This window comes from Mailhella massiliensis, from assembly GCF_900155525.1.
GTDB lineage: Bacteria > Desulfobacterota > Desulfovibrionia > Desulfovibrionales > Desulfovibrionaceae > Mailhella > Mailhella massiliensis.
This window is the reverse complement of sequence record NZ_LT706943.1, coordinates 57,672-114,976: the sequence shown is the minus strand read 5'-3', so window position 1 is coordinate 114,976 and position 57,305 is coordinate 57,672. Positions and strand designations below refer to the sequence as shown.

Annotated in this window: 53 protein-coding genes, 1 tRNA gene and 1 pseudogene (2 of these 55 cut by a window edge); 12 read left to right on the top strand and 43 right to left on the bottom strand. The window is 57.6% G+C overall.

Annotated features, from left to right (window positions below):
• Positions 1-84: the beginning of a response regulator transcription factor gene (locus tag CZ345_RS04155; RefSeq protein WP_083717121.1), read on the bottom strand. The gene continues 627 nt to the left of window position 1, outside the view; only the first 84 of its 711 coding nucleotides appear in the window; its start codon is at positions 82-84; its stop codon lies off the left edge, out of view.
• A 184-nt stretch (positions 85-268) separates the two neighbouring features.
• Here CZ345_RS04155 and CZ345_RS04150 point away from each other — a divergent pair, with 184 nt between their 5' ends.
• The gene (locus CZ345_RS04150; protein WP_077071939.1) at positions 269-487 is read left to right on the top strand and encodes a helix-turn-helix domain-containing protein; all 219 of its coding nucleotides are present in this window, start codon (positions 269-271) and stop codon (positions 485-487) included.
• A gap of 117 nt (positions 488-604) precedes the next feature.
• Here CZ345_RS04150 and CZ345_RS04145 read toward each other — a convergent pair whose 3' ends face one another.
• From CZ345_RS04145 to CZ345_RS04075, 16 genes are all read right to left on the bottom strand, one after another.
• Positions 605-1,963, bottom strand: coding sequence for an outer membrane homotrimeric porin (locus CZ345_RS04145; RefSeq protein ID WP_077071938.1), 1,359 nt, complete (start codon positions 1,961-1,963; stop codon positions 605-607).
• A gap of 793 nt (positions 1,964-2,756) precedes the next feature.
• A complete protein-coding gene (gene tnpA, locus CZ345_RS04140) occupies positions 2,757-3,227 on the bottom strand; it encodes an IS200/IS605 family transposase (RefSeq protein WP_077071937.1) in 471 nt (156 codons plus the stop codon).
• 240 nt (positions 3,228-3,467) lie between these two features.
• Positions 3,468-3,896 (bottom strand): TOBE domain-containing protein, encoded by a 429-nt coding sequence (locus tag CZ345_RS04135; protein WP_077071935.1) that lies wholly within the window; start codon positions 3,894-3,896, stop codon positions 3,468-3,470.
• 317 nt (positions 3,897-4,213) lie between these two features.
• Complete coding sequence (locus tag CZ345_RS04130) at positions 4,214-5,509, bottom strand: sensor domain-containing diguanylate cyclase (protein WP_077071934.1); 1,296 nt, start codon at positions 5,507-5,509, stop codon at positions 4,214-4,216.
• A gap of 541 nt (positions 5,510-6,050) precedes the next feature.
• Positions 6,051-6,329: a hypothetical protein gene (locus CZ345_RS17000; RefSeq protein ID WP_162274926.1), complete on the bottom strand. Its 279-nt coding sequence runs from the start codon at positions 6,327-6,329 to the stop codon at positions 6,051-6,053.
• 2,029 nt (positions 6,330-8,358) lie between these two features.
• The gene (locus CZ345_RS04115) at positions 8,359-8,595 is read right to left on the bottom strand and encodes a hypothetical protein (protein ID WP_077071931.1); all 237 of its coding nucleotides are present in this window, start codon (positions 8,593-8,595) and stop codon (positions 8,359-8,361) included.
• Positions 8,596-10,135: 1,540 nt separating this feature from the next.
• On the bottom strand, positions 10,136-10,606 hold the full coding sequence (locus CZ345_RS04110; protein ID WP_239446607.1) for an ERCC4 domain-containing protein: 471 nt from the start codon (positions 10,604-10,606) through the stop codon (positions 10,136-10,138).
• A 55-nt stretch (positions 10,607-10,661) separates the two neighbouring features.
• On the bottom strand, positions 10,662-11,243 hold the full coding sequence (locus tag CZ345_RS04105) for a hypothetical protein (RefSeq protein ID WP_077071930.1): 582 nt from the start codon (positions 11,241-11,243) through the stop codon (positions 10,662-10,664).
• A 68-nt stretch (positions 11,244-11,311) separates the two neighbouring features.
• A complete protein-coding gene (locus CZ345_RS04100) occupies positions 11,312-12,331 on the bottom strand; it encodes a hypothetical protein (RefSeq protein ID WP_077071929.1) in 1,020 nt (339 codons plus the stop codon).
• A gap of 486 nt (positions 12,332-12,817) precedes the next feature.
• On the bottom strand, positions 12,818-15,463 hold the full coding sequence (locus tag CZ345_RS04095) for a TOPRIM and DUF927 domain-containing protein (RefSeq protein ID WP_077071928.1): 2,646 nt from the start codon (positions 15,461-15,463) through the stop codon (positions 12,818-12,820).
• 7 nt (positions 15,464-15,470) lie between these two features.
• On the bottom strand, positions 15,471-15,662 hold the full coding sequence (locus tag CZ345_RS04090; RefSeq protein ID WP_077071927.1) for a hypothetical protein: 192 nt from the start codon (positions 15,660-15,662) through the stop codon (positions 15,471-15,473).
• Positions 15,652-15,888 carry a hypothetical protein gene (locus CZ345_RS04085; RefSeq protein ID WP_077071926.1) on the bottom strand — a complete coding sequence of 79 codons (237 nt, stop codon included), beginning with the start codon at positions 15,886-15,888 and terminating at the stop codon, positions 15,652-15,654. The genes CZ345_RS04090 and CZ345_RS04085 overlap by 11 nt, the downstream gene beginning before the upstream one ends.
• Complete coding sequence (locus CZ345_RS16505) at positions 15,881-16,357, bottom strand: hypothetical protein (RefSeq protein ID WP_144277239.1); 477 nt, start codon at positions 16,355-16,357, stop codon at positions 15,881-15,883. Before CZ345_RS16505 ends, CZ345_RS04085 begins: the two co-directional genes overlap by 8 nt.
• Complete coding sequence (locus tag CZ345_RS16500) at positions 16,350-16,658, bottom strand: hypothetical protein (protein ID WP_144277238.1); 309 nt, start codon at positions 16,656-16,658, stop codon at positions 16,350-16,352. The genes CZ345_RS16505 and CZ345_RS16500 overlap by 8 nt, the downstream gene beginning before the upstream one ends.
• Positions 16,659-16,668: 10 nt before the next feature.
• Positions 16,669-16,959: a hypothetical protein gene (locus tag CZ345_RS16495; protein ID WP_144277237.1), complete on the bottom strand. Its 291-nt coding sequence runs from the start codon at positions 16,957-16,959 to the stop codon at positions 16,669-16,671.
• Positions 16,959-17,168: a helix-turn-helix transcriptional regulator gene (locus CZ345_RS04075; RefSeq protein ID WP_077071924.1), complete on the bottom strand. Its 210-nt coding sequence runs from the start codon at positions 17,166-17,168 to the stop codon at positions 16,959-16,961. Before CZ345_RS04075 ends, CZ345_RS16495 begins: the two co-directional genes overlap by 1 nt.
• Positions 17,169-17,339: 171 nt before the next feature.
• Here CZ345_RS04075 and CZ345_RS16130 point away from each other — a divergent pair.
• Positions 17,340-18,094 (top strand): IS5 family transposase gene (locus CZ345_RS16130; RefSeq protein ID WP_239446597.1). Its coding sequence is split into 2 segments (ribosomal slippage): positions 17,340-17,673 and positions 17,673-18,094, totalling 756 coding nucleotides; the frame shifts between segments, so codons are not numbered across the junction.
• A gap of 30 nt (positions 18,095-18,124) precedes the next feature.
• Here the strand turns inward: CZ345_RS16130 and CZ345_RS04060 are convergent.
• From CZ345_RS04060 to CZ345_RS04000, 11 genes are all read right to left on the bottom strand, one after another.
• Positions 18,125-18,976, bottom strand: a complete 852-nt coding sequence (locus CZ345_RS04060; RefSeq protein WP_077071923.1) for a hypothetical protein — start codon at positions 18,974-18,976, stop codon at positions 18,125-18,127.
• A gap of 113 nt (positions 18,977-19,089) precedes the next feature.
• Positions 19,090-19,389, bottom strand: a complete 300-nt coding sequence (locus CZ345_RS04055) for a HigA family addiction module antitoxin (RefSeq protein ID WP_077071922.1) — start codon at positions 19,387-19,389, stop codon at positions 19,090-19,092.
• Between the two features lie 8 nt (positions 19,390-19,397).
• Positions 19,398-19,676, bottom strand: a complete 279-nt coding sequence (locus CZ345_RS04050; RefSeq protein ID WP_077071921.1) for a type II toxin-antitoxin system RelE/ParE family toxin — start codon at positions 19,674-19,676, stop codon at positions 19,398-19,400.
• 185 nt (positions 19,677-19,861) lie between these two features.
• Complete coding sequence (locus CZ345_RS04045) at positions 19,862-20,695, bottom strand: BRO family protein (RefSeq protein WP_077071920.1); 834 nt, start codon at positions 20,693-20,695, stop codon at positions 19,862-19,864.
• A 14-nt stretch (positions 20,696-20,709) separates the two neighbouring features.
• Positions 20,710-21,789 (bottom strand): tyrosine-type recombinase/integrase, encoded by a 1,080-nt coding sequence (locus tag CZ345_RS04040; RefSeq protein ID WP_083717119.1) that lies wholly within the window; start codon positions 21,787-21,789, stop codon positions 20,710-20,712.
• Positions 21,789-22,543, bottom strand: a protein-coding gene (locus CZ345_RS16125) for an IS5 family transposase (protein ID WP_239446597.1) whose coding sequence is annotated in 2 segments (ribosomal slippage) — positions 21,789-22,210 and positions 22,210-22,543 — 756 coding nt in all. Because the reading frame shifts where the segments join, the coding sequence is not laid out codon by codon here. The genes CZ345_RS04040 and CZ345_RS16125 overlap by 1 nt, the downstream gene beginning before the upstream one ends.
• A gap of 513 nt (positions 22,544-23,056) precedes the next feature.
• Positions 23,057-23,150, bottom strand: a tRNA-Ser gene (locus tag CZ345_RS04020).
• Between the two features lie 175 nt (positions 23,151-23,325).
• Positions 23,326-24,249 (bottom strand): riboflavin biosynthesis protein RibF, encoded by a 924-nt coding sequence (gene ribF, locus CZ345_RS04015; RefSeq protein WP_077071917.1) that lies wholly within the window; start codon positions 24,247-24,249, stop codon positions 23,326-23,328.
• 4 nt (positions 24,250-24,253) lie between these two features.
• Complete coding sequence (locus CZ345_RS04010; protein WP_077071916.1) at positions 24,254-25,066, bottom strand: DsbA family protein; 813 nt, start codon at positions 25,064-25,066, stop codon at positions 24,254-24,256.
• Between the two features lie 143 nt (positions 25,067-25,209).
• On the bottom strand, positions 25,210-26,577 hold the full coding sequence (locus tag CZ345_RS04005; protein ID WP_077071915.1) for an L-serine ammonia-lyase: 1,368 nt from the start codon (positions 26,575-26,577) through the stop codon (positions 25,210-25,212).
• Between the two features lie 145 nt (positions 26,578-26,722).
• On the bottom strand, positions 26,723-28,552 hold the full coding sequence (locus tag CZ345_RS04000; RefSeq protein WP_077071914.1) for a triose-phosphate isomerase: 1,830 nt from the start codon (positions 28,550-28,552) through the stop codon (positions 26,723-26,725).
• 624 nt (positions 28,553-29,176) lie between these two features.
• Between CZ345_RS04000 and dsrA the strand changes: the two genes are divergently transcribed.
• From dsrA to CZ345_RS03985, 4 genes and pseudogenes are all read left to right on the top strand, one after another.
• Positions 29,177-30,490: a dissimilatory-type sulfite reductase subunit alpha gene (gene dsrA / locus CZ345_RS03995; protein ID WP_077071913.1), complete on the top strand. Its 1,314-nt coding sequence runs from the start codon at positions 29,177-29,179 to the stop codon at positions 30,488-30,490.
• A gap of 18 nt (positions 30,491-30,508) precedes the next feature.
• A pseudogene (dsrB, locus tag CZ345_RS03990) lies at positions 30,509-31,651 on the top strand (dissimilatory-type sulfite reductase subunit beta); the annotation flags it as partial.
• Between the two features lie 63 nt (positions 31,652-31,714).
• Positions 31,715-31,963, top strand: coding sequence for a dissimilatory sulfite reductase D family protein (locus CZ345_RS17320; RefSeq protein ID WP_420843766.1), 249 nt, complete (start codon positions 31,715-31,717; stop codon positions 31,961-31,963).
• 511 nt (positions 31,964-32,474) lie between these two features.
• Positions 32,475-33,875: a cobyrinic acid a,c-diamide synthase CobB gene (locus CZ345_RS03985; protein ID WP_338039502.1), complete on the top strand. Its 1,401-nt coding sequence runs from the start codon at positions 32,475-32,477 to the stop codon at positions 33,873-33,875.
• Between the two features lie 556 nt (positions 33,876-34,431).
• Here CZ345_RS03985 and CZ345_RS03980 read toward each other — a convergent pair.
• From CZ345_RS03980 to nth, 5 genes are all read right to left on the bottom strand, one after another.
• Positions 34,432-35,358 (bottom strand): amino acid ABC transporter permease, encoded by a 927-nt coding sequence (locus CZ345_RS03980; protein ID WP_077071911.1) that lies wholly within the window; start codon positions 35,356-35,358, stop codon positions 34,432-34,434.
• Positions 35,337-36,146 (bottom strand): transporter substrate-binding domain-containing protein, encoded by an 810-nt coding sequence (locus tag CZ345_RS03975; protein ID WP_077071910.1) that lies wholly within the window; start codon positions 36,144-36,146, stop codon positions 35,337-35,339. Before CZ345_RS03975 ends, CZ345_RS03980 begins: the two co-directional genes overlap by 22 nt.
• Positions 36,143-36,943: an amino acid ABC transporter permease gene (locus tag CZ345_RS03970; protein WP_077071909.1), complete on the bottom strand. Its 801-nt coding sequence runs from the start codon at positions 36,941-36,943 to the stop codon at positions 36,143-36,145. Before CZ345_RS03970 ends, CZ345_RS03975 begins: the two co-directional genes overlap by 4 nt.
• 10 nt (positions 36,944-36,953) lie before the next feature.
• Positions 36,954-37,664, bottom strand: a complete 711-nt coding sequence (locus CZ345_RS03965; RefSeq protein ID WP_077071908.1) for a hypothetical protein — start codon at positions 37,662-37,664, stop codon at positions 36,954-36,956.
• A gap of 152 nt (positions 37,665-37,816) precedes the next feature.
• Complete coding sequence (gene nth, locus CZ345_RS03960; protein WP_077071907.1) at positions 37,817-38,473, bottom strand: endonuclease III; 657 nt, start codon at positions 38,471-38,473, stop codon at positions 37,817-37,819.
• A gap of 1,034 nt (positions 38,474-39,507) precedes the next feature.
• On the opposite strand from nth, the gene CZ345_RS03950 reads away from it, so the two are divergent.
• Positions 39,508-40,452: a carbohydrate kinase family protein gene (locus CZ345_RS03950; protein ID WP_077071905.1), complete on the top strand. Its 945-nt coding sequence runs from the start codon at positions 39,508-39,510 to the stop codon at positions 40,450-40,452.
• 365 nt (positions 40,453-40,817) lie between these two features.
• Here the strand turns inward: CZ345_RS03950 and CZ345_RS03945 are convergent, their stop codons facing one another.
• Positions 40,818-41,300: a hypothetical protein gene (locus CZ345_RS03945; RefSeq protein ID WP_077071904.1), complete on the bottom strand. Its 483-nt coding sequence runs from the start codon at positions 41,298-41,300 to the stop codon at positions 40,818-40,820.
• Between the two features lie 591 nt (positions 41,301-41,891).
• Here CZ345_RS03945 and lpdD point away from each other — a divergent pair.
• Positions 41,892-42,281, top strand: a complete 390-nt coding sequence (gene lpdD / locus CZ345_RS03940; protein WP_077071903.1) for a prenylated flavin chaperone LpdD — start codon at positions 41,892-41,894, stop codon at positions 42,279-42,281.
• 225 nt (positions 42,282-42,506) lie between these two features.
• Here lpdD and ade read toward each other — a convergent pair whose 3' ends face one another.
• Together ade and CZ345_RS03930 are read right to left on the bottom strand one after the other, a co-directional pair.
• Positions 42,507-44,234 carry an adenine deaminase gene (gene ade, locus CZ345_RS03935; protein WP_077071902.1) on the bottom strand — a complete coding sequence of 576 codons (1,728 nt, stop codon included), beginning with the start codon at positions 44,232-44,234 and terminating at the stop codon, positions 42,507-42,509.
• 123 nt (positions 44,235-44,357) lie between these two features.
• Complete coding sequence (locus tag CZ345_RS03930) at positions 44,358-45,542, bottom strand: MFS transporter (RefSeq protein WP_077071901.1); 1,185 nt, start codon at positions 45,540-45,542, stop codon at positions 44,358-44,360.
• A gap of 300 nt (positions 45,543-45,842) precedes the next feature.
• Here CZ345_RS03930 and CZ345_RS03925 point away from each other — a divergent pair, with 300 nt between their 5' ends.
• The gene (locus tag CZ345_RS03925; RefSeq protein WP_077071900.1) at positions 45,843-46,694 is read left to right on the top strand and encodes an SDR family oxidoreductase; all 852 of its coding nucleotides are present in this window, start codon (positions 45,843-45,845) and stop codon (positions 46,692-46,694) included.
• Positions 46,695-46,861: 167 nt separating this feature from the next.
• Here the strand turns inward: CZ345_RS03925 and lpxC are convergent, their stop codons facing one another.
• From lpxC to lepB, 7 genes are all read right to left on the bottom strand, one after another.
• Positions 46,862-47,713: a UDP-3-O-acyl-N-acetylglucosamine deacetylase gene (lpxC, locus tag CZ345_RS03920; RefSeq protein ID WP_077071899.1), complete on the bottom strand. Its 852-nt coding sequence runs from the start codon at positions 47,711-47,713 to the stop codon at positions 46,862-46,864.
• 59 nt (positions 47,714-47,772) lie between these two features.
• Complete coding sequence (gene prmC, locus CZ345_RS03915) at positions 47,773-48,627, bottom strand: peptide chain release factor N(5)-glutamine methyltransferase (protein WP_077071898.1); 855 nt, start codon at positions 48,625-48,627, stop codon at positions 47,773-47,775.
• A 456-nt stretch (positions 48,628-49,083) separates the two neighbouring features.
• The gene (gene rnhA / locus CZ345_RS03910; protein WP_204224221.1) at positions 49,084-49,566 is read right to left on the bottom strand and encodes a ribonuclease HI; all 483 of its coding nucleotides are present in this window, start codon (positions 49,564-49,566) and stop codon (positions 49,084-49,086) included.
• Positions 49,563-51,668, bottom strand: a complete 2,106-nt coding sequence (locus CZ345_RS03905) for an LTA synthase family protein (protein ID WP_077071896.1) — start codon at positions 51,666-51,668, stop codon at positions 49,563-49,565. Before CZ345_RS03905 ends, rnhA begins: the two co-directional genes overlap by 4 nt.
• A 53-nt stretch (positions 51,669-51,721) precedes the next feature.
• The gene (locus tag CZ345_RS03900) at positions 51,722-51,928 is read right to left on the bottom strand and encodes a dual CXXC motif small (seleno)protein (protein ID WP_077071895.1); all 207 of its coding nucleotides are present in this window, start codon (positions 51,926-51,928) and stop codon (positions 51,722-51,724) included.
• 117 nt (positions 51,929-52,045) lie between these two features.
• A complete protein-coding gene (gene recR, locus CZ345_RS03895; protein WP_077071894.1) occupies positions 52,046-52,651 on the bottom strand; it encodes a recombination mediator RecR in 606 nt (201 codons plus the stop codon).
• A 100-nt stretch (positions 52,652-52,751) separates the two neighbouring features.
• Positions 52,752-53,333, bottom strand: a complete 582-nt coding sequence (gene lepB, locus CZ345_RS03890) for a signal peptidase I (protein WP_239446606.1) — start codon at positions 53,331-53,333, stop codon at positions 52,752-52,754.
• A 255-nt stretch (positions 53,334-53,588) separates the two neighbouring features.
• Here lepB and CZ345_RS03885 point away from each other — a divergent pair, with 255 nt between their 5' ends.
• The 3 genes from CZ345_RS03885 to CZ345_RS03875 all read left to right on the top strand — a co-directional run.
• Positions 53,589-55,493, top strand: a complete 1,905-nt coding sequence (locus tag CZ345_RS03885) for an NAD(P)/FAD-dependent oxidoreductase (protein WP_077071892.1) — start codon at positions 53,589-53,591, stop codon at positions 55,491-55,493.
• 70 nt (positions 55,494-55,563) lie between these two features.
• On the top strand, positions 55,564-56,424 hold the full coding sequence (locus CZ345_RS03880) for an amidohydrolase family protein (protein WP_077072003.1): 861 nt from the start codon (positions 55,564-55,566) through the stop codon (positions 56,422-56,424).
• An 11-nt stretch (positions 56,425-56,435) separates the two neighbouring features.
• Positions 56,436-57,305: the 5' portion of an MmgE/PrpD family protein gene (locus tag CZ345_RS03875; protein ID WP_077071891.1), read on the top strand. 540 nt of this gene lie beyond the right edge of the window; 870 of the gene's 1,410 nt are visible here — the first part of the coding sequence; the start codon lies at positions 56,436-56,438; the stop codon falls past the right edge of the window.

Sequence of the window (57,305 nt, the reverse complement as noted above, 5' to 3'; positions counted from 1 at the left end):
ATTCTTCATGGTCGGCGTATCGGAAGTGGCGATAAGCAGACGAAGATCAAAAACAGAAAGCTGTTTTTTCAGGCTGTGCAGCATAGATCAGCTCTCGATCGTATGTTGTATGGGCAGAAAAACAATGATGACTGGAACCATGCTGAACCATTGCCAGACAAAACGGACAGCCCTTCGCTGAGACAGAGGACAGATGAAAAACTAGGCTATAGCCAAGTATCCGTCAAGATTTTCCCAACCGGCGCATCACGCCACATGGAGGACCATCATGCCGATAGTCAGCAATCTCGGAACCATCATGAAAAGCAAGAACCTGACCTATGAGGACCTGCAGTTTCTTTCCAAGGTGGCGCCCGACACCATCGCCCGCGCGAGGGATGGAAGAATAGCCACCTGCAAGCTGGCTACGCTGGAAAAGCTGGCCATGGCTCTGGATGTAGACATCCATCAGTTGTTCAGCCAGACCAGAGCAAAGGAAAATGCGTGAAACGGCACCCCCTGTTACCTTTGCGGCAAAGGACAACACAAATGAAAAACGGGAGAGGACTTGCGTCCTCTCCCGTGCAAGGCGGTTCAGTCCAGCACGGGCCAGGCCCGCACCGAATTAGAACTTGTATTCGAACTGGAGAGCAACCTTCCAGGCATCTTCATAAGAAGACTGACGATACTTGCCACCGTTGTCGAAGTCTTCGAACACATAGGCGGCTTCGAGGTAAGCGGTCAGGTTCTTGTAGATGTTGTAGGTGGTGCTGAAGTCGAGTTCGATCACGGAGTCTTCAGTGGTCATGTACTTGTGGGGAGCGATACCGAAGGCCTTGTTCTTGGCATCGTTGGTACCCTGAGCGTACATCACAGCCACTTCGTGGGAGAGATCTTCGATGAAGGAGATGTTCTTCCAGGCAGCGCGGAGGCCCCAGACGCCCATACCGGTGTGGTTGTTCTGGAGGTTGTTGTCTTCAAGACCGGAACCGTTGAAGAAGCCGTAGGAACCCTTGAAGCGGCCGACCAGAGAAGGCATGTTTTCCTGATAGGCGTACTGCACGTCGTCATCGTCGCCGGAGCCGTAGAAGGCGAGCAGTTCAGGAGTACCGTAAGCGGTCTTGTAGGACACGGTGGCGTCCATGAAGTAGCCGTGCTGGCTGGGTTCGCCGGTGCTGCTCTTGAAGTCACGATCGCCGTACATGAAGCCGAGCTTCGCCTGGAAGGGGTCGAAATAGGTCATGGTGCCGGTGAAGCCGACCCAGTAGGTGTTGTTTTCAATATCGGCGCCCTTGGGCAGCAGCGCGTTGGCGGTGCCGTTGGCGGAGTCGTTCATGGTGTTGTCACCCTGAGCGGCGAAGGCGAAGAAGGGCTGGAAGCGGAAGCCGTCGAAGTAGGTGAAGTCGGCAGCCAGGGCGAACACGTCGGCGGCGTTGGAGCCGGCGGTGTCGTAGGCGTTGGTGTAGCCGGCGCCAGCGGCGGTACGGCTGTAACGGGCCCACCAGGCGGACAGGGACAGCCAGTCGGTCACGGTAGCGTCGATGGCGATGCCGTCGGCGGGATCAGACCACCACAGAGCCACGTTCTTGCCGTTGGCAAGGGCGGGCAGGGCGAGGAGCTGACGACCCATGCGAACCTTCACATCGGTGCTGGGGATGAGCCAGTCGATGTAGGCCTGACGGAGGTACATGTCGGGATGAGTGCCGAGACCGTCAGCGCCGCCGAGGCTGGTTTCAGTGCGGCCCCAGTCCCACTTGCTGTGGGTCTGGATGTAGCCGGAGAGCTGTTCGGAAACGGAGAAGGTCATGCCGATGCGGACCATCTGCATTTCCTTATCGAACTTGCTGTTGTCGAAGGAGGCGCCGGCGCCCTGGGTGAACTGGAACAGATAGGAGCCGTCCATCTTCACATCAACGGCGGAAGCGGGAGCGGACGCGGCAAACACCATGCCGGCGGCCAGAAGAAGCGTGGTAAGCTTTTTCATTTTGTCATTCCTTTGAAAAAAGTTGGTCGATGAAACCGTATGGAAAATCCCTCTTTTTCCATGGGACGACACTGCAACAAGCTTTGATAATAAAATGTTAATAAAATTATAAAAAGATAATAAAAAATATTGCTATTGTATTATTTTTATTAGAATAAAAAAATTTTTACACTCCTTTTTCCCTGCTCTTTTTCCGACCGTTCCGGGCAGGCCCTTTCCTTTTCCGGCGGTTTCCAGCGTTGAAAATCCCGCTCTATTTTTATAGATACCAATATGTTATAGTTTTTTCCACCGGCACAACTTCAGCATCCTTTTCCGATCGTCACGACGAAAAAAGGAAACGGACTCTCTTTTTTTCCCGAGAAAACATTCTTTTTTTCAAGCGCGAAACATTTTATAAAATTTCATCTAATTTACTGATATCATAAAATAATACCATAACCTTTTCCTCCCCGCCTGCGGGTTCCGCCCCGTTTCATGCCTTCTCCACGCCGTGATCTGACGGAGACAAAATTTTCAACACTTCTGCCCTCAGCTTTTCGGAAAAGTCCGGTTTCGGGCAAGACGTCTGCGGCGGAAAAGACGGATGGTACCCCGCAGGCCGCTCATGCCTGCTTTTAGAACGCATGATTCCGGCTTCATCAGGACCACCCGTAAAACGGGTGGCTTGTCCAGCCCTGTAAGGGCTTGTTACTTACTCGCACTTTAAGAGCGCCGGCTTGAACTTCTCTGGTCGGCGCCCTGTTTTTTTCAACAGTTCAAGCCCTCATGTACTTTGACTCGTAGCCTGCTCCTAAAGGAGCTTTCCTTGCTTTGAACTGAACGGATCCGTATATTCCCTGCTCGTCCTCTTATCGAGCATGATATATTCTCTATCCTGCTCCCGTATATATTTCCTGATTGTTGCTTCGTTCAAACCTGCTGTGCTGACGTAATATCCCACGCTCCAGAATATCCAATTGCCATACCGGTATTTCAGTTGGGAAAATTTATCAAAAATCATCAGAGAACTTTTACCCTTTATATACCCCATAACCGATGATATCGCATACTTTAGCGGTATCATGACAAGCATATGCACATGGTCTATCATCATATGTCTCTCAATAATTTCAATTATCTTGTAATTACAAAGCTGTCGTATTATTTTTCCTGTTTCCTCACGGTATTGCCCATAAATTACTTTTCTCCTATACTTGGAAGTGAAGACAATATGGTACCTACACAGACATTTCGTATGTGCCAGATTTTGTTCTTTCGCCATAAAAAAGCACCTTTTCAATGTGGACGGGAGCCTGAACAACTCCGTCTTATCGAAAAGGTGTTTTTTCAGGTATAACCGTTTTGTGTTCCACCCGCTTAGCGGGTGGTTTTCTGTTTCGGTCGCTTCCGCTCCCTCAACTGCCTGAAGGTCTTAACAAAAAACATACCCGGCACAGCCTTCAGCTCTGTGCCGGGTATGTTCGCAATACGGCTCTTCCCCCACGAAGGGGGCGGCAAAAGCTTATGCCCTGGCGGCAAGAATCACATGCGGGGCCTTGATGGCGGCCTGCACGCGCACGCCTTCGGCAATTCCCGCGTCGTCGGCGCTGTCCACCGTGCACACGGAAGTCAGGCGGTCGCCGTTATCCAGTTCCACAACCACGCTGGCCATGATCTGCCCCTTCTTCACGGCCTTCACCGTGCCGGGCAGCATATTGCGGGAGGAGAACACATAGCCGTCCATATCACGGGCAAGAAGCACGTTCACGCCCTTGACCATGGCGACCACTTCCCTGCCGGGCCTGAGACCGAGGGTTTCCGTGCTCGCGCTGGTCACAATGGCGGACATTTTCAGCCCCCCCTTGAGTTCGATGGAAATCTCGTCGTTGACGGCGCCGGCCTTCACGGCGGTGACCACGCCTTCCAGAATATTCTTCGTGGTGATCTTCATGGATCAGACTCCTTACAAAAAATGCAAAAGGTGTGGGAGGAAAGTAAACATCCGGCTTCTGCTGTCAAGACATTCTCCTTCTGCTTTTTTCCGCAATGCCCTGCGCTGTCCGGCTTTTCAGAAAAAGTTCCTCCCTGCCGAGCCCTCGGCAGGCACGGAAATCCGCCCCTCAAAAAAGCGCCCCCAAAAAACGACTGCGGTCTATCCTTTCCCGCCGCACCGGAGATATGGGCTTCCGCGCCCTCCCCACGCCCGGAGCCGTGTCGTCTCAGCGGGAACGCAATGCTCCACATGCCATGTATGGAAAAACAGTCAGATCAGGTTCCGTTTTTCACCGGATACAGCCGGGAATCCTGATACGCAACTTCCGTATTCTTGACCGCTTCAATATATGATTTCAAAAAAAGTAAATCTTCCCTGCGTGTTACTTCCTTATGCCTCTGCATTCTTCTTTCTGCGGCATGAATCGCATCTTCCAGAGAATCTTCCTTTCCATACAAGGAAGAAGAGCCGACGGAAAACACTACCGGAATGTCCTTTCCTTCATTTTTAAATTTCATATATTTATTTAAATTCTTCTCGCACTCGGCAATAAGTTCCATGCCGCACTCGGGAAGAACAACTAAAAATTCATCTCCTCCCATCCTTATGATATACTTCGACATCTGAATGACGGATTCCATGATGTTGACCAGACGAAGAATCATTTTGTCGCCGACGTCATGCCCCAGCAGATCGTTCACCATCTTCAAACCGCAGATATCCACATACAGAAAACTGATGGGCCATCCGCCATCCGTCGTCACTTTTTCCCAGTATTCTTTAAAAAATGTTCTGTTATAGCAGTTGGTAAGATAGTCACGAAAGCTTCTTTCCAAAGTTTTCTCACAGTTTTTCTGCACGATATCGATATTCTGGTTGGTGCCTCGTATGGATATCGCTCTTCCGAGATGATCCCGCTGGGCGACAAAACCCTTTCCGATGGTCCAGATATACTCTCCGTTTTTATGTCTGAGTCTGATGAAACATTCAAACTTGTCGCCTGCACGCTGATCTCTGGACAGTTTTTCCTGAAAAAGAACGGCTTCCACATCTTCCGGGTGAACAAGCTTTTTCCAGCCCTCAAAACTGTCGGGCAGACTTTCCCTAGGCCAGTCATATCCCAGCATTCGGTGGTAATCCCTGCAAAAATTGCACTTGCCCGATACGCCGTCCCATTCCCACAGACCGATTTCGGCGGCATTGTATATTCTTGGAACGGAAAACTCGTTCTTCACCTCTGCACAGTACCCGGAAAAAGATACGGCCCCTCCCTCTTCATTACGGTCAAGGACGGCGCCCTGAATGAGGACCGGCTTTACTGCTCCGTTATTGCCCGTCAGAGCATTGATAATGACAACATTCCCAAATTCTTCACTTTTTAATATCTTCAAAAAAAGGGAATGCGCATCGGCATCCAGCATGGACAGAAATTTGTCCCGGGATATTCTGCCAAGTACGGAATCGAAAATGCTCTTTGCCTTCTCGTCGAGAAAAAACATCCCGTTATTGTAAAGGAAAAAGCCGGGAGAAAAGGGAGCATGTACATGTTCATCTTTCGAGGTATGAAACATGTTCCCTCCCTGATTTCGGAGAAAAGAAAACAGTATTCATCCTGTTACTGCATCCTTAAGAGTATCATTAATATCCGTGCGTTTGTTAGCCATTTTTTTTCATAACGTCAAATACGGATATTAATACATACCAGCCCTCCCGTCATCTCTCCCTGTTCCGTCGTGCCCGCAGATGCCGGGCTTTTCCTTCTCCGTTTCTTTCCCCGACGGAGATGCCCCCTCCCTTATATGCCTTTCGTCTTCACGGCATAAGCCATGAAAAACCATACCGCAGTTCTTCCGACTGCGCAGGGCAGGCTTCCGGCTCCGTTTCCATTCCAAAGCGGTTCGTCCGGTTCTCCGATAAGAAAAGCGGTCCATCTCGGAGAAGCGGACCGCTTTTCTTATCGACAACGCCGAGCAGAAGCTGAAGGCGGTTTGTCCCTTCCGCATGGGCTTGTCGGTGACGATCACCTCGGGCGTGGGTTTGAAGAGAAGCTCGCCGTTGCGCAACAGGCAGGAATCACGATTGCAGATGGCCTCGTCCCGCTCCTTGCGTTCATCACCATGAAGCTGGCGGGCTTGCCTTCTTCAACGCCGTATCTGTTTCAGACGATACGGCAGCGTGTGCGGCGCACGAAGATATATTGTGCCGTACGGGCAATATTGCCGTTACACAGAAATAGCCCCTGAGCGCGAAAAGCAGGGCGACGTTGTTCTCCCTGTCGTGCACAAGCTGAGGCTCAAGACAGGCGAGCGCATCTTCCGCCTTTTTCTCCGAGGCGGCCATGACCAGACAGATGTCCCTGTCGCCCCCGGGCATGGTGTAGATTTTCCCCATCGTGGCGGAGCAGGAGGAATGTATATGGCATTGACGGCACTCCATGACATGGGCGTATTCGCCCTGCTCTGCTGAACACAGGGCGAATATGCAGACAACGCAAAAAATCCTGAGACCGTCTACAAGAGGATCACGCTCCGCATGAGTTCGGGCACTTCCGCTTCAAGAGCTCGGAGAAGCTGCCCGGAAAGGCGCCATCCCGCGCTCCGGCCTGTTGCGTACGATAAGGACACCTATAGCCTTCGTCACATCAATGGACTTGAGCCGGAACGGCATGAAAAGCGTAACTCCCGTCTTCTCTGCCTCTTCCACCATTTCCTGCGGCCCATCTTCCATGTCTTCGCTGCCGACAAGAATCGCCGTGCCCTGCAAGGTTATTGCGGATGTATTCTTCAAGTCCTGCGTGCAGCATATCCCGGCTGTGAACTATGCCGTGATGAAACGCAGCTCTCCGCCATGCCCCAGGGGGAAATTCCAGCAACCTGCGCGATATGAGACCAGATAACAGTACGCTCCATCCTCCCCCGGAACCGACAAGCAGTCTGATACAGGAAAAACTTTTCCGCTTGGGAGATTATGACACGTTGCCGGTCTGGCTGCTCCTTATCCTTAAAATATGGAATACGAAGTACGCCCGCAGAAAAACGCTTCCTCCGCGGCGGCAATCCAAGGCGTCGCCTCCCGGCACGACGCTTCCGAATCAAAGGGGCATCTTTTAATAACATACCTACTAGCAAAAAAGAATATTTCTCTTACAGCATTCTTTGACAATAGCGTAAGTTAAAGAATTTTCTACGGCTTCTCCCCATCTTCAAAAGTATTATGCAAAAGTTTTCGCAGAGTTTGAATCCCTGACCTATTCTTGATGTTTCTGCTTCCATCTTATGCCGGCATGAAAAAGCTCCAGGTATCTTATGCGGAAACAGCGGCATGATTCCATGCGACATGCGGAAGGCGCCTACACGCTGTCCCTTGAAGCCGAGGCGGAAGTATCCCCTTCGGCCCCTCCCAAAGGCTCTCGTACAGGCAACAGACAACATGCCTTCAGCACTCTTCCGCCCAGGAAAAAAAGATCCTCCGGGCATGACAACAGTTTGACAAATCCAACTCTTTACAGGCAATATCCATTGCGCTTCTTCCAAAACTGCACACAGACTGCCGAACCTGAAGGGGAAAAGTTTTCTCTCCGGCCGCATCTCCTCTCCTCCGGGAAGCGGACGACGCTTTCACCAAACAGATCCGGCATAAAAATACGACCGGTCAAACTTTTTTCCATTTCTTCCCCCTCAAAATTCCGCTTTCATCGCCGGAACGCATATCCGTGCCTACCTCTCCGCTCTTCCGGGGGAAACGCCTCGTCCATGAATATGTTGTCGTTCGCGCGAAGCAGGAGTCCTGCACTATGAGGAGAGAAGACGACTTCCGGCCCCCACACGCCGGAAGGGAAAAACACATATGGCCTTTGCCGAAATCCCCCCCCCACAAAAGCCCCGCCTCTGCAGTCCGTGGACTCAAAACACGCAGAACGTCGGCAGAACCGGAGCACGTCTGCCTTCTGCCCCAGTCACGGAATCTCAACAGAAGACCGGATGAACAGACGGCGAACGTCCGACAGCTTCACAACGAAGCGCCCTCTTTCACCGGACTTTCTCCGTCCTCTCCTCTCGTCCGACGAAAGGTATTCGCACTCACACTCTCAGCGTTTCCTTTCAAAACGCCCTTTCCGCCCGGGCAGCAAAAGACTCCGGCCATTTCTGCGGGAGAACAGGCCCGCCACCTGCTACCGCGCCCTGCACCGCATGATGACGAAGAAACCAAACATCCCCGCAGCCGGCAAACGACTGCGGGGATGTTTGGTTTCTTCGTGGCGGAAAGGGTGGCCACCAAACTACGCTTATAACATATTGATATTACACAATTCAATAGTTTTCAGTTCACAAAAACCATACCAAAAATCATACCATTTTCAGACGACGATCCACTAGGCGAGGTCACTCCCATTTGAAGCCCCCGCCTGTACATTCACATCTCAATAACGCCGTCTTCCACGTCGCCGATCATCGTCATCGTCATCGTCGTCATCGTCCCGATCATCGTCATCGTCATCATCGTCATCCCAGTCGTCGCCATCATCATCCGCATACGCGATTCCCGCGTCAATCGACGCGCCAAAAGAAGGGAAAGAAGAGGCGAAACCTTCACCGAGAACGACGACGGACGCGAGTAGAAATAAAGCCATCATCAAGGGGAGGAACTTTCGGGTCATGGATATCCTCTCAGGTTGCAGGTTGAGACTTCAAGCCAACCTTACGGAACAAGTATTACCCGGATATGGCTTAATTTTCTCCGGCATGGGGAGAGGGCACAAAAAAGGCCGCCCGGTTACCCGGACGGCCCCTTGCCGAGGTGTGCCAGCAGTTCACGCCTTGCCATGGAATACGACAACCACGGCTTCACTCTCCCTCGGTGCAGGCCCCACGTCAAGAGTCCCGGCAAAGAAGAAGGCCGCCCGGTGTTACCCAGACGGCCCGCAACCTTGGAGGCGCTCCCCATGAATCGCCCGTTGTCCCCGCGTCCAATCTCTCATGCCGGGCATACCCCGTCAAGCCACTACGCGCCACGGAGGGACACGTTTACCGCCCGGCCTGCTGGTTGACTATGCCGTCCCCGTTCCGCGCCTCTCCGGCCTTGTGGCGAGTTCCGGCAGGTGAGGCCGATCATTTTTCAGGATTGATACCTTATACCCAATATCCCCAATATCCCCAGAATTGCCTTTTTCAGAATTCACACACTACCCGCAGAATACGCACAATACGCAGAATTCCCCTTTGCGGCGAGGTAACGCGCTCAGATATGAGCCGGTTCACTGCCCCCAAGTTTGGACTGAGTACCGGCAGGTGAGGAAGGATAGCAGGCCGATTGCTAGCCCTGTTTCTGTTCTGGCATCCCTGCGACAACTGCGACTTTTGCGACATTTGCTACGCTTTCCACTGCGCTCAACTTTGAGTCGAGTACCTACCAAGCTACCCCTTGCCGGTTCCTTTTTTGAGGTCAACACCGTTGACTTGCCGTTGACGTTCCACCTGGCCCCTCTCTTTTTTTGTGGTTTACGCCGTCAACCAGCCGTCAACTTATCGGCTTTTTTTTTGCGGTTGCCACCTGCCACCAGCCTGCTACCTTACCGCTCCCAAAACCTTATGGTAACCTTAGTGTGATTTCTGCCCCGGCCTTACCGTAACCTTACCGTCCCAAACCTTGCAGTAACCTTGTAGCCCTCCGCCTCTCCCTGCGGCTTTCCCTGCGTGCCTTCCGCCTTGCCAACCTCGTTGTAATCTCGTTGTCCTTGTCCGACCTCATGGTTTCCTCATGGTTCCCCGCGTCATCCCATCCCGGCCCGTCCCGGCCGGAAGAGGTTCGATTTCCAAACTTGAGTTTTATTGATGAGTCATCCCATCCCAGCCCAGCGGGGAGAGGATCAAGCAGCGCATTGGCAAGTATCTCTTCCGCCGTCCAGTCGTCCACGTCGCACCGTGACCACGGGTCAAGCGGAATGACTCTCTTCTCTCTCCGCTCTTCCAGCCTGCGCCGATCCTGATACTTTCGACGGCAGCGATCACAACAAAACTTCCGACTTGCCAGCCCGAAAGTTATTTCAGCCCCACAGAACAAGCACTATTTCTTCATGCCCCCGATTGTACTTCATATCCGCAGGGCATACATAACGGAGCCACGCAGAACCGCCCCCAGTTTCCACGGAAAGGCCCTTTTTATACTCCCGGTAAATTTCCACCAGTTCCGGCCAGCTTTTACAGGCCCACGGCCTCCTGTACGGCCTTCAATTCATGTTCCTTGCCTCTCAGGTATTGCCGGAGAAAACCGGCCGTGACCGCCTCGGCGTTCTCCCTGTTTCCGGCAAAAAGGAAGGGCACACGATGCCTTGCCATGAAGGCCAAAACCGACGCCATGCCCGACGCCGGAGAGAGCTTTGAACGATACCGCCCGGCCGCCAAGTCCTGCCATGTTGCTTCTACTACGACACAAAAGGCTTCCATGGCCGCCGCCCGCATAAGCTCCCTCTGGAACCTCTCCCGCTCAGTCCCCAGACACATAACCAGATCGGCGAGGCTCTTGCGCTCTACGGCCACCCGATCAGTCAGCCCGGCAAGGGAATAGTCTCCAAGGGCAAGCGTCCCGCGCTCCGTCTCTATGTCCCCGTTCTGGCTCAGGAAGTCGAACGCCGCCTTTTCCGTGTATCTATGATGATCTTCATATCTCAATCCGTCTTTCAATGTGTGGGAGTATGCCTTCAACCCGTTGCGCTACAAGGCTTTTTCAGCACCCAACTTTGGATTCTAGGGAGTCCAGATAATCCCCGACCCATTTCGGCCACTGGAAGCGCCGGTATTCTATCTCCCGGATTCCGAGTGCCCGGGGAGGGTTCGGCCAGTACACCGCCGCCGTCCGCAAAGCGTTCTGCAACTCAGCCAAGGCCGCCCGTGAGTCCTCGCCTTTCATTGCTCTGAGAGCTTCAAACGCCGCCGGGATATCCATGACATACATCCGGGAGCGCAGTCCTGTAGGAGCGACGTATCTCCCCGGCCAGACAAAGAACCCCGGGCGCTTTGCCTTCCGCCTGTCCATAAAGCGCAGCACAGAGTCATGGCGGCGGCCAGTCAGCCCGGCAATGTCGAGAGAGCAAATCACGTTCTTGTTGACGGTGAACTCAATGAATGCATGAGCAAAGGGAGAAAGCCCCTGTTCTTTCGCCTGCCGGTCAACTTTGAGCAGGTTCCGCCGTACCACCTCACAGCTTGAGAATATCCGGCATAGGATGAGATCGGAGGGCATAGCCCAGTACGGACGCCCCAGCCGATATTCACCGTCCGCCAGTTCCGCTATCTTCTGCTTTCCCATGTGTGGAAGTTCCTATATAACTCATTGAAATATAAGAATGGTAGATGCTGAATTTTCAGCCCGCCCCCTCACTCCGGCCAGTCGTACCAGTGCACCGCACCCGGAAAGCACGCCTCCCAGAGACGGCACCAGCACGCCTTGTCCCTGGCATAGTATCGGCAGTTGTCGCAGCCTTCCGGGTATCCCCCGCAGAACGCGAACCAGTCCGGCCCGTCGGGGAACTCCAGAGGTGGCCGCTTGAGACGCGCCCTCACTTCCGCCACGTCCGCTTTCAGCCTCTCACGGCCCGCCTGAGCGTCCTTTTCATCCGGCATGATGGGATAGCCACACCTTGCCGGAATCACCCTCTGGAAGTCCGGCCACGCCGCCGCCCACACAAGACAGAACGGCCCGCGCCCATCGTGGAAGAACCGACACTTGCCGCAGCCCTTCCCGTACCCATCGCAGAACGTGGGGAAGTCGGGAAAGCCTCTCCGATCCACCGGGGGAGACTGGAACTGCGCCCGCGCCCTTGCGCCGACTTCCGACGCCTCGCCCGACTCCGTTCCCCATCCCATGACAACGGCCTCACCAGCGGCCCCTACAGGCTCTTTTTCTTCCGGCATGGAAATGTAGTAGCGCGGCTCCTCTTCCGTGCCTCTACGCCCGCACTGTGACGTTGCAGGGGCTTCCCCATCCTTGCCCAAGTCCCACCATCCGACGCCCGGAAAAGCCTTGTCGAACAGCTCACAGTGACACGCCTTGTCCGGCTGATAGAATCCGCACACCTTCCGATCATCCCGGACACAGTGCGGGAAAGCGTCGCAGAACTTCCGCCAGTTGGGCATCGTCGGATAGATCGTCGGCGGCCCGTCCGGGAAAGCCTCGTGGACGGCGGCAATGATCTCTTCCGTGGTCATTTCTTCCAAGGAGAGGGGTTCTTTTTCCGACCCTTCCACTTGGATAGCTACAGGCTCCGCAAGGGGCCTTTCTTCCGGCAAGGTAGGAAGCTCATCCTTTGCAGGTTTCGGGTCTCTCTCGCACTCCGCAGGCCGTTCCGGGGCCTCTCCCTGTTCCTTTTGCTTCATCCAACCAAACAACTTGTTCATGGGCTGTTCCTCTTCAAAATACATCCGACTATGTATTTTTGCGGTGTCCCAGGTGTCCCAGGTGTCCCATCGTTGCGGCACAACGGTTTTCAGCCATTTTTATGGGACACCTTGCCATTTTTGAAGGTGTCCCAGGTGTCCCATAACTCGCCCGCTCCGACATATTTACGGGACACGTGGGACACCTTGATTTTTCCGTAGGTGTCCCATGATTTTTATCCTAACTATTTGAAATTCCAGTAATGGGACACCGGGACACGTGGGACACCTCATTTTTACATAGTCGGTTTAATTTTCAGATGTAGGCTTTTGGCCTTCCATTTGTGGCGTTAGATAACATATTGAAATAATTATATATTATATATATCATTTTCTAGAAGACACTTAAATCAACTTCAAAAAGTGAGGAAGGTGTCCCATTATTGCCGGTTCATGTGCTCAATTGAGCTACGGGGACACGTGGGACACCGGGACACCTCACTTTTTCTAGTTGTTTCGCCTTTCCTGTTCTTCCGGGACGGTCACGGCATAGCAGCGCGTCCTTCCCATGCCGGGGAGGTATTCCCTGATAGAGTTCTTTCCGTCTTCGGTTCTCAGCCATCCGGCACGCCTCAAAACTTCGGCCGCCCGCTTCTGCGCGTACCCCCTCACGACTTCCGCCTTGAACATTTCCGGCAATATGAAGTACTCGGACGAATCCCCCACTTTCCGCCGGAACCCCACGCGATTGACGCACACGGCGTCCGGCCTGTCCACGTCCTGAAAGCGGCTTGCTCCGTACTGCTCTATGAAGCGTCGCACGTCGGAGAGGATAGCCGCGTCTTCCGCCGCTCCGGTGCTGCCTCTCTCGGCAAGCCAGTCATCAAAGCAGGATTTCACGGCCTCGATGATGTTCAATTCTTTCGGCAGAACTTCAAGGCTTTGCGCCATACCGCCGCCCGCGCACACCAGCGCGAACCGACGCGCCACGCGGTGAACCTGCGTATCTGCCTCTGCCGGGCACCATTCGCTTTCAAGTGCGTCCAGAGCCTCACCCAGCCCGGCGGCCAATTCGTCCAGTCGTGGAGTCAGACGGCGCAGAAATTCCCGTCCTGCGTGTCCGTAGTGTTTGAACGGCAGGGAAGAAAGCTCGTGCATGAGTTGCCCCGGTTCTCGTCCGTACAGTTCCTTGAGGTGTTCCCGACTCATGGACACACCGATAAACCGCACTTCCTGCCCGGCCCGCGCCTGTATGCCGTCCTCGTTCAGTTTGGCGGTCAATCCCAGTTCCCCGGACGAAAGAAGCACACCACGCCACGAGGCCGCCGCCCGTATGCCGCCATTCCGTGCCGCCCTTGTTTTGCCGGTGCCGTTAGCAAACATATAGGCCACTTCGGAGAGGGCACGCCCGCCGACCTGTCCCAGCTCGTCAAGAATAAGCAGATTGTCGTTGTGGAGAGGGCACACCGATTCAAGACCGTTGTCCGTCACTCGCCACGCCCGCACATGATGGGAAGGACTGCCCCACGTGGACGCGGCAATCTTCAAGGCCGTCGTCTTGCCGGTACTGCTTCCGCCTTCAAGGTTGAATATGGAGCCGTCCATATTGGCAAAGGCCAGCAGAGGCGCGGCAAAGCCCAGAGCAAGCGCGAACTCGAAACGGGAATTACCGGCGCACAGACGGGCCATATCCTGCCAGCCTTCCAGCGTGCCGCCCATCTGGTACAGATCGCGGATACCCTCGCCCATGACCTGCAAAACAACCTCTTCCTTGCCGGTTCCTATGGTCTCATCCGGCAGAACGAAGCAGGTATCAAACCAGCCCACACGATCCACATTTCTTATGATAGTGCAATCATCCTTCAAGCCGAGGATGAAGCGCTTGAACGCCGTCTGTTGCCCGGCCTCAATGTCCAGCCCTTCATCAGCCAACATTTCCGCCCACGCCGTGCCCTGTTGCTGGAAGAGACGCGCCGGGATGGAGAGGCGGCGCAAGTCCCCGCGCCTGTCCTTCCACTCCATGAGCACCCCCCATTTTCCGGCCCCATAGGTACGGCCTATCACCTCAACATGAGCGCACACCTTGAAAGAGCCGACAATCTCCCCCTTGGAGTCCTTCTTGTCGTACATCAATGCGCCCGTCTTCTTGTCGTACCAGTAACCGGCAGGCAGGGAAGCCCTCGCTTTTTCTTCAAGAGCTTTCCCTTCTCGTGCCTTCTCGATAGCCACACGCACCTTGTCCGGCCCGTCTTCCGAATCCGTGAAGAGGTCGTTGAAGTCCGCCTTGTGTCCCCTGATTGCCGGACACACGGCCAGCTTCCCGCCCACGGCCTGCGCCGCCGCCGTCGCCGCCTCTACACCGGTATTCCGGCTTCCGTCCTCGTGGACATCGTTGTCGGCCAGCAGAACTATCTCCCTGTCCGGGTACTTCTCCCGCGCCATCTTGGCCACGGCCTCAAGGTTCCCGGCATCGAACGCAGTAAGCCCGCCGTACCCCGTCGCCATGCAGGCAGAGACAACCGTTGCCACGCCCTCACCAATAAGCAGCGGCCCGTCCTGCCCTCTGTCCTTTGCCGGAACAGGAAAGAAGCAGCCTTTCTTTTCACCGCCCTTGAGGAAACGCTTGTTGGCCTCTGTCTTCGTGCCGTCGATGTATTGCAGGGAGACAATCCGGCCTTCCGCGTTCCTCACCGGAAGCACCAGCCGCCCGTCTTTGTCCTGTCTCATATCGCCCATAGGAAGCACGCCCTTGCGCCTCAGATAGGCGTTATCCTCTCCGGCAGGGGGAAGAGTCTGGAAAAGCGCGTTCGCCTTCTCAGCGGCGGCCCTGCGCTCTTCCTCCCGCCTCGCCTGTGCGGCCTCTTTCTCTCGCCGGATCTTCTCCCGCATTTCCTCCCGTTCGGCCTCTGTCATGGCGTTCAGCGTGCCACGGTCATATAGGTGAACCGTCCGCCCCTTGTCTCCTTCATGATAATTGCAGAGCCACACGTTGGGGGGAAAATCCAAGTGCACGGCGTACCGTCCATCGGTGCCGTTCGGCTTCTTCACCGTCCCGCACATGGCCAGTTCCCCGGAGAGGTCGATAGCTCCATCTTCCACCACAAGCCCGGCATCGGAGAGAGCACGGCGGGCACGCTCCACAAGTTCGGTCATCGTATATTCATTTTGAGGCATAACCGGCCTTCACTTCTTTAGAAATGTCTTCAAGCAGGAACAGACAAATATCTGCACCACGGTTCAGCATGGCCTTATCAAAATCATCATCCGTATGAGCCGCCGCCTTGCGCAGCGTGCTAACAGCGTAGGTCATGGCCGTCACGTTTTCATGCACGGCGAGGCGTTCAACGTCCATCAGCGCACCTCCCGGCCAGCTCTTCGATGTTGATTCCGGCAGAAGCAAGCCTTTCGTCCTGCCGGTCACAGAAGGCCAGAACGGCCACGGTAAAGAGGAACGTCACCCCCACAAGCACAGCCGCAACCTTGATCAATCTGTCCTCTGAGAGGCGCACAGCGGCCTTGCTGGTGGAACGAAGGGAACGGGGACAACCGGTAACAAGGGAGAGGTTGGCACTACGCATTGTCGCCGCCCTCCTTCTGTTCCTGAGAGTCCAGCACGCGGGCAACAGCCAACAGGGGGAGCAGATTCGTTTCCGCTTCATCGAACACACGCCGGAGAGGCAAGGCCAGGTCGGCCCCATACATCAGCTTTTCCGCCACGGTGTGAAGGGCCATACCGCCGCCGGGCACAGTGTCCACAAGGTCGAAGCAGGAACGCCCCACAGCGGCACGGCGCATAGCGTCCAGCTCACGGGCACGGGTCAGCATATCGTCACGGAAGCGAGCCAATTCTTTCCGGTACACGTCGAGGCCGTCGGCGAGGTGGTACGGTGCATCCGGCGTAAAAGGACAATCAGCGGGCGCGTCTTCGGCCTGCGGAGTAAACGGGAAGCCTATATCTTCCCAACGTTTGGGATTGGTAAGTTCTGCGGACTGCCTCACAGTACCAGCACGGCGCACACGGCGAGGGAAACGGATAGCACTACGCATTGTCGCCGCCCTCCTTGTCGTCCAGTTTGAGAAGGGCGCGCACTTCATCAAGTGCCTTCCACGCCTGTTCAAAAACGTCCTCCACGGCACGGGCTTCCGACGCAGGCACACCACCAAGAGAGCCGGAGCTGGAACACCAGGTTTGCAGCATGAACACCCTGCCTTGAGCCGCGTCTGTCAGAGTATCGAGCCGCAGCAGTTCTTTACCCGTCAGCGTCAGCGCGGGACGGTTGAGATTGTCAGAGGAGTAGGGATCGGAGGGACGGAGTGGAATGGGACGATTCACTGTAGAATCAAGCATGGGGGACCTCTCAGAAATTTTCTATAGTGGCCGATTGCAGGACGCAAAAAAGGCCGGGAGCTAGAAACCGTCTGAGAACGGCGGGCATATTTCCCTTTTCGGGTGTTGTATTAGCCCACTCCCGGCCATGAATAGCCGTAAACGCGCCATGCTTTTCAGGTGCATGGACGCAAAAATAAAAATGCCCAAGTTTCAAGACATTGGCGGTCTTCTCAGAAGGGTTTCTAGGCCCAGACAGAACCATGCCGGAAACGGTCTCCCCTGTCAACCATGCAAGACCATAAGGAACCATGCGCGTCATTATTCCGCCTCCCCCTCACCGGCAGAAGTGACGGCCTGCCCTTTGGCGTACGCCTCTACCTCATCACGCAGCCAGTACACGAAGCGGACGGATTCACGATACTTCCTGAGCTTGCCCAGACGATGGAGCTTATACAGATGGTCACGAGAGCACAGCAGCATGGCGCACACTTCCGGCGCACGCATACGGGGGGAAAGAGCATTAGTCATAAAAAAACCTCCTGATACATTCACAGACATTCCGTTGTCTATGTTTGTACAGGAGGTTAGCGCGGCGCAGGGTAGCCAACGCAAGGTAGCCAACTAGCCATTGGCTAGGCTCAGGACTCATTACTTGCCAAAAGGATAAGAAGTTCTTATTGTCGGCATAGGGAGGATGCCATGAAGGAACTTTTTTATCTTTCTCATGAACAGATTGCTCGTATCAAACGCTACTTTCCACGTTCCCATGGCATTCCGAGAGTCGATGACAGACGTGTCATCAGCGGCATTATCTATGTCATCAAGCACGGCCTGCAATGGAAAGATGCTCCGCGCGAGTATGGACCATACAAAACTCTCTACAATCGTTTTATCCGCTGGAGCCGATTGGGTGTCTTTAACAGGATTTTTGCGGAGCTTGTTGAGCAAAACGGCTCCACAACACGCTTGATGATTGATGCCACACATCTCAAGGCACACAGGACAGCAGCAAGTTTGCTGAAAAAAGGGGCCTTTCCCGATGTATCGGACGCACAAAAGGCGGCCTGAATTCAAAACTCCACGCTGTCTGCAATGCCTTCGGTCAACCGTTGGCCTTCCATCTGTCCGGCGGTCAGGTGAGCGATTACAAAGGCGCTGCTGTCCTGCTTGATACTCTGCCGCAGGCCGGGGAGCTTCTGGCGGATAGAGGCTATGATGCCGACTGGTTTCGTCATGCCTTGTCCCGTAAAGGAATCACGCCGTGCATTCCTGGCAGACACAGCCGAAAAACTCCGGTGGTCTATGACAAGGAGGTTTATAAGCAGCGGCACAAGATAGAAATCATGTTTGGCCGACTCAAGGATTGGCGCAGAATAGCCATGCGTTATGACCGTTGTGCACACACGTTCTTTTCGGCCATTTGTCTCGCTGCCATTGTCATCTTTTATATTTAATGAGTCCTGAACCTAGCCAAGCAAAGGTCATTAGCTACCCTTGGCTACCCGCTTTTTCAGCATGTTCTTCGTGTAATTCCTCAACGTACTGACAGACTTTCCGGCAGGGTTAGGGTGAAAGAAATAACCGTTCTCCCTCTGCGACAGGAATTCTTTTTCTTCGTCCAACGCGGCCATGATCTCAACGACAGGGACACGTGCATCAACCAGCTTGGCTACCACGGTAAAAAGCCCGTGGCCTTCATACTCTGCCGGGAACTCTTCACCGTGTGCGTTTTCCTCTGTCTCTCCGTCCGCCTCTGCCTTGCTTTCCAACTCCGCGACTCTTTTCCTGAGCTTGTCGTTTTCGGCCTCAGAATCGGCAAGCGCGGCTTCTAATTTTTTGTTATCTTCTTCTAACACATCGAGATAACTAGGGTATGTATCCATATTATCATCAACTGTATAATCTTCATCAACATCATTTACATCAACAATAACTGCTTCTTCATTATTTTTTGGTTCATAATAATATCTTTCATAAAGAAAATATGGATATTCTTTTTCTATATCATATACTTCTTTTAATAAAATATATACATTATTTCCAGTAAGACATATGAATATTTCATTACCATCTATACTTTCAATTATTTCTAAACGTGTAGGAATTAACCACTTCTCTTTTTCTTCATTTGGAAGTATTAAAGTCCTATCTAAATTAAAAACACTAATTCTACCTATATATTCCAGATATATAATATCTTCATGAGATGCACCTTTCCATCTATTCAAAAGCCATCTAAGTTCAACAACCTTTTCAGTCGTTTTTAGTATGTTTTGTGATTTACCTAGTATTAGTTGTATATGTTTTTTTTCCTGTTCTGTTAATTCTCTTTCCATCGCCACTTCTCACACTCTCCCTTGTGCGCTCCTTCATGGAACCCCGGCAGGCGGTAGGAGTTGCCGCTTTTCGGCGTGGTTCATGACGCCACGCCTAGCCGGGGAAATGGATACTATGCCGTCTGCATGACAAGAGGTTGAATCTGCGTCCAGCTTCCCTTTTCCTGTCGGGCGTTCCAAAGATCGACGGCCCTCTGCAGGTTCAGCCACAAGTCCGGCGTGGTGTTCAAGGCTACAGACAACCGCATGGCCATATCCACCGTTACGGGCGCACGCCCGTTGACAAGAGCGGAAACCGTCTTGCGGGATACCCCTATGCGCTCCGCAAAGCCAGTGATCGTCACGTCCAGCGGTTCAAGATACATTTCTTTCAGCACCTCTCCCGGCATGGACGGCTTTCTTGTACGTTCCATATGTCCCCCTAGTGATAATCCTGATAGTCCACGATATAGGCGTCCCCGTCCTCAAATCGGTATGTTACACGCCAGTTCCCAGAGACAGTGACAGACCACAGCCCGGCCATATCCCCTTTCAGGCGGTGCAGTCTTGAACCGGGAAAATTCATATCCTGCGCATCCGCCGCACTGTCGAGCAGGTCGAGGATCATCCCCAGTCGCCGGGCGTGCTTCGCCTGTATCCCTTTTGTGTTCCCCGTCTGAAAAAAGAGTTCCAGACCTTTATGCGCGAATGTCTTTATCATGTTTATAATGTAACCTATAAAGTTACACCAGTCAACGCCCTTCCTCTCAATTGTGGGGATATTAGGGATAAGGTGTGAATCCTGAAAAAGTGTCGCAGTTGTCGCAAATGTCGCAGCCCCTCTAAGACGAAAATACGCCCATACGGCCCGGCGTTACCGGAGTCATACCGGGAACAAAGGCCGCTCTATTCTTCATCCTGCTTACGATGGGGGAGGAAGTTTTCCCCGGTCACTACGCTTTTCCCTGTGACGGCTTCCAGTTCCTCCCGCGCCTTTCTGGCTATGGAACCGCCCTGTACAGCCGCTTCTTTATTTTCTTTCATGCCGGTAGCATTGACGCTTTCAGCTACCCGTCTTGTCGTCACCTCAGCAAGAGCCGTAAAGACAAGCTCGTCCGTGCTCATATGATCCCGCAGGTTCTGAGACTTGAGTCCCTTCAAATCCTTGTGCTGCTTTACGGAGAGGCCGGACCATTCCTGATGGATGATGTTTGTCAAAATGGCGTATTCCAGCCCCTGTTTGACATCATGAGTACTCCAATAATCCGTCAGCTTGTTTCGCGCCTCCTGCCCCATCATGCGCTGTTCTATCCATTTGTCGGAGCGGCCATGCTGCTTATAGAGCGCCCGTGCCCGATCAATGGCTATGGCAGGGTCGGCCATTTCCTGCATACGCTCATAGCCCACCTGAGCCAGCCACAGCTTTATAGGTTCCGCCTTTGGACTCGGCACGGACTGGATAATGCGCAATATCACGTCAGCCGCAGCAACATCGGAAAGCCTTTTCTTTCCATCCTGCGCGGTCAGCTTCAAACCGTGACAATTTGTCACGGCTTCACTGCCTTCTTTTTTCAGGCGTTGTTTCAGCTTGCGCCAGTAAGCACCGGGATCAGGACTATTCGTCAACGCGCCCACGATATCCACAACGGAAAAATACCAGGTATCCGTCTGCTCATCATAAACACGGCGGATCCCTTTATCCTCGAAAAAGGCTACCTGTTCTGAAATTGTCGGTTTCATTTTTCCCCCTCCTTTTACCTGTACGCCAACAACAACTTTTCCGGCATGGGCGGCACATCCTCGCCATCTCTCAGCGCGTCCACGGTATCCGCCCACCACTGGAGCACCAGCCCCAGCGGTTCCATATATTCGGCGCGATTGTATGCCTGTTCCGTAGAATCTCCGGCAACATGGAATAGAGCACGCTCACAGATCAGCTTTGGTATCCCTGCTTCAAGGGCTAAAGTCTCAAAGGTGGAGCGGAATCCATGCAGGCAATGTTCCCCTTGTGGTATGCCTGCCGCCCGAAGAACTTTTATCAATCCGCCGTTGGATACATGGCCTGTGTTCGAGCCACTGGGGAAGCACCACGCGCCACGGCGGAACATGGCCAGCGCCGTGAACACCTCTTTCATCTGCCGGGAGAGGGGAACGGTATAGCCTCGCCCGTTCTTCGTCTGGGAGAACGTCCAGAGGCCTTTCTTCAAGTCGATATCTTCCCACCTCGCCGCGATCATGTTCCCGTTCCTGACCGGCAGGTAACAGGACAGGCGCATGGCGGCCACAATGGACGGCCCGCTTCTCCCGCTTTCCATGTAAGCCCACAGTTTGCGGAACATGGCCGCAGCCTCTTCCTTGCCGGTAATGGCAGGGTGGTGCTTCGCCTCTCCTCTCCCCTGTCTCGGCACAAGCCTTGTCAGATGATCCGCCGGGGTTCCCTGTATGTATCCGGCGTCAACGGCATAGGAAAAAATCCTTTCTATGAGACCGGCCACACGCCGCGCCTGAGTATGGGCTTCTCTCGCCACCAGCTTGTCTATGATCGGCTTGAGATGTTCCTTCCGGCGTATGTCCACAATAGGGATGTTCTTGATAAATGGGTTGATATGGTTCTCGACGCGCCCCATATCCCCTTGGCGCGTCTTCTCGGTCATATCCTTGCGAATCCTGAAATATTCACCGGCAACAACGGAAAAGGTTTTCTCGGCTTCCTGCTTCTTCCTCTTCGCCTCCGCCAGTTCCTCCCGTCTCTGTTCGTTGGGATTGATCCCCTGCTTCAAAAGCAGCCTGTATTCATCCCTCTTTGCCCTTGCCGCGCTAGGTTCAGGACTCATTAAATATAAAAGATGACAATGGCAGCGAGACAAATGGCCGAAAAGAACGTGTGTGCACAACGGTCATAACGCATGGCTATTCTGCGCCAATCCTTGAGTCGGCCAAACATGATTTCTATCTTGTGCCGCTGCTTATAAACCTCCTTGTCATAGACCACCGGAGTTTTTCGGCTGTGTCTGCCAGGAATGCACGGCGTGATTCCTTTACGGGACAAGGCATGACGAAACCAGTCGGCATCATAGCCTCTATCCGCCAGAAGCTCCCCGGCCTGCGGCAGAGTATCAAGCAGGACAGCAGCGCCTTTGTAATCGCTCACCTGACCGCCGGACAGATGGAAGGCCAACGGTTGACCGAAGGCATTGCAGACAGCGTGGAGTTTTGAATTCAGGCCGCCTTTTGTGCGTCCGATACATCGGGAAAGGCCCCTTTTTTCAGCAAACTTGCTGCTGTCCTGTGTGCCTTGAGATGTGTGGCATCAATCATCAAGCGTGTTGTGGAGCCGTTTTGCTCAACAAGCTCCGCAAAAATCCTGTTAAAGACACCCAATCGGCTCCAGCGGATAAAACGATTGTAGAGAGTTTTGTATGGTCCATACTCGCGCGGAGCATCTTTCCATTGCAGGCCGTGCTTGATGACATAGATAATGCCGCTGATGACACGTCTGTCATCGACTCTCGGAATGCCATGGGAACGTGGAAAGTAGCGTTTGATACGAGCAATCTGTTCATGAGAAAGATAAAAAAGTTCCTTCATGGCATCCTCCCTATGCCGACAATAAGAACTTCTTATCCTTTTGGCAAGTAATGAGTCCTGAGCCTAAGCCCTGTCTCAGGCGCATAGCCGCAGATCAACTTGATGTTGGTCCTGTCTCCGGCTTTACGCCCTATGTATACCCACTTCCCCGCGTTCTTGCCGGTTACGACAAGAGAGAGTGATCCACCGTCTTTGAGCGTGACAGGTTCCCCAGAGCGCAGAGCCTTGCCAACTTCCGACGCGCTCAGCCTGTTGTTTTTGCCTTCCGCCGCTTCTGCCATGATTTCACCCTGTTGCCCTTCTTCTGGTATGTCTTTTTCGCGAAATGGTATGACTCAAAGAGACCTGAAGATACCTCTCCGTGTCTCAGTCATACCGAAAAACATACCGCCCGACAATGACAACCAACCACAAACAGAGGCAACTAGCGATACATGAATACACATAACTAGCTAAAATAAAAGGGCTTCGATTACATCTGACAACAATCGAAGCCCTACAGCAATAATAGTATGGCGGAAAGGGTGGGATTCGAACCCACGTACCGGCTCATCACCGATAACTCGATTTCGAGTCGAGCGCGTTACGGCCTCTTCGCTACCTTTCCGTGGAACGTCCTTGTCTTTTACATGAAGAGCGGCCTGCGGGCAAGCCTTTTTTCCTGAGGAAAAGCGAGTGCCGCTCCACTGCCCTTGAAGGCATCGTGAAAACGGTTCAGCCCGTATTTTTCCACGTTTTCCGGCTTCCCGTGCTCATCTTTCAGGCCGCGCCGGCTTTAGACACTACAGGGGAAGATTCCGCCTTTCGTCCATATCGGCATGGAGCTGCGCTATAAGCGCATCCAGCCCGTCGAAACGGCGGTCCTTGCGCAGCAGGGCAAGGAAACGCACTTCCAGTCTGCGGCCGTAAATATCTCCCGAAAAATCCATGATGTGCGTTTCCAGCGTGAGCGCGGAGCCGTCGAAGGTGGGATTCTTGCAGAAGCTGGTTACGGCCATGCGCCATTCGCCCGCGCCGTCCAGAAGCCGCGCAGACGTGGCATATACGGCAGGAGCCGTCATGGCCTGAGCAGGGGCGACGTCGAGGTTGGCGGTGGGAATACCGAGCAGCGGCCCGCCGCGGCCTTCCCCGTGTACCACTTCTCCCTGTACGGAAAACGGCCTGCCGAGAAGACGGTTCGCCTCCTCCAGCCTGCCTTCGGCAAGGGCTTTGCGGATACGCGTGGAGCTCACGGGAGCGCCGTCCTTCATCACCGCCCCCACCTGAGTGACGTGGGCAAAAAGTTCTCCCAGCCGATCCGCCCCGGCATGATCCCGCCCCATGCGGAAATCATACCCTATGAACAGATCACGCACGCCGAGTCCTTCCTGAAGCACACAACGGCAGAAGTCATCCGCGCTGCGTGCCGCCAGTTCCCGGTTGAAGGGCAGAAGCAGTACGGCATCCACACCCTCCGCCTCCAGGTATTCCAGACGCTGGGCCGTGGAGCAGAGAACCTTGGGCGAGCAGGCGCAGAGAACGGAGGCAGGATGCGGGTCGAACGTAACGGCCACCGCAGGCATACCCTCGGCATGGGCGTGCTCCACCGTGCGGTGAAGCAGTTCCTGATGCCCGAGATGAACGCCGTCGAAATTGCCGACGGTAGCCGTGCAGCAGTCCCACTCCGCCTGTGCGCGCAGCGTTTTCGGATCGGAAGCCATGTGCATGGGACTACTTGGCCGCCGTATTCGTATTCGCAAGCGCCATTTCCACGGCGTCCGCAAAATTTTCCATGGGCAGCGCGCCGCGCAGAACCATGTTGTTCACAAGGAAATACGGCGTCCCCACAAAGCCAAGCGCATTCGCGTCGGCAGCATCACCGGCCAGCACGGCGTCCAGTTCCTTCGTCCTGCTCCTTACCGAAGCTTCAAGCGTCTTCGCATCATAGCCCACTTCCGACGCGATGGCGCGGAGCGTGGCAAGAGCGCTTTCTTCCACCTGCTTCTGCCGGTCGAAAATGAGCGCGTACATCTTCCATGCCCTGGCCTTGTCCATCTGATAGGCGGCAATGAACCATTCCGCAGCGATGCGGCCCGATTCCGTCTTGGGGACCTGCTTGAAGATGAGACGGATCTTGCCGGGATAACGCTTCATGAGATTACCCACGGTGTAGGCAGCCTGATGGCAATAGGTGCATACGAAGTCGGAAAAGGCGATGATGGTCACGGGCGCGTTGTCGGGCCCGCCCGCAGGCCGTCCTTCCAGAGCCACCTGCTTGGGTTCCCTGATATCCTTCTCCCACTGCTGGAGGAGCACGGCGCGACGCCTTTTGTCGGAGCCCATCTGCACAATGTCGAGCACTTCCTCGCTGTGTTGCTTCAGCACGTTCAGAATGAGTTCGGGGTGTTCGCTCAGAATTGCCTCAAGCTGCGCGGCAGGATCGGCCGCGGGGGCGGATGCAGGGGCGGCATACGCGCCTCCGGCCGCCGCAAGAGCGCCGGAAAGCAACGCAAGGGTCAAACATATATGACGAAAAAAAGACATGATAAGCTCCTTTTGCGCGACTATATCTTTTTCATATCAGGCTGACAAGACAAAGCGGGACAAGGAAATATTACCGTATCTTTCCCGCATGACGACTCCCTTTCCCTGAAAAGTAGAAAAAAGGAACGGCGCGCAGCCGCCGGTCAGCAGGTAACCATGCTGACGGCAAGACCGCCCATGGAGGTTTCCTTGAATTTATGACTCATTTCCCTGCCGGTTTCCGCCATGGCGGCAATGGCCGCATCCAGAGAAACGCGGTGAGCCTCGGGGCGCGTTCCCGTGCTGATGAGCGACGCGTTGAAGGCCTTGACCGCCCCCATGGCATTGCGCTCAATACAGGGAATCTGCACATAACCGCCCACGGGATCGCAGGTGATGCCGAGGTGATGCTCCAGGGCGACTTCCGCGGCGTTTTCCACATAGCGGGAGGGATTGCCCTGCGCATCGGTGAACATGGCGGCCGCCATGGCTGAAGCCACCCCGATTTCCCCCTGACAGCCCACTTCCGCCCCGGCGATGCTGGCGTTGTGCTTGGCAATGAAGCCCACGGCCGCAGCCGCAAGAAAGCCCTCGCGGATGGCGCGGTCGCCGATGAACATGTCGTGACGCATGGCATACACCAGCGCGGGCATGACGCCTGCGGAACCGCAGGTGGGTGCGGTAACGATGACGCCGCCTGCGGCGTTCTCCTCCGAAGCGGCAAAGGCGTAGGCGTTGAGTCCGGCAAGGAACTTGACAGGGGAATCCCGAAGCGCCAGCGCACGTTCGCGCAGCATGTGCGCCTTGCGTTCCACCTTGAGCGGTCCGGCAAGATAGCCGCTGCCCTCAAGCCCGTGCTTCACCGACTCCTCCATCCTGTCCAGAAGCTCGTTCAGCCCGTCGATGATGGTGGTGCGCGAAGCTCCGGTAATGGCCGCCTCATTGGCCAGCATGATTTCGTAGATGTTCAGGCCCTGACTGCGGACGATGTTCCTCAGCTCCTTCATGTTGCCGTAGGGATACACGGGGTCGCCGAGTTCCGGGGCCTTCCACCCGTCCCACTGTACGAAACCGCCGCCCACGGAATAATAGGCCTTCTCAAAGAGTATCGCGCCCGCCGCGTCGTGCAGTTCGGCAAGGAGCGTGTTGCTGTAGGGATAGTTGTGCACGACGGCGTCGTGCACGATATCGGAAAGGGAAACAAGCGCGCTGCCTACGCCGAGTTCCACACGATATTCCCGGGCGGGTTCCGCAGAAAGCTTTGACAGAAAGCCCTGAGGGCAGTCTTCCGGGCGTACCCCGAGAATGCCCGCAAGCACGGCGGCGTCGGTGCCGTGGCCTTCGCCCGTGGCGCTCAGAGAACCGAAAAGACGCACCCGTATGCGCGAGGCGCGGGCCAGCACTTCGCGGGGCAGCCCGGCGCAGTCTGCGGAAAAAAGACGGCCCGCCGTCATGGGGCCTATGGTGTGCGAGCTCGAAGGGCCGGGTCCGACCTTGAACAGGGAAAAAAGGGAGGTGATGATGGGCCGCATGGCAGAAATTCCCGGTGGATATCCGTTTGACGGTGACGCGGCATGGGCGGAGCGGAAACGCTCCCGTGCCGCGTGAAGACCCCGCCCGGAAAACGGAGCGGGGCGCATACAAAGCGGGGGAGCTCCCGCTCCCCCGGAAAGAAAACTACATCTGATCCGAGCTGTTCTTTTCTTCGGCTTCCAGATCGTCGGTATGCTTGAGTATCTCCTCAAGCTGAATGTCGCCGCAAAGAACGCCCACGATTTCATCGTTCTCATCCGTCACGGCCTGGGAGACGGAAAGAATGAGCGCTCCGGTGTACTGCGACTGGTACACGTCGGTAACGTGCAGCTCGCCGTCCTGCATGGGCATCTTGAACCAGCCTCTGTCGGAATAGTCATAGCCCGGATCGGGCAGATGCCCGTACTTGCCGGTATTGGCCTCGTCCGCCACCACGGCCTTGAGCAGCTTGCCCTTCGCATCGGTAAGGGTGATGAACTGTATATAGGGATAGTGATCGGCAAAGCTCTGCAGGGCGTTGTTGCGCTCTTCCTGCGTGGCGCTTGCACGGCAGGCGTCGGCAAGACGCATCATGATGCCGGAGGCGAGGCGGCTCGCCACCCTCTTGAGCTTCTGCAGCTCGGAAACGAAAAGCTCGGGCATGAACTGGCGCACAAGGGCGAGCATTTCCTTGTTGGAGAAGGAGGTATTGCGCCCGGCTTCGTAGGCCTGCATGATGGCGTTGTATATCTGGCCCACGGCAGGGTGCTTCTTGGTCACGCGGCGGCTTTCGTCCAGTTCCAGATTGCTGTTGATCCAGTAGGCCACGCCCGCACGTCCGGACTTGTCGGTAATGATGATGGGCACGGGGCGGTTGAGTATCTTCGCGGTATCGAAGATATTGTAGATTTCCTCGTTCTTGGAAAGACCGTCCACATGAACGCCCGCGCTCGTGGCGTTGAAGTCGCTCCCCACGAAGGGATAGTTCGGCGGAATGGCGTATTCCAGCTCCTTGGCGAAATATTCGGCGATTTCGGAAATCACCGTGGTATCCGCCACGTCGTCGTTGCCCGTGAGGGAAATGTATTCCATGACCAGCGCTTCCACAGGCGTGTTGCCCGTGCGCTCGCCGAAGCCGAGCAGGGTGCCGTTCACCGAGGCACAGCCGTACAGCCAGGCCGTGACGCCGTTGACCAGCACCTTGTGAAAGTCGTTGTGGCCGTGCCATTCCAGCCACTGACCGGGCACGCCCGCCTCGTCGGTGAAGGCGCGCACGATCCCCTGCACCGAACGCGGAAGCGCCGCTCCGGCATAGGGCACGCCGAAGCCCATGGTGTCGCACAGGCGTATCTTCACCGGCATGGAGGCCTTGCGGGCAAGCTCCATGAGACGCGCGGCAAAGGGCAGGCAGAAGCCGTGTATGTCCGCGCGGGTGACGTCTTCAAAATGGCAGCGCGGCACGATGCCCCATTCCAGGGCACGTTCCACGATGCGCAGATAGTCGTCCATGGCCTGCTGCCGGGTCTTCCCTAATTTAAGGTATATGTGATAGTCCGACACGCTGGTGAGCAGCCCCACCTCGTCGAATTCCATATCCCTTGCAATGCGCAGATCCTCTTCCTTCGCGCGTATCCAGCCCGTCACCCGGGGGAAACGGTAGCCGCGGGCGCGACAGGTTTCTATGGCCTTGCGGTCCTTGGCGGAATACATGAAGAATTCCGAAGCCTGAATGAGCCCGCTCTTGCCGCCGAGCTTGTGCAGCAGATCGAAGATATGGGCGATCTGCTTCACCGTGTACGGAGGTCGGGCCTGCTGCCCGTCACGGAAGGTGGTATCGGTAATGAAGCACGGGTCCGCCGGGCGGGGGGCTATGATGGTGCCGTCGAATCCGATGCGCCCGATTCTGGTATAGGGGAAAAGTTCGCGGTAAAGCTGGGGGTCGGCCCGCTCTTCAAGGTGAAGACTGCGCTCGGAACTTTTCTTGAAAAGAATCATTGTACCTCCGTATGGCCGCCCGTCGGGACAGACCTTTTTTCAGGAATGCAACATCATACCTGTTAAAACAGGAAAAATAAAGTATTATGCCTTCCGTTAAATTTTCCTTCCGCTTTCCGCCCGGCAGGAGGAAACGACGGCAAAAAAATTAAATCCGTCCCGCACTTTGTTCTTTTTTTCCCTTGGCTTTTTCCGGCAGGAACCTGCCCGGATACTTTTTCCCGAAAAATAACATCCAGCATTTCAACATATTATAAAACAGCCGTTCCCAACGCGCTCCTCCGCTTCCCTCCGCTCGTTCCTTTCTGGAACCACTTCCGCCCGGCGCAGCACTTGAAAAAAAAGCCGTTTTATGGCTTAATTATTGAAAACACAGTTTTTTTCACCCTTTTTCCCTCTATGGGGAGCCAGACTGGCTTGTGAACAGAACCGGAGCTATTGTGCTCCCCCCTAAAATAGGGTAGTAACGGAGTTACACGCTGTAAGGCCGGGACTTGTACTGTGCCCTCGCACATCCGGCCCAGTATTGGTGTATCAGGGGTCGCTCTGTCTGAACGGAAAGTTTTTCCGGCTCATTGGTTGGCAAAGCGACAGACCCATAATCAACCATGTGGAGGTAAGGCAATGGCGAAACATGCAACCCCCCTGTTGGACCAGCTCGAATCCGGGCCCTGGCCCAGCTTTGTATCTGATATCAAGCAGCTTGCCGCGAGCAGAGCCGAAAACGCTCAGGGCTTGGATTATCAGATTCCCAGCGATGCCCCCGAGGATCTGCTGGGTGTCATGGAACTTTCCTATGAAGACAAGGAAACGCACTGGAAGCACGGCGGCATCGTGGGCGTGTTCGGTTACGGCGGCGGCGTTATCGGCCGTTACTGCGACCAGCCCGAAAAGTTCCCCGGCGTGGCCCATTTCCATACCGTCCGCGTGGCTCAGCCTTCCGGTAAGTTCTACAGCACCGAATACCTGCGCGGCATCTGCGACATCTGGGATCTGCGCGGCTCCGGTCTGACCAACCTGCACGGCTCCACCGGCGACATGGTGCTCATCGGCACCCAGACTCCTCAGCTCGAAGAAATCTTCTACGAACTGACCCACAAGATGGACGTCGACCTCGGCGGTTCCGGCTCCAACCTGCGTACCCCCGCCGCCTGCATGGGCATGTCCCGCTGCGAATACGCCTGCTACAACACCCAGCTCGCCTGCTACCAGCTCACCCAGGACTACCAGGACGAACTGCATCGCCCCGCCTTCCCCTATAAGTTCAAGTTCAAGTTCGACGGCTGCCCCAACGGCTGCGTGGCCGCTATGGCCCGTTCCGACTTTGCCGTGGTCGGCACCTGGAAGGACGACATCAAGATCGACCAGGATGCCGTGAAGGCCTATGTGGCCGGTGAGTTCGCTCCCAACGCCGGCGCTCACTCCGGCCGCGACTGGGGCAAGTTCGACCTCCAGAAGGAAGTCATCGACCTCTGCCCGAGCCACTGCATGAGCTGGGACGGCAACAAGCTGTCCATCGACACCGCGAACTGCGTGCGCTGCATGCACTGCATCAACACCATGCCCCGCGCTCTGCATGTCGGTGACGACCGCGGCGCCTCCATCCTCGTCGGCGCCAAGGCCCCCATTCTCGACGGCGCTCAGATGGGCTCCCTGCTCGTTCCCTTCATTCCCGCGGAAGAACCCTTCGACGAAATCAAGTCCGTCATCGAAAAGATCTGGGACTGGTGGATGGAAGAAGGCAAGAACCGCGAACGTGTTGGCGAAACCATCAAGCGTCTCTCCTTCCAGAAGCTGCTTGAAGTGACCGAAATCCCGGCCATTCCTCAGCACGTCATCGAGCCCCGCACGAACCCCTACATTCTCTTCAAGGAAGAGGACGTGCCCGGCGGCTGGACCCGTGACATCGCTGCTTACCGTCAGCGTCACCTGCGCTAATCAGAGAGGAGAGCAAAAATGGCTTTTATTTCTTCCGGTTACAATCCTGCAAAACCCATGGAAGGTCGTATCTCCGATATCGGACCCCGCAAGTACGACTCCTTCTTCCCTGAGGTCATTGCCAAGAACTTCGGCAAGTGGCTCTACCACGAAATTCTGGAACCCGGCGTGCTCATGCATGTGGCCGAAAGCGGCGACAAGGTGTACACCGTCCGCTGCGGCGGCGCCCGTACCATGACCACCGTGCACATCCGTGAAATCTGCGAAATCGCCGACAAGTACTGCGACGGTCACGTTCGTTTCACCACCCGTAACAACATCGAGTTCATGGTGACCGATCCCAAGGTTCTTGAAGAACTGAAGGCCGACCTTGCTTCCCGCAAGTTCCCCGGCGGTTCCTACAAGTTCCCCATCGGCGGCACCGGCGCCGGTGTGACCAACATCGTGCACACCCAGGGCTGGCTGCACTGCCACACCCCCGCCACCGACGCCTCCGGCCCGGTGAAGGCCCTGATGGACACCGTGTTCTCCGACTTCCAGAACCATCGTCTGCCCGCCCCCGTGCGCATCTCCCTGGCCTGCTGCCTTAACATGTGCGGCGCCGTGCACGTTTCCGACATCGGCGTCGTGGGTATTCACCGCAAGCCCCCGATGATCGACCAGGAATGGGTTGACCAGCTCTGCGAAATTCCTCTGGCCGTCGCCGCCTGCCCCGTGGCCGCCGTGCGTCCCGCCAAGGAAGAACTCGACGGCAAGAAGATCAACACCGTGGCCATCAAGCAGGAACGCTGCATGTACTGCGGTAACTGCTACACCATGTGCCCCGCCCTTCCCATCTCCGACGGCGAAGGCGACGGCGTGCTCATCATGGTCGGCGGCAAGATCTCCAACCGTATCAGCCGTCCCAAGTTCTCCAAGGTCGTCGTTTCCTACATCGAAAACGAACCGCCCCGCTGGCCTACGCTGTGCGCCACCGTCAAGCGCATCCTTGACGTGTACGCCGAAAACGCCAACAAGTACGAACGCCTGGGCGACTGGGCCGAACGTATCGGCTGGGAAAAGTTCTTCGAACTGACCGATCTGGAATTCACCCCCCAGCTCATCGACGACTTCCGCGAACAGGCCTACTTCAGCTGGCGTCAGTCCACCCAGTTCAAGTTCACTGAACTGGCCGCTGAAGCCTACAAGGGCGCCGAAGCCCACGCCGAAGCTTCCAACGCCGGCGTGACCGAAGAAGACAAGACTCTGGTGTACAACTGGCTGGTGGAAAAGACCAGCAAGCCCGGCGCCAAGACCAAGTTCTACTTCAACCAGTTCCTCGAACTGTTCCCCGGCTCCAGCCCCCGCAAGGTCAAGAACGTCCTCACCGCTCTGGTGGACGACGAAAAGGTGGCTTACTGGTCCTCCGGTTCCACCACCATGTACGGCCTCAAGGGCGCCGGCAAGCAGGGCGCTACTGAAGAAGGCGAATAATATCGCCCGCTGAAGGGCAAGGGCCGCCTGCGCGGCCCGCGCAAGCTTCAGCAAAGCCGAAACATGAAGGGGAAGATCTTCCGGGATCTTCCCCTTTTTCGATGGGGCCGCCGCCGGAAGCTCCGCCGTGCCGAAATCCGGGCCGCCCCGTTCCCTCCGGGAAGCTCCCGTGCCTTTTACGGGAAAAAACGGCGGAAGCATTCTCCGAAGATTCCGCATCCTCCGCGGGGTGCCGCTGTCTTCTGCCCTCCCCGGCAGGGCAAAGCCCCGGGGAAAAGCGCATAGGCAGGCCCCCTCGGAACAGACGCGGTCTTCCCATGCGCTTTTCCGGCACGGAAGAAAAACACGCGGCACGGAGCGACGCAGGGAACAACTACCGGGCATTTCCGACATTCGGGGCGAAATTCCGCCGGCAGCAATCTTCCGCCTTGGACGGATGAGGCGGCCGCCCCGTTCTCCCCCTCAGGATTCCTTACGCTGCGTACAGGCGCACATCACCTTTTTCCCCCTCATGCTCATGGAACAGGCAAGACTCGTTATTTCCGGGCTTTCCGGAGGAAGCGGCAAGACTCTGGTTTCGCTGGGACTCACGCGGCTTTTCGCCCGACGCGGCCTTGCCGTGCAGCCCTGCAAGAAAGGACCGGACTACATCGACTACGCATGGCTTGCTCTTGCCGCAGGAAGGCCTGCCGCCTGCCTGGACCCGTATTTTCTGGATGACGCCGCGCTGCTGCGCCGCTTTTCCCTTACCTGCGCCAGACGCCCGGCCGACATGGCCGTCATCGAAGGCAACCGGGGACTTTTCGACGGCCGCGATGTGGAAGGCTCCTGCTCTACCGCACATGTGGCACGCCTTTTGAAGGCTCCCGTCATCCTTACCATGAACTGCGCCAAAATGACGCGCACGGCGGCCGCCGTGGTTTCGGGCATCGCCCGTTTCGAGCCGGAGCTGAACCTTGCGGGCGTCATGCTGAACAACGTGGCGGGCGAACGCCACGGCTCCATGCTGCGCCGCGCCGTGGAAACCTATACCGATATCCCCGTCGTGGGCATTCTGCCGCGCCTGCATCACAATCCTCTGCCGGAACGGCACATGGGGCTGTCTCTGGACGAGGCCGATCCGGCAGCTCACGCCGTGCTGGACTCTCTGGCCGATCTTCTGGAAAACAACAGCGATACGGAACGCATCCTTGCCCTCGCGCGTACCGCGCCCTCTCTTCCCGACCTGCCCTGTGAGGAAAAGCAAAAAGAAGCGCACGGAGGCCCTCTCATCGGCTATGTGCACGACAAAGCGCTGTGGTTCTATTACGAAGAAAATCTGGAAGCCCTGCGCGCAGCAGGCGCACGGCTGGTACGCCTGAGCCTTTTTGACGACGCTCCGTGGCCGGACATCGACGGGCTCTATCTCGGCGGAGGCTACCCTGAACTTTTTGCCGATGAAATCAGCGCCTCGCCGCACCTTGCAGACATACGCGCCCTTTCCCTGGCGGGCCGCCCCATTTACGCGGAATGCGGAGGCTTCATGATACTGTGCGACGCGCTGACGCTCGATGACGGCCCCCGCCCCATGGCGGGGATTCTGCCGCCGCGCCCGCGTTTTTTCCGCCGTCCGCAGGGGCTCGGTTATGTGACGGCCCGCGTCGCCGCTCCCAACCCCTTCCATCCTCTGGGAAGCGTATGGCACGGGCATGAATTCCACTATTCCCGCTGCGAGTGGCCGCAGGGGCTTCTGCCCCCGTGCTGTCTCGAGCTTTCTCCGGGAACAGGCATGTATGAAAAAGACGGCATCCGTTACGACGGACTTCTCGTGCGCCGTACCTTCGCCTGCTGGACGCACCTTTTCGCCCCTGCCGTGCCGCACTGGGCGGAAAACTTCGTCCGTGCCTGCGCCGAGGATGCCGCAGCCGGATGAACACGGAAAAGATACCTGCGACAATGCGCCTCTTTCTGCCTCTCCGAGCAGGGAAGACATCACGCTCCGCCTCGAATGTCATTAACCGATAATGCTTCGGGACGCTGTCGGCTTCTCCGCTTTTTCCTCACGGTCCGCCGACATCTCGCCCATGCCGGGGCGCATCTTTGCGTATCTTCTGCCGGATGCTCCCTTCATCTCCGCGCGTAGGCATGGAGGTGCAACGAAACGCCATCCCCCAGACCGGCTTTCGCCCTACCGCAGAAATACCATCACCGTGTCTTTTCCCCTTACAGGCCGGCTGCGGACCAGCCATGCCTCGATTCCGCACGCCTGCACCATGCCCTTTCCGCCTTGCATCGCCTCCGGCTTTCTGCCGCATGATGCACGTCTCTTCGGGCAAACGCCGTTTACTGCTGCGATAACGAGAGGCCTTCCCGCTCAGGTTCCCCTCTCCCCGATTCACGGCCCCCTTCCAGAAAAAAAAGCCCGGAAGACGAAACTCCGGGCTTTGCAGAAAACATTCCTCAAGGGCATACGGAAAAGTACGGCCGTATTATGCGTGCATCATGCCGCGCCTTCGTTCCAGCCTGCGCCCCAGCCACGCCCAGAAGCAGGAAACCAGAAGATACATGGCCGCGGTGACGAGCCACAGTTCAAAGGTCATACGGGAAACGGCCATGACTTCCAGGCTCTGGAAGGTCAGTTCCGGCAGCGATATGGCCGAGGCCAGCGCCGTTTCCTTGAATACGGAAATGCACTGTCCCGTCAGCGGCGGCAGCATGAGCCGGAAGGCCTGCGGAGCGATCACCCAGCGCATCTGCTGCCAGGGATTCATACCGAGGGACGCCGAAGCATCCCACTGCGTTCTGTCCACGGCCTCCAGCGCCCCGCGCACGATTTCCGCCACATAGGCCCCGGAATACACGCCGAGGGTGAGCACGGCGGCGGCCATGCGGTCCATCTGCCCCTGCGGGGCGAAAAGAGCCGTTATCAGCGACTGAGCCCAGGCGGGCATGGCGGCCACCGTATCTTCCAGATACAGAAACGGTTCGGAAAAGAAGGACCCGGCAAAGAAATACACAAGGAAAAGCAGCACCAGCGGCGGCGTATTGCGCAGCACGGTGATGTACAGCACGGCGGGCAGGGCCGCAAGCCCCCTCTGACGCGCGGAAAGCGCTCCCACAAGGCCCCCCGTGACCAGCGCCACAAGAAGAGACCAGAAGCCCAGGCGCAAGGTGGCGAACAGTCCCTTGAGCAGCATACCCGCCTGCCACGCGCCGGAGGCATCGCGCGAAACGATGTACGGCCCGAGAGCCGCCCAGTCCCAGGCGTGCCGCGTCACACTCATGGAACGCCACACGAAAGCCAGAACCAGCGCGGCCACCGCTGCGGCGAGAAGCGCATCCCAGCCGTTCAGCCGGCTCCACGAACGCGGAGCGGAGTGGCCGGGAATGAAGTTCAGTTGAGTCTGCTTTGCCATGCGTCGGATTTGAACCAGTAGTCGCGGCGTTCCTGAAGCCAGCCTTCCTCTTCCACAAGCCGGATCCAGTTGTCGAACACGTTGAGGGTATCGAAGTCTCCCTTGACCACGGCAAAGGCCACAGGCTGCATGGCCAGCCCCGTTTCAAACTTCTGCACCAGCGTATCGCCGTGCTTCAACGTTTCCATGGCGGGAAGCGGCGCGCTGGACATGAAAGCATGGGCGCGGCCGGAAAGCACTTCCTCCACGGCGGGGGCTTCGTCATTGAACATTCTCAGGCTCGCCCGGGGAAAGAGCCTGGCCGCAGCCGCGGCGGCGGTAGTGCCGGTACGCACGGCAATGGTCACGCCTTCCGCATTCAGATCCTCAAGTCTGTTGATGGCGGAAGCCTTTTCCCTGTTCAGCGTCACGTCCACATAGGCATGATCGTAGGGCACGGAAAAATTCACGGAAAGCAGGCGCTGCGGAGTCACGCTCATGCTGCCGATGATGACGTCGAACTTGCCGGAAAGCAGCGCAGGAATGATCCCGTCCCAGTTGGTGGGCACAAGCTGAAGCTTCACGCCGAGGTCGGCGGCCAGCCTTTCGGCCACGTCGATTTCAAAGCCGATGTATTTTCCGTCCTTATCCTGCATGGCCCAGGGGACGAAGGAAGAAAAGCCCACGCGGAGCGTGCCGCGCCGCACCACCTTTTCCACAACGGATTCGCGGTCGGCTGCGCTGCTCTGGGAAGGAAGACAGAATGCCAGCCCCAGAGCCAGAAGAAAAACGGCGAGACAGTGTTTCATATATGCTCCTTTCGTTCCAGAAGCCGGGCAGGAATACTGACCAGCGAGGTGAGAACGAGGTACACGGCTGCGGCAAGCAGCCACATTTCAAAGCTGAGAAAGGTATCGGTAATGATGACGCGGGTACGCATGGTCAGATCGGCCACGGCAATGGCGCTCACCAGCGAGGTATCCTTGACGAGAGAGACCAGCTGACCGACCAGCGCGGGCAGAATCTGCCGCGCCGCCTGCGGAACAATCACCAGTCGCGCCGCAAGGCCCACGGGCATCCCCAGACTGAGCGCCGCTTCCCACTGGCCGCGGGGCACGCCCATGACGCCCGCACGGAATATTTCCGCCACATACGCGCCTTCAAACAGGCCGAGGGAAATCACCGCAGCCCAGAAAGGCCCCAGCCCGACAACCGGCGCAACCACGAAATACACCATGAAAAGCTGCATGAGCAGCGGCGTATTGCGAAGCGCCCCCAGCGCAAGAAACGAAACCGCCCTCGCCACGGGCGAGGAACAGAGACGCATGGCCGCGAAAAGCGCGCCCGAAAAAAGGGAAAGCGCAAGGCCCGCCAGCGTAAGACGCAACGTGACGAGGAGCGCTTCGCAAAGCGCTCCCGGCCGGAAGGAGCCGTCCTCCCACACGCCCACAAAGCGCCACACGCGATACCATTGCCAGCGGTACTGTTCCGATGCGGTATCCACGAACCACCAGCCGAGGGCGAGCATGAAGGCAAGAAGCAGCGCAGGCCTCCACAGGGCCTTCATACGCCGCCTTGCGGCAAACTCGACGCAGAGATCGGGCATGGGCTCCCCTTCAGCGGCTCAGCGAACTCTCTTTCAGCGAAGAGCCCTCTTCCAGTTTCTTTTTCATGGAACGGCTGTCCGGGGCCTGCGTCACCACGGCCTGCCCCTGCAGGTATTCCACGGCATTGCTTTCCACAAGCTCCCCTGCCGAGGCGTCGCTCTGCACCTTTACCCTGTTGTACACATGATCGAGCACCATGAGCACATAGGGCTGAAGAACGGGTGTCTTCAGGTCGATAATGACGAGATAGTATTCCCGGAAACGGCGGGGGGTATCCGTATAGCCGGAACGGCACATCACAAGCCAGTCGTCCGTACCGTCGTTGTTCCAGTCCGTGACGGCCACAAGTTCCAGCTCCACCCGGTTCATGCCGTCTTCCATGACGGCACGGTTGTCGTTCAGCGTCACCTTTGCGTCGGCACTGAGCAGAGCGCGGAAGGTAGGAGCCACCGCCACCTTGGAGTTGGGGAAGCGGAACGCCGGAGAAAGCCGGTCCACCAGCGTTCTGCCCGCATCGGACGGGCGGGAGGAAAACATGGGGGAATACCAGTTGCCTTCGGCATCCACCATGTTCTTTTTCAGCATCACCGGCCGCATGGCCCGGGACATGGCCACGAACTGCCCGCCGTCCAGCGCGTCCACCATGCGGCAATCCTGCGGAGCGCAGGCAGCCAGCCCGAGGCAGGCGCCGAGCGCAAGGCAGGCACAGAATCTGTTCATCATCGTTCCTTCTTCAAAAGAGAGGTTCTTGCTGTTCATCACAGGCAGCATTCTGCCCGTACCGCCGGGACTTCGCCGCTGCAAAGCCCGGATCTATGATAACCATTCCCTCCGCCAGATTTCCCTGCGGAAAGTTCCCGAGGCGGCTTTTCTCAGTCGCCGCCCTTTTTCAATCCGCAGCGCGGACACAAGGAAAAAAGTTCGCATTCTCCGCAGGCGGGCTTGCGCGCATCGCATACGTCGCGCCCGAACCACACCAGACGGTGATTCACGTCTCCCCACTCCTCCCGGGGAAAGAGAAGCATGAGATCCTTTTCTATCCGCACAGGATCGGTATGTTCCGTCAGCCCCAGGCGGAAGGAAAGCCGCTTGACGTGCGTATCCACGGCAAGGCCTTCGTTGATGCCGAAACCACCCCAGAGCACCACGTTGGCCGTCTTGCGCGCCACCCCCGGAAGAGTGACGAGTTCCGCTATGGTGTGCGGAACCTCGCCCCCGAACACTTCGGTCACGCGTTTTGCCGCGCCGAGAAGATTTTTCGCCTTGTTGTGGTAAAAGCCGGTAGGCCGTATCACGGTCTCAAGCTCCTCCTGCGTGGCCTCCGCCAGCTCTGCGGGGCCGGGCCAGCGACGGAAAAGCTCCGGCGTGATGGTGTTCACACGGGCGTCGGTGCACTGTGCGGCGAGCACGGTGGCCACCAGAAGTTCCCACGGATTTTCATGCACAAGCATGGTTTCCGGCACGGGATAGCGCTTTTTTAAAAGCTCAAGCACGGCCAGCGCGCGACCGGCCTTTTCCTTTTTCTTCATCCGGTGTTCCTCTGCGGGAGGCCATTTCCTGCCCCGCCGCTTCTGCTCCGCAGACGTTGCAGGCCGTGAGCGGCCCCTCCCTCCGAAACGGAGTCTCTTTCATAATCATCCTATTTTCACCAGCACAAATCAACCGTTATTTTCCCGGACAAAAGGCATGTGTCTGAGGAATCTTTCCGCAACGTTCCGCCTTTGCCCTGAGCGCGCCTTCTCTTCGCCGTACGGCTGCGGCAGGGCGCACCGCCTGCCCTACCCGGAGCCTCGACAGGGCGTCGCGGCCAGGCTGTCCGCCATGCCCCCTGTTCTCATGAAATCCCGCTCTGCCCTGACGCGGCTCACCGCAGGCAATCCGTCCTCTCTTCCAGCAGCCCGGGCGTCCGTCGCCATGCCGCCAGAGCGACACAGGGAACCTCCGTGGGGCGGGTGCAGCGGCAGATTCCTGCGGAACCATCCCATGGCTTTTCTGAAAGTCCGTCGCCCCTCCGCAACCAGCGCCCCTCTTCCCTCCGGGAGTCATCCGCAAGGCGGACTCTCCGGGCGATACCTTTTCCGCAACGCCTCCGGCCCGGTCTGTTCGACCGCTTCGCAGCACGGATTCATCGCGCCCCGCACCTTCTCCCTCTCATGCTTCCTTCCGCAGTCGCGGCAATTCCGATGAGCCCCTGAAAAGACCGGTACAGCCTGCCTGTCTTCCGGCATAATAAATTCGATATCGAACCAATTATCCAATACCATGCCCCTTGTCAAGAAAGGAAGCGCCGGCGAACGTCTCCCGCTTCCGGCGCAGGCCCAAAACATAACCGCCGGACAAGGCATTCACGGGTTCCGAAAAAATTCCAGCAACGCTTTTCTCCCCGTCGCGCTCCCTTATCCGCCCCGGCCATACTTCCGGCGTCTCTTCCGCCCGTTGCGGCAGAATACGGAAAAAAACATTCCTCCACGGGGGCATACTTGTCAAAGCCCCCCCGCTGCCGCTAAAAAAGAGGAAAACTCCGTGCCGCGCGGCACGGACAAACACCTTTACGGAGCCCTGCATGATCCACGTTTCCGGTTCTCTCGCCTTCGACCGCATCATGACCTTTCCCGGCCATTTTGAAGAGCATATTCTTCCCGAAAAGCTGCACTTTCTGAACGTATCCTTCCCCATCGACCGCCTTGAGGAAAAAATGGGCGGCACGGCGGGCAACATCGCCTATTCCCTTTCGCTGCTCAAGGAACGCTCCGCCATATACGGCAGCGTAGGCAAGGATTTCGCCGCCTACGGCAGAAGACTCGCCTCCATGGGCATCGACCTTTGCGGCGTGAAGGTCGACGAAGACGATTTCACCGCCTGCTGCTACATCATGACCGACAGAAGCAGCAACCAGATCAACGCCTTTTCTCCCTCGGCCATGAAAAGTCCCGTCTTTCCGGAAAAGACTCCCGCCCTCGCCGAAGGCGACTGGGGCCTCGTGGCCCCCGGCAATGTGGACGACATGGTGAACTTCCCCGCCTTTTACCGGGAGCAGGGCATTCCCTATATTTTCGATCCCGGTCAGCAGATCACCGTTCTCGGCGGGGAGCAGCTTGCCTCCGGTCTCACCGGAGCCCATGTGCTCATCGGCAACGACTATGAAATACAGCGTGTGGAGAATATGACGGGTCTTTCCCGCGAAGAACTGCTCGACCGCGTGGAATTTCTCATCATCACCTTCGGCGGCAAGGGTTCCACCATTCTGCACAAGGGCGCCAAGCCCTACGACGTGCCCGCCGTGACGCCGAAAACCGTTTCCGATCCCACCGGCGCGGGCGACGCCTACCGCGCGGGGCTGCTCAAGGGGCTGCACAGCGGTATGGGCATCGCCTTTTCCGCCCGCCTCGGCGCAGTGCTCGCCAGCTTCTGCGTGGAACAGTACGGCACGCAGCTGCACCGTTTCTCCATGGAAGAATTCCAGGCCCGGTATGAAGCAACCTTCGGCCCCATGCCGGTGCTGAAATAACCTCCCGCTCTTCTCTTCCCGGCTCATCCGCCGGGAAGAAACGGCTTCCGCCCGGCGGAAAATGGGCAAGCCCCTGCGCGGCGGAAGCATGTTGCGCCGCCTTGAGAGCGCAGCACGGACAGGGCGGAAAACCTGCATTGTCCATGAAAAAACACCTTTTCCCTCCCCGGAACATGTTCTGCGGGGCGGAAAAGGTGTTTTTTCATGCCGACGGCGGCTGAGGACAGCGTCTGGCCACAGATACGGACGACGCGCCTCCAGGCAGTACCGCCGGATTCCGGCAAGGTCGAGACGGCAGATCGTCCGCTCAACCTGTCGCTGCGTCCGTATCCGTGCAGAGGAACGTGTCCCCCACGGTTTTCATGCTAGAAGCTCGACGGATACAGCGCCGCATCCAGAGGCTTGAAGCCCTTCTTCAACAGTTCTCTGGCCTTCTCTATGGAGGCGGGAGAGGCCGCCAGCACCATGATGGCGCTGGCGGCCTTGCCGTTGGAACTCATGTAGGTGACGCCGGTCATGCCCTGCTTCTTGAGCGTCAGCATATAGGAATCGCCTATGGGCGAAAGCTCGGAAACATCGAAGCCGCCGTTCTTCATATTGGCTGCGGACTGCGTGGCGAAGTCCTTTGCAGACATGGCAACCGGCGTAAGGGTGATGGTCATGATGGTGTTGGAAGCCTTTTCCTGCATGACGACCATGTCCACGCCCTGCGACTGCGCCGTGGTATGTTCCCAGCTGTCCGGCACAGTAAACACAAAATTTTCCGTTTTAATTTCCTTGGCCCATGCGGAAGAGGCAAGAAAAACGGAAACCAGACCGCACATCAGAACGGACGCGACTTTGTTCATGGCATTCTCCCGGAATAAAAATTGTCATCACCGGAGTCTGGTTGCGATACATAAGAAAACAGACTCCATCCCATCTATGCAGGGAATATATTCCTTTCCCTTATCATGACAAGAAAACGGACTTCCTTTTTTCCGAAAAAGCGTCCGGCGGCATCTCGCATCCGACCTTCCCGCCATTCTTTCCAAGACGGGGAAAGCGGCGTCCGGCGGGGAGGAGGAGAAGACAGTCCTTCCGAAAAACTTTGTTTTTTCCCGACATTGACAGCGGTTCACCCCCTTTTTATGCTTTTTCATGAGTCTCATGCATGAGGCATATTTCCTTGCCTTCCCGCGGAACGCCGAGCGGACCAGGGGGATGGCGTTTTTCTTCCGTATCACCGTCACGGCGGCTTCCGGCGCGTTAGGCCGGAAGGCTCTGCCGGGCGCTTAGGAACGCCGCGGCGACATACGATGTTCTCACACCGCGCGGCAGGCGTCGTTTCCGGGAACTCCCCGCACTCACGGCAAACGTCTTCCGCATGGCGCACCGGCACCCGCCCTGCGGAGAAAGTCGCGCTCTCATCCCCATGTCTTCATGAAAGGAGGCGTACAGTGAACAGCTTCGGTCCCTTCCTTGCCGGAAACGGACGGCACAGGGTGGAGGTCTTCTGCCGCGCGGCAGGGCCGGATCTTTTCGTTTCCGTAAGCGGCGGAGAACGTCCTCATGTGGGGGCCGTATCTCTTGCCGTTCCCGCGGCGCAGGGCGGGGCGGACAACGTCGGTCTGCTCTGCGCTCCCGGTCACCGGGACGACCTCCCCGCCCACGCGCTGGCAAAAAAACTCTGCGCCGCGCTCGGCCGCACGGTATGCCTCACCGTAGGTCTGCATGTGGACCATGCGGAAGAAAAAGACATCGCCCTTCTTGTAAAAAACGCGGAAGAAGCCGTGACGGCGCTGACCTCTGCGCTGAAAAGTGAATTTTCCGCGACAAACCGGGAATAGGCATGTCCCCTGCGGCGAACGGCCGCGCCGGGAAAAACGGACGATATTCAGGCCGTGTTCCCGCGTCCGGCAGAGGTACGCCACGGCCACGGAAACGGCATGTCGCAGGCTCAATCCTCCGTACCTTCTTTGCGGAAACATCTTCCGTTCATCAAAAACGGCTCCGGGAACATGTTCCCGGAGCCGTCCGCATCAGGCGAAAGCTTTTGAAAATCCGCGCCCGCGCTACCTTTCCGCGTCCACGTCCACAAAGGAGAACGTATCCGTATCGAAAAGGCCCCGGGCCGTGATCTTCAGGCGGGGGATGACCGGAAGCGCCATGAAGCTGAGAGTCATGAACGCATCCGCTCCTTCCCAGATATGATAATGGGAGGAGGCGACCTCCAGCAGTTTCTTCAGTCTGCCGGCCACTTCCTCGGCGGAGTTCTCGCTCATGAGGCCGCCCACGGGCAGGGACAGGGAGGACAGCACCTTCTTCCCGGACACCATGACGATGCCGCCTTCCATGCGTTCGAGTTCGCGCACGGCGAAGAGCATGTCTTCCTCATCATCGCCCGCCACCACGATATTGTGCGAATCATGGGCAATGGTGGTGGCAATGGCTCCGCCGCGCAGGCCGTAGCGTCCTTCCATAAGTCCCACGCCTATCTTGCCCGTGGCATGATGGCGTTCCAGTACGGCAATCTTCACGAGACCGGGGTTGAGGGAAAGTTCCACCTCGCCGTCGGCCGTCGTCTGTACGGGCCGCACGAGGCATTCCGTAATCAGCGAATGCGGCAGAAGGCCGATGATTCTGGCCCTGCCCGAAGGAACGCGCACGGAAAACGGGCGCTCCGGCAGAGGAGCCAGCACCACGCTTCTGTACAGCTCGCCCGGATTCCTCTGCGGAAGAGAACGCAGCATACGGCCTTCCTTCGCCACCAGTTCGCCCCCGGCCCAGCAGGAAAGCACCCGGAACGATTCCAGATCCTCCACAAGCACAAGGTCGGCACGAAGCCCCGGAGCTATGCCGCCTCTGTCTCGCAGCCCGTAGCATTCCGCGGCGTTCAGCGTGGCCATGCGGACGGCGCTCACCGGATCGACGCCCGCCGCCACGGCCATGCGCACATTGTTCACGATATGCCCCCGCCTCAGGATGTCGGCAGGCTGTCTGTCGTCGGTGCAGAAAAGACAGCGGCGCTGATTTTCCGGCGTCAGTCCGGGCAGCAGCTTCAGAAGATCGCGCGAGGCCGAACCCTCGCGCAAAAGCACATACATGCCGCGCGACACACGCGCCTGAAGCTCCTCCACCGTGGTGCATTCATGGTCGGTACGCACGCCGAGAGCGGCATACACGTCGAGTTCCGCACCGGAAAGAAGCGGCGCATGGCCGTCGATCACCTTGCCTGCGGCAAGGGTCCGCTCCAGCTTTTCCAGAACGTCGTCATCCCCGGAAAGCAGGCCGGGCACGTTCATCATTTCCGCCAGTCCCCCCACCTTCTCATCGGAAAGAAGGGGCGCGATGTCGTCCGCGCCGAGCACGGCCCCGGCATCTTCCACGGGAAGGGCAGGAACACAGGAGGAGAGCATGACATGCACATCGAGCGGCAGCTCCCGCGAGGCCTCCAGCATATAGCGCAGCCCGGCCATACCCTTGACGTTGGCTATTTCATGCGGGTCGGCCATCACCGTGGTGGTGCCGAAAGGCAGCACCAGTTCGGCGAAACGCGCCGGGCAGAGCATGGAGGACTCGATATGCACATGGCCGTCGATGAAGCCGGGCAGAAGATAACGCCCTCCTCCGTCCACCACTTCCCTCGCCTCAAGGCGGCTGAAACCGAGAATGCGGCCCTGCCCGAAGCATACGCAGCCTTCCCGCACCGTTCCGCCGAATACGTCCATCACCCGCACATTGTCTATGCGCACATCCGCAGGTATGCGCCCCGTGGCCATGGCCCAGAAATCCCTGTTCATCAACCTTCATTCTCCCTAGGACTTGCCCCGCCTTCACGGCGCAAGGCGTTTCAGCTTGAACACCCGGAAAATACCGTCTCCGCCGCCGCGCGGCAATGCAAAATTCAGGGCCTTCCGGGCTTTTCAGGCCGCCTTTCCGGCCTGCATGTTCTTCAGGCGTATTTCCCTGTCCACCAGCTGCGCCAGCAGCAGGGAAATCACGGTCAGCCCGGCGCCGAAAAAGAACACGGACTGATACCCCCAGCTCAGCCACATCCAGCCGCCCACGGCGGGAATGGTCACGGCGGGAATATGGTTGATGGTCTGCGCTATGGCCATATTGGGCGCGGCGTCCTCAGGAAAGGCTATCTTCTGGAAGAAGGTCCGCACCGCTATGGAAAAATTGAAGGTGAGGCTGTCGAACACATACAGAAGCACGATAAGGTATTCGCTCCTGGTCAGCGCATACCCCATGAAAATGACGAAGGCCGAAACATACTCGATGGTCATGAGACGGCGTTCGCCGAGCCTGTTGATGATTTTCCCCACCATGGGATTGAATAGCCAGTTCACCGTATAGTTGAACATGAACATGAGCGACACGCTGCGTACGGAAAAACCGAACTGTTCCACCATGAGGAACACCGCGAACACGGAAAACACGATGCGGCGGCCGCCCATGAGCAGATTGAGCACATAGAAAAGCCAGTAGCGCTTCTGGGGCAGCATTCTTTTGCGCTGCTCCGGCGCCCGGCTGCCCATGAGCGGGTGTACCAGCGCAAAGAAACCGAGCAGAAGTCCCACGGCCCCGGGAACGAAGAACAGCCAGACGAAATCCAGCTTTTCGGAAAAAAGAAACACGAACACGGAAATCATGAGACTTCCGCCCGCCACCAGTCCGCGCAGACGCCCCATGACGATGGGGGTCTGCCTGAGATCGAAATGCTGTATGGCCAGAGAATTGTTCATGGCCTCAAAGTAATGAAACCCGAAGGACATGAGCATACTGGTGAAGATGATGGGCACAAAGGAGGGGAAGAATCCGGTAAGCATGGTGCCCAGCCCCGCCGCCATGACGGAAAGCGCGGCCAGCTTGTGTTCCTTCATGAAAAACAGAAAGAAGATGAGGGTGACGCCCAGAAGGCCGGGAATCTCGCGCAGGCCCTGTACAAGGCCGCTCTCTGCGGGAGTAAGCCCGGCGCAGTTCACCACGAAGTTGTTGTACAGCATGGTCCAGCCCTGCATGGCCACGGTAGAGCCGAAATTGAGCATGGCCATGAAAAGCAGAACATGTTTCTTGGATGCGGGAAGACCTGTGAAAAGCGCCATATTCCACCCCGGAAAAGCGGAGAAAACACCCAGGGCGCGCCGTGCGCACGAATCGGGCAGAGCCCTGAAGGTTCCCCCGGCCGTCTTCCCCGCCTCGATAAAACATTAACCGTTATTGTATGAAGATTCAGGTGTATGCCTTATCGGCCGTCGCGTCAAAGGCAACCTGCCGCGGAATCTTTCCCTGCAACAACGCCCTCCCGGGAGAAACAGGCAAGAAAAAGGCGGAATCGGCACTTCCCACCGCGAGCTCGAACTCCTACACCATGCACACATATGCATATCCAGGGAGGTTTCTTCATGAAAGACATCATGTTGCTTACGGGTGCGGGACAGATTGGTCTGGCCATGGCCAGACGCATGGGCAGCGGCAAAACCATCGTCGTTGCCGACAACAATGCCGATCATGCCCGAAGAGCCGCACATCTTCTGTGCGAGGCGGGCTTCGATGCCGTTGCACAGGAAACGGACATCTCCTCCCGCGATTCCATTTTGAAGCTTCTGGAAACTGCGCAGAAACTCGGAGACATCACTCTCTTCATCAACGCCGCGGGCGTTTCCCCCAGTCAGGCATCCATAGAAACCATACTTGCCGTGGATCTCTACGGCACAGCCGTGCTGCTTGAGGAAACGGGCAAGGTCATTGCTCCCCGGGGCGCCGGCGTAACCATATCCAGCCAGTCCGGGCACAGACTTCCGGCTCTTGGTGCGGAAGCGGATGAAGCGCTGGCTCTTACCCCGGCGGAAAAACTGCTTGAACTCGACCTTCTTCGCCCGGAAAACATCCGCGACAGCCTGCACGCCTACCAGCTCGCCAAACGCTGCAACGTCAAGAGAGTCATGGCGGAAGCGGTGAAATGGGGAGAAAAAGGGGCGCGCATCAACTCCATATCCCCCGGCATCATCGTCACCCCTCTGGCACTGGATGAGTTCCGAGGACCGCGCGGCGACTTCTACAGGGACATGTTCGCCCGCTGTCCCGCCGGGCGTCCCGGTACGGCGGACGAAGTCGCCCATGTCGCCGAGCTTCTCCTGAGCGAAAAGGGGGCCTTCATCACCGGTGCGGATATTCTTGCCGACGGCGGGGCCACGGCCTCCTGGTTCTACGGCACTCTGAGACCGGAAAACCGGCCTCTTTCCGGCAAAGCCTGAGCCGACGACGAATAAAATCATAACGCCCTTCTCCGCAAGCGGAAAAGACCGCTACCGAGAGGCAGGAAAAATGTTTCCGGCGGCAGATATGCAGAAGGGCGGCCGGAGCCGCCCTTCTGCATCATGTTCATGCGGCACGGCACAGGCCGTACGCACATGAAATACTTTTATCGGTTTCCGTATTCCAGAAACCCTTCCTCACCTGCCAGCATACGCAGAAAAGCGTTGTTGTGGCCGTGACCGGAACAGGCAACCGTAAAGGAACCCAGAAGCGGACAGCCCAGCATGGCCATATCGCCGATGAAATCCAGAAGCTTGTGCCGCACGAATTCATCGGGAAAACGCAGGCCCTCCCTGTTCAGCACGCCTTCATCGCCCACCACGACCACGTTGTCGAGAGAACCGCCGCGGGCAAGACCCCGGCTGTGCAGATACTCCACTTCCTTCAGAAAGCCGAAGGTACGCGCAGGTGCGATTTCGGAAGCGAAGCTTTCCGGCGTGACGTCCAGCGCAAAGCGCTGTTCACCGATGGCCGGATGCGGGAAACGTATGGTGTAATCCACATGAAAGCCCTCGAAGGGCCGCGCAACGATGGAACGCCCGTCCTTTTCCAGACGGCACTCGCGCATGACGCGGGCCACACGGCGCGGCGCGTTCTGCGTCGTAAACCCGGCGCTGCGCAAAGCTTCCACCACCTGCCGGGCGGAGCCGTCGAGAATGGGCACCTCCCCGCCGGCGACATGCACTTCCACATTGTCCACGGCAAGGCCGGAGAGCGCGGCGAGCACATGTTCGATGGTGGAAACATGCGCCTGCCCGTCGCTGATGGTGGTGGCAAGTTCCGTGGTGCTCACCGCTTCCGGGCGCGGCGAAAGCAGGTGCACGCCATCCTCGGCATGAATATGGAAAACAATGCCGGCATTCTCCGGCGCGGGCCGAAACTCCATGCCGACCTCACGGCCGGAATGGAGAGAAACACCCTTGCAGCCGACAGCCTTGCCAAGAGTGATCTGAGGCATAAGAACTCCTGTCGCTCCGGCAAGACATCTGCCGGAGCATCCCCGGTCATGCCGGGGGCTTATACGCAAAGACGCCGCACCGCGAAAAGGAAGCGGTCCTTTCCTGCGAGGTCGCGCCCCGTGCGCACATCCTTCCAGTATGCGTCCGGGCACAACGCCCGGCACGCTTCGCCCTGAAGATGGCCGTGCTCCATGAGAAACAGGCCGCCTTCCTTCAGCAGGGCGCGTGCCGCCGCTTCCACCGCGCGGGGATGCTCCAGCCCCTCGGGGCCGGGAACCAGCGCGGAACGCGGTTCGAAATTCCTTACGCCCGCATCCAGCGCGGCGTATTCTTCTTCGCTTATGTACGGAGGATTGCTGACCACCAGGTCGAAGCTCTGTGCTTCCAGGGGCAGAGGCTTGGTGAAATCGGCATACAGAAAGGTCATGCGCTCCGCTGCGCCGAGGCGTTCGGCGTTGGACTTCGCCGTTTCCAGCGCGAGCGGGGAAACATCCACGGCCGTACCTCGCCAGAGGGGCCGTTCCGCGGCGAGCGTCACGGCGATGCAGCCGCTGCCCGTACCGAGATCGAGAAAACGTATCTGTTCCTGTCCCCGGAAGAAATCCAGCGCCGCCTCCACAAGATGCTCCGTTTCAGGACGGGGAATGAGCGTGTGCCGGTTCACCAGAAAATCCCGGCCGTAGAACTCTCTTTTCCCGAGAATATAGGCCACGGGTTCACCGGCAAGACGCCGTGCCAGAAGAGACTCAAGCGTATCTTCATCCCGGGAGGGAATCTCTTCCTCTCCGTGGGCCACGAACGCCACTTTGTCTATGCCGAGCACATGACACAGGAGCATTCCCGCCACAAGGGCCGGGGCCTCGCTTCCGGCAAGGCGCGCGGTCGCCCGTATTTTCCATTCACGCCTGGTCATGGCATCACCCGTTACCCATGCTCCGCCCGGAAAAAGCCCGGAATCTCAAAAAAACGGAAAAATTCCGCAAAACCACTTCAACGGCATGCTTCCACCATCGGCATCCGCCCCCGTACGGAACGTATGAACCGCACAGGTTCCCCGCCGAAAGCCGCATCTCTCCCGCTGCTCCCGGGCAAAACGCTTCGTATGTCCGCACACAAAAAGCATTCATACGGCCAGTCTAGCACAGGAATGCGTTCTGTACAAGAAGAAGCGCCTGCACGCTTCGCGCTGCTTCCTCCATTGCACCGCCTCCCGGCACGACGCACCTTTATCCAAATCTTGCATGAAACGGCGCAAAACAATTCTCCCCCGGCCGTGTCGTGCCGGAGGAGAATGAAAGTGCGTTTTTTTCCGCATGAGACGGGGCGGCGTAAAAAAACGCAACGATGCGCTCATGCCGCCTTCCTTCGCCTACGGTTCAAAGCCCGCATCCTCGGGAAGATTCGTCCGGGAGGCTTCGCCGCGGGCCAGTTCATCGCAGCGTTCGTTTTCCGCATGACCGGCATGTCCCTTGAGCCAGTGAAAGCGCACCTCGTGCCTTGCCAGAAGCTCAGGCATGCGTTTCCACAAATCCTGGTTCTTCACCGGCTTCTTCGCCGAGGTAAGCCAGTTGTTGCGCTGCCAGTTGTCCAGCCAGTGATCGCGTATGGCTTTGGCCACATACTGCGAGTCGGTATAAAGCTCCACAAGGCACGGCTGCTTCAGCGCTCCGAGAGCTTCCAGCACGGCCAGTATCTCCATGCGGTTGTTCGTCGTGCGGGCAAAGCCGCCGCACATTTCCCGCCGCACCGTGCCCTGAGCCCCTTCGCAGGAAAGCACCGCCGCCCAGCCCCCCGGTCCGGGGTTGCCGAGGCAGGAACCGTCGGTATGGATGGTCACCGTCTTCATGCTCAGCGTTCCGCCCTGTTCGTTGCGGCAAGACGGGCAGCCTGAATATGCTCCTTGCCGTTGTTGTGCAGCAGATACTGCGAGGTATAGTAGAAATCCATGAGCTTCTGCCGCATGGCCGCCGCCCTTTGCGGCTCCTCGCTTCTGAGGTCGCGGGGATTGCCGTCGGGCGTCTGCTCGTCCAGAAGATACATGGCGTCTCCCTTGGGACGGATGGCATACACATAGCCCTGTTCCAGAAGGTAACGGGTATGGTCGCTGTCGCTGATGAAGACCACGGCATCCCTGTCGTTTTCCGGGTCGAGCAGGTTCCTGCCCAGGGTATTGGTGTAGTAGTCCAGCCCCGCGAGAGAAGCCATGGTGGGCAGAACGTCCGGCTGAATATGCGGCGCAGGGTTCACCCCCGGAGCCACCTGCCCGCCGGGGGCATAGATGAGCAGCGGAATATGCCACGCCTGAAGGTTGCAGGCGCGCACGGCGGGAGTGATGTTGGTGGAATTGTTGTTCAGGCCGTGATCGCCGAAAACGGCGAAGATGGTGTCGTTGAACCAGGGCTGTTTCGACGCCTTTTCAAAGAAACGGCGCAGCGCATGGTCGGAAAGGTGAAGGGAGCGGTATTCCTCCGCGCTTTCATAGCCGTACCAGGCAAGAGCCTCGGCCGGAGGATCGGGCGGGGAAACATAGCCTTCGTTGTCGTCCGGTATGGTGTAGGGCCTGTGGAAGGAGGCGGACTGCATCACGGCGATGAAGGGCCTGGGACTTCTGTCGAGCACGCCCACGGCCTCACGGAACATGGCGATGTCGGAAACGCCCCACACGTCGGTGTTGGGTGCCTCCCAGGCCGATTCCTCCAGAAGGTGCAGATCTTCCACATTGTGCTGGAGCAGTCCGCGGATGTTGGCCCAGTTGGCGTTGCCGCCTATCATGTAGTATTTCTCGTAGCCCTGGAACTCATTGAACACGGTGGACTGATCCACAAGCCGGGGATTGCGCGAGGTGGTGCCGCCGGAGTGGTTCACGTCCGGCACGCCGCTTATGGTGGTGAACACCGCGCGGGCCGTGGTCCGCGTGGGCGAATAGAAGTTGGGGAAGTACAGGCTCTTTGCCGCAAGTTCCTTGAGGAAGGGCGTAGGATCGATGTCCTTTCCCAGAGATGCGGGCATGGAGGGCGCAAGAGAGGTGCGCTCCCAGCAGAGCGATTCCATGATGATGATCACGATATTGGGGCGCTTTTCCATCTGCCTGCCGGGGAAGTGGCGCAGATACGTCAGCGGAGGCTCCCCTTCCGGCACGCGCAGATACGCGGCCATGCGGGGCCAGGCTTCCCGCGTGGCCTCCTCGTTCGGAGGAATGGCCTTGCCGAAGTTGCGCGTGTCGAACAGGTTCTGGATGGGATTCACGGCCAGGATCGCGATGTTCTTGTCGGAACTGAAGTAGGCGTTGCTCCAGCGCAGGGGGAAGAAATTGGAGCTTATCTGCCCGTACCCCACGATGAAGAGCATGACGAGGGAAGAAACCGTGATGAAGGCGCGCCACTTGCGGCTGCACCCTTCGCCGCCCGTTTTCGGACGGATGGGGAAGGGGGCATGGGAACGCAGAAAGGCCGAAAAAAGCCATACATACAAGGCAACGCAGGCGGCAAAGGCCGCGGTGATGAGCACCACGGGGTAACTCTGCCATACCATGCGCACGGATTCCGACGGGTCTTCCAGAAAGACTTTCGCCCCCATGTCGATATGCTGATGAAGATAGAAGAAGAAACCGAAGTCGAAAATATGAATGAGCATGGCCCCGGCGGCCATGATCCCCGTCAGCAGGCACAGCACTTTGCGCGGCAGGGAGGAACCTTCTCGCGAAACGGCTCTTTCCAGCCTCGGCCAGAGCAGGCAGAAGGCCAGCGGCAGGGTCATGAACACGGCCATGCGGGCATCGAACTTGAGCCCTATGTACAGCGCGTGGGGGATATGCCCTTTTTCGGTGATGTCGGGCAGAAGAAAATACAAAAGCGCAAGCCTTGCGGCGAAAAACAGCGCCGTGTTCACCAGAATGAACAGGGCGATGTCCACCATGGGCTGAAACGCCGCAAAAACATGACGGCGGAAACTCATAATCGCTCCTTCTGGGGAAATCCGCCCCGGAGGGGCGGTCTCCGGCGGGAATGCTACACGCGATCCGCGTACAGCCGTTCGAGGAATTCTTCCATCACCTCGTCCATCTGGCTGATGAACTGATTGATCTTGAAGGTGCGGCGGCAGGAGGAACACTGCATGTACGCCTCATGGCAGGTACGGCGTATATCCAGCGGCGCTCCGCATTCCGGGCACAAAAGGGTGGTTCTCGCCTCACGCGGCGCAAAATAAAAGGCCATGATGCCTCCGTGATGTTGTGGTCTCAGGGGGCCGGTACGAAGCCGTCCCATACTGCTCCGCTCTCCGGCCGTGTCCGTTCTTTCCGCCCGGGGCGGAAAGCGCAAAAACGCTCCGCCCTACAGGGCCTGACGGTAGCGCAGGGACTGGCGCAGGGTTTCCCTGTCCATGTATTTTACTTCCGCCCCCAGCGGGATGCCCTGGGCGAGACGGGTGACGCGCACGTCGGGAAAGCGGGCGTTCACCTGATCCTTGACGTAGGTGGCCGTGGCCTCGGCTTCCGCCGTGGCCCCCAGGGCAAGAATGAGCTCCTTCACCCTGCCTTCGGCAAGCCGGGAGCGCAGGCGCTCCATTTCCAGCATTTCCGCGGGGCTGTGATCCAGCGGCGCCAAAAGGCCGCCCAGAATCATGTAATAGCCCCGGTAGAAGTTGCCCTCTTCCATGGTGAGCATACTGTCCCACTCCGCCACAAGGCAGAGTTCGCTTTCGTCACGCTCCTTGTCCGCGCAGATGGGGCAGGGATCGGAATCCGAAAGGCCGCCGCAACGGCTGCACAGATGCAGCGTGTCGCGCAGCTCGTACACGCCCTTGCCCAGTCTGCGCACTTCCGTCTCGGGCCACTTGAGCAGCGTCATGGCTGCGCGCATGGCGGACTTCGGCCCGAATCCGGGGAGACGGGCGAGCTGGTCCACAAGATTCTTCAAAGGTTCGGGAATACGCTGCACGGATATTTCCTTCTGTTAAAAACGAAACGTCCCCGAAGGGAAAAAGCACCCGTCACGGCGAAAAAACGCCGTGACGGGAAAACACTCGGGCGAAAAGGCGCTACTGAACGAGTTTGCCCAGACGGCCGAGGCGCGGCGTATGGGTGTTGGCATCCCACGACCAGTAGATGCGCCAGGCCTTGCCGTGAATGTAGGAACGCGGCACGGGGCCCCAGTCGCGGGAGTCGTCGGAATTATCGCGGTTGTCGCCCATGACGAAGTAGCTGTCCTCCGGCACGGTGAAGGGCCCCACGTTGTCGAGTCTGCCGATGACGTTGGGATAAAGCTGCTGGATGTAGTCTTCCTTTACCGGCTCGCCGTTTCTGTAGAACTGCTTGTTGCGCATTTCCACCACGTCGCCGGGAAGGCCCACCACGCGCTTGATGAAGTCGGTATCCGGGTCCTTGGGATACTTGAACACGATGATGTCCCCGATCTGAGGATCGCTCCCGCGGAAAAGATACTTGTCGGTGAAGGGAATCTTCACCCCGTACACGAACTTGTTGACCAGCACATAGTCGCCGATCTGTACGGTCTGAAGCATGGAACCGGAGGGAATGGTATAGGCCTGAAGAACGAAAGTACGGATGATGACCGCCAGAATCACCGCGGTGAGCAGCGCTTCGCCATACTCGCGGATCATGGAACCGCCTTTCTTGCTTGAATATTCGGACATAGAAACATGCAGGGCGCAAAGGCCGAGGTTGAGGGGGTCGAAAAAAAGACGAACGAGCGCAGAGTAGCACGGCCGGAAAGGACGCGCAAGGCAAGCCTCTCGCCCTTTTCCCGGAAGTCTTTTCTTCCGGCCTTATTTTCAGAAGGAATTTTCTCCTGTTTTGGCATGAAAAATGCATCTGAAAAAAGTGTATTCCCTTCCACCAGTTACCAAGGAAATTCCATGACTGACCTTTTCTCCCCCCTAAGCATCGGACCCCTTACTCTGAAAAACCGCTTCATGATGGCTCCCATGGAAAACGGAATGGCCCACAAAGGCGGCTGCGTCAGCGAACGCCTCATCCGCTTTTTCCGGGAACGGGCGGAAAAGGAGGCCGCCATCATCATGACCGGTTCCATCTCCATCTCACCCGAAGGATCGGGACTCCCCTCCCAGATAGGCATCTGGGACAATAGCTTTCTCCCCGGTCTGGAAAAGCTCTGCAGCGCCGTTCATGACGCGGGCGGCCGCATGGGAGCACAGCTTTACCATGCGGGCAGACAGGCTTCCGAGGCCGTAACCGGGCTTACTCCTCTCGCGCCTTCCGCCCTGCCCTGCGCCGTGGTGAACAGCCACCCGAGGGAAGTCTCGGAAAAGGACATGGATGAACTGGAGCAGAAATTCATTCTCGGCGCGCGGCGGGCCATGGCGGCGGGGTTTGACCTCATCGAAGTTCATTTCGCCCACGGCTACCTGCTGCACAGCTTTCTTTCCCCCCACAGCAACAAAAGAACCGACGCCTTCGGCGGATCACTGGAAAACCGCTGCCGTTTTCCCATGCGCGTGCTTCGTTCCCTTCTTAGGGAAGCTTCGGACCGCGTGCCCGTCACCATACGCATCTCGGCCGAGGAATTTCTGGAAGACGGCCTGCATTTCGAGGAAGTCCGGACCATCTGCCGAATGGCGGAAGAAGCGGGCATAAGCGCCGTCAGCCTTTCCGCCGGCAGCTACGACGCCCTGCAATGGAGCATACAGCCCATGTTCGTCAAAAGGGGCTTTCTCCTTCCCTACGCGCAGGAGCTGAAACAGAACCTGCATGTGCCCGTCATCGTCGCCGGAAGGCTGAACAGCGCCGCCCTCGTCAGAGACATCGTCACCTCGGGCAAGGCCGATATGGTGGCCATCGGCAGAGGGCTTCTGGCCGATGAGGATTTCATCCTGAAAATGAAGGACGGCCGTGATGAAGAAATCCGCTACTGCGTCGCCTGCAATCAGGGCTGCGCGGACGGCATCATGTCCGGCAGGGCGGCGGAATGCCTGGTCAACGCCCGATGTTCCTTTGAAGCGGAACGCAACGTGGAAAAAAGCCCCCGTCCGGGACGCGTCGTGATCATCGGCGGCGGTCCCGCCGGCATGGAATGCGCCCGGGTCGCAGCTCTGCGCGGCCATGCCGTCACCTTGTGCGATCCCGATCCCGCCTCCGGCGGAAAGCTCGGCATTGTTGCGGCCCCGCCGGAAAAGGCTTCCTTTCTTCTGTATCGTGAATACCTGCATGGCCAGATGAAAAAGCTGGGCGTGCAGATCGTGTCCGAACGCATACTCACGCCCGGGGACGTTCAGAAGTACAGCCCCGACCACGTCGTGCTTGCCACCGGCGCGCGGCAGAGCCTGCCCCCCATTCCGGGCGTGAATCTGCCCCTGGTGGTGATGGCGGAAGACGTGTTGGCAGGCAGCGTCCGTACCGGAGAAAAAGTCGTCATCATCGGCGGCGGACTCGTCGGTGTGGAAACGGCGCTCTTTCTTGCGGAAAAAGGCCGTCAGGTCTCCATTCTCGAAATGGCCGGGGCCATCGCCCGCGACTGCGGAGCCACCTTCATCGGCCATATCAGGGAAGAGCTCGAACGCTGTCATGTGCAGGTCTGCACGGGCGCCGCCATCTCCGCCATCGAATCCTGCGGCGTCATCAGCCACGGCGAAACATACCCTGCCGATACGGTGATCATCGCGGCGGGATATCGCTCCGACCAGTCTCTGCTTGAACCCCTTCAGAAAACCTTCGGTCATGTCCATGTCATAGGCGACGCTCAGGCTCCCCGCAGGATACAGGATGCCACGCGCGAAGGATTCCTGTGCGCCTGCGCCCTCTGATGTGAAGAACCCCTGCGGCGGACGCGAAAGCCTCCGCCGCCCCCTTTCATGCAACCACAGGGAGGCCCTTATGATTATCGATTTCCGTGTCCGTCCGCCCTATGCAGGCAATCTTTCCCTGGGAATCTTTGGAAGCTGCTGGAACGCTCCGGAGGATCCGACGGAAGAAATGTTCACCACCGCAGGCCGCAGGCCCATTCCCTCGGCCGAGCAACGCTCCGTTCCGCTCCTTCTTGAGGAACTCAGGGAAGCCGACGTGAAAGCGGCCGTTCTCATGGGCAGAGTCAGTGAGATAGGTACCTCACACACCTCCACCACCAACGACGACGCCCTGATGCTGTCACGGGAACACCCGGGGGCGTTCTTCCCCTTCGCCGCTGTGGAACCCCGTGATCCCCATGTGATGGAAGAACTGGAACTGCGCCGTTCCCAGGGATTTACCGGTGTCTGCATCGACCCCAGCTTCAGCACGCCGCCCCTCTACGCCGATGATCCCGTCATCGACAGGGTCTACCAGTACTGCCAGGATCACGGAATGATCGTGTCCATCATGCAGAGCGGGCTTTACGTCAAGGATCTCACCTATACACACCCCATCCATGTCCAGCATGTGGCTCAGACCTTTCCCCGGCTGAAAATCGTTGTGCCCCACGCCTGCTGGCCCTATCTCGAACTCATGACCGGCGTCGCCATGATGCACACCAACATCTGGCTCATCCCGGACTGCTATGTCTACCTGCCCGGCATGTTCGGAGCGGAAAACTTCGTGCATACCGTCAACACCTTCCTGCGTCACCGCGTACTCTTCGCCAGTTCCTACCCCGTGCGGGGCATCGCCCAGAGCATAGAACTGTGGAAAGCCCTGCCCTTCACGACGGAAGCCCTGCAGCTCACCATGTATGACAACGCGGCCCGCCTTCTCAATCTCTGACGGAAGCTGCCATGGACGCCATCAAGGAAATTGCCAACTTCGTCGTCAACAGGAATTTCTGCGACCTGCCTGCAGAGGTCGTGAAACATGACAAGTATCTGATCCTCGACACGCTGGCATGCGGTCTGGCCGGAGCCGCCGCACCCGGCTGCCGCGAACTGGCTCAATGGGCGCTGGAAACGGGTGGTGCGGAGCAGGCCACGGTGCTGGTCTTCGGGGGAAAAATTCCCGCCATCCATGCCGGCATGGTCAATGCCACCCTCTTTCAGGCGCTGGACTTCGACGACACCCACGACAAGGCCATCGCCCATACGCACTGCACCTGTCTGGCCGCCGGTCTTGCCGTGGCGGAACAGCTGGGAAACGTCTGCGGCGAAAGGCTCATCACCGCTCTCACGCTCGGCGCCGAGGTCATGGGACGCATCGGCCGGAGCATCCATGCTCCGCTTCGTTTCAACCGCACGGGAACGCTCGCTTCTTTCGGCGCCGCAACCGTTGCGGGCAAGCTCATGGGACTGAACGTGGAGCAGCTTTCGGCCGCATACGGCATAGCCTACGCCCAGACGGCATCCACCCTGCAGTCCAATGTCGACGGCGCTCTCGTCAAGCGTATGCACCCGGGCTTTGCCGTGCGTTGCGGCATCACGGCCTGTCAGCTGGCCCTCAAAGGAATCACCGGGCCGGTTCATGTGCTGGAAGGTCCCTACGGCTATATGCCGCTCTATGAAAACAACGACTATGATCGGGAGGCCATCGTCCGGGATCTCGGCACGGAATGGGACATGCTGCACATCGGCCTCAAGCCTTTTCCCTGCGCCAGGGATGCGGTCGGCGCGCTGGAGGCGGGCATCATGCTCCACGAGAAAGGAATCGATCACCAT

What these genes read in the sequence shown, in the direction of transcription:
- CZ345_RS03975 (WP_077071910.1), bottom strand. Translation starts at nt 36,146, where the DNA reads ATGAAACACTGTCTCGCCGTTTTTCTTCTGGCTCTGGGGCTGGCATTC.
- CZ345_RS04005 (WP_077071915.1), bottom strand. Translation starts at nt 26,577, where the DNA reads ATGCGGCCCATCATCACCTCCCTTTTTTCCCTGTTCAAGGTCGGACCC.
- CZ345_RS03985 (WP_338039502.1), top strand. Translation starts at nt 32,475, where the DNA reads ATGCTCATGGAACAGGCAAGACTCGTTATTTCCGGGCTTTCCGGAGGA.
- CZ345_RS16495 (WP_144277237.1), bottom strand. Translation starts at nt 16,959, where the DNA reads ATGACGCGCATGGTTCCTTATGGTCTTGCATGGTTGACAGGGGAGACC.
- prmC (WP_077071898.1), bottom strand. Translation starts at nt 48,627, where the DNA reads ATGACCAGGCGTGAATGGAAAATACGGGCGACCGCGCGCCTTGCCGGA.
- CZ345_RS04100 (WP_077071929.1), bottom strand. Translation starts at nt 12,331, where the DNA reads ATGAACAAGTTGTTTGGTTGGATGAAGCAAAAGGAACAGGGAGAGGCC.
- CZ345_RS17000 (WP_162274926.1), bottom strand. Translation starts at nt 6,329, where the DNA reads ATGGGGAAAATCTACACCATGCCCGGGGGCGACAGGGACATCTGTCTG.
- CZ345_RS04105 (WP_077071930.1), bottom strand. Translation starts at nt 11,243, where the DNA reads ATGGGAAAGCAGAAGATAGCGGAACTGGCGGACGGTGAATATCGGCTG.
- CZ345_RS04045 (WP_077071920.1), bottom strand. Translation starts at nt 20,695, where the DNA reads ATGAAACCGACAATTTCAGAACAGGTAGCCTTTTTCGAGGATAAAGGG.
- tnpA (WP_077071937.1), bottom strand. Translation starts at nt 3,227, where the DNA reads ATGGCGAAAGAACAAAATCTGGCACATACGAAATGTCTGTGTAGGTAC.
- CZ345_RS03965 (WP_077071908.1), bottom strand. Translation starts at nt 37,664, where the DNA reads ATGAACAGATTCTGTGCCTGCCTTGCGCTCGGCGCCTGCCTCGGGCTG.
- CZ345_RS04090 (WP_077071927.1), bottom strand. Translation starts at nt 15,662, where the DNA reads ATGGACGTTGAACGCCTCGCCGTGCATGAAAACGTGACGGCCATGACC.
- ribF (WP_077071917.1), bottom strand. Translation starts at nt 24,249, where the DNA reads ATGCACATGGCTTCCGATCCGAAAACGCTGCGCGCACAGGCGGAGTGG.
- CZ345_RS03970 (WP_077071909.1), bottom strand. Translation starts at nt 36,943, where the DNA reads ATGCCCGATCTCTGCGTCGAGTTTGCCGCAAGGCGGCGTATGAAGGCC.
- CZ345_RS03945 (WP_077071904.1), bottom strand. Translation starts at nt 41,300, where the DNA reads ATGAACAAAGTCGCGTCCGTTCTGATGTGCGGTCTGGTTTCCGTTTTT.
- CZ345_RS03885 (WP_077071892.1), top strand. Translation starts at nt 53,589, where the DNA reads ATGACTGACCTTTTCTCCCCCCTAAGCATCGGACCCCTTACTCTGAAA.
- CZ345_RS04075 (WP_077071924.1), bottom strand. Translation starts at nt 17,168, where the DNA reads ATGACTAATGCTCTTTCCCCCCGTATGCGTGCGCCGGAAGTGTGCGCC.
- CZ345_RS03950 (WP_077071905.1), top strand. Translation starts at nt 39,508, where the DNA reads ATGATCCACGTTTCCGGTTCTCTCGCCTTCGACCGCATCATGACCTTT.
- ade (WP_077071902.1), bottom strand. Translation starts at nt 44,234, where the DNA reads ATGAACAGGGATTTCTGGGCCATGGCCACGGGGCGCATACCTGCGGAT.
- CZ345_RS04115 (WP_077071931.1), bottom strand. Translation starts at nt 8,595, where the DNA reads ATGACCCGAAAGTTCCTCCCCTTGATGATGGCTTTATTTCTACTCGCG.
- lpxC (WP_077071899.1), bottom strand. Translation starts at nt 47,713, where the DNA reads ATGCCTCAGATCACTCTTGGCAAGGCTGTCGGCTGCAAGGGTGTTTCT.
- CZ345_RS04050 (WP_077071921.1), bottom strand. Translation starts at nt 19,676, where the DNA reads ATGATAAAGACATTCGCGCATAAAGGTCTGGAACTCTTTTTTCAGACG.
- nth (WP_077071907.1), bottom strand. Translation starts at nt 38,473, where the DNA reads ATGAAGAAAAAGGAAAAGGCCGGTCGCGCGCTGGCCGTGCTTGAGCTT.
- CZ345_RS04130 (WP_077071934.1), bottom strand. Translation starts at nt 5,509, where the DNA reads ATGTTTCATACCTCGAAAGATGAACATGTACATGCTCCCTTTTCTCCC.
- CZ345_RS03930 (WP_077071901.1), bottom strand. Translation starts at nt 45,542, where the DNA reads ATGGCGCTTTTCACAGGTCTTCCCGCATCCAAGAAACATGTTCTGCTT.
- CZ345_RS16505 (WP_144277239.1), bottom strand. Translation starts at nt 16,357, where the DNA reads ATGCGTAGTGCTATCCGTTTCCCTCGCCGTGTGCGCCGTGCTGGTACT.
- CZ345_RS04055 (WP_077071922.1), bottom strand. Translation starts at nt 19,389, where the DNA reads ATGGAACGTACAAGAAAGCCGTCCATGCCGGGAGAGGTGCTGAAAGAA.
- CZ345_RS04145 (WP_077071938.1), bottom strand. Translation starts at nt 1,963, where the DNA reads ATGAAAAAGCTTACCACGCTTCTTCTGGCCGCCGGCATGGTGTTTGCC.
- CZ345_RS04040 (WP_083717119.1), bottom strand. Translation starts at nt 21,789, where the DNA reads ATGAGTCCTGAACCTAGCGCGGCAAGGGCAAAGAGGGATGAATACAGG.
- lepB (WP_239446606.1), bottom strand. Translation starts at nt 53,333, where the DNA reads ATGATCCGCGAGTATGGCGAAGCGCTGCTCACCGCGGTGATTCTGGCG.
- CZ345_RS03980 (WP_077071911.1), bottom strand. Translation starts at nt 35,358, where the DNA reads ATGGCAAAGCAGACTCAACTGAACTTCATTCCCGGCCACTCCGCTCCG.
- CZ345_RS16500 (WP_144277238.1), bottom strand. Translation starts at nt 16,658, where the DNA reads ATGCTTGATTCTACAGTGAATCGTCCCATTCCACTCCGTCCCTCCGAT.
- CZ345_RS03905 (WP_077071896.1), bottom strand. Translation starts at nt 51,668, where the DNA reads ATGAGTTTCCGCCGTCATGTTTTTGCGGCGTTTCAGCCCATGGTGGAC.
- CZ345_RS04000 (WP_077071914.1), bottom strand. Translation starts at nt 28,552, where the DNA reads ATGATTCTTTTCAAGAAAAGTTCCGAGCGCAGTCTTCACCTTGAAGAG.
- CZ345_RS03900 (WP_077071895.1), bottom strand. Translation starts at nt 51,928, where the DNA reads ATGGCCTTTTATTTTGCGCCGCGTGAGGCGAGAACCACCCTTTTGTGC.
- dsrA (WP_077071913.1), top strand. Translation starts at nt 29,177, where the DNA reads ATGGCGAAACATGCAACCCCCCTGTTGGACCAGCTCGAATCCGGGCCC.
- CZ345_RS04060 (WP_077071923.1), bottom strand. Translation starts at nt 18,976, where the DNA reads ATGGAAAGAGAATTAACAGAACAGGAAAAAAAACATATACAACTAATA.
- CZ345_RS04135 (WP_077071935.1), bottom strand. Translation starts at nt 3,896, where the DNA reads ATGAAGATCACCACGAAGAATATTCTGGAAGGCGTGGTCACCGCCGTG.
- CZ345_RS03880 (WP_077072003.1), top strand. Translation starts at nt 55,564, where the DNA reads ATGATTATCGATTTCCGTGTCCGTCCGCCCTATGCAGGCAATCTTTCC.
- CZ345_RS03925 (WP_077071900.1), top strand. Translation starts at nt 45,843, where the DNA reads ATGAAAGACATCATGTTGCTTACGGGTGCGGGACAGATTGGTCTGGCC.
- CZ345_RS04150 (WP_077071939.1), top strand. Translation starts at nt 269, where the DNA reads ATGCCGATAGTCAGCAATCTCGGAACCATCATGAAAAGCAAGAACCTG.
- CZ345_RS04010 (WP_077071916.1), bottom strand. Translation starts at nt 25,066, where the DNA reads ATGTCTTTTTTTCGTCATATATGTTTGACCCTTGCGTTGCTTTCCGGC.
- CZ345_RS04095 (WP_077071928.1), bottom strand. Translation starts at nt 15,463, where the DNA reads ATGACCGAACTTGTGGAGCGTGCCCGCCGTGCTCTCTCCGATGCCGGG.
- CZ345_RS04085 (WP_077071926.1), bottom strand. Translation starts at nt 15,888, where the DNA reads ATGCGTAGTGCCAACCTCTCCCTTGTTACCGGTTGTCCCCGTTCCCTT.